The 57,671-nt window shown below is 45.6% G+C and carries 28 protein-coding genes (2 of these 28 cut by a window edge); 6 read left to right on the top strand and 22 right to left on the bottom strand.

Features of this window, described 5'->3' with window-relative positions; genetic code table 11:
- On the top strand, window positions 1-26,557 hold the 3' portion of the coding sequence (locus B151_RS0106080; protein ID WP_020402721.1) for a YDG domain-containing protein. Its footprint begins 719 nt before the window's first position; 26,557 of the gene's 27,276 nt are visible here — the last part of the coding sequence; its start codon lies off the left edge, out of view; its stop codon occupies window positions 26,555-26,557.
- Between the two features lie 135 nt (window positions 26,558-26,692).
- Here the strand turns inward: B151_RS0106080 and B151_RS0106075 are convergent, their stop codons facing one another.
- The 3 genes from B151_RS0106075 to B151_RS0106065 are packed head-to-tail and all read right to left on the bottom strand — an operon-like array spanning window position 26,693 to window position 32,469.
- Complete coding sequence (locus tag B151_RS0106075) at window positions 26,693-28,321, bottom strand: dipeptidyl-peptidase 3 family protein (RefSeq protein WP_020402720.1); 1,629 nt, start codon at window positions 28,319-28,321, stop codon at window positions 26,693-26,695.
- Between the two features lie 21 nt (window positions 28,322-28,342).
- Window positions 28,343-29,413: a mechanosensitive ion channel family protein gene (locus B151_RS0106070; protein WP_157470702.1), complete on the bottom strand. Its 1,071-nt coding sequence runs from the start codon at window positions 29,411-29,413 to the stop codon at window positions 28,343-28,345.
- 5 nt (window positions 29,414-29,418) lie between these two features.
- The gene (locus B151_RS0106065) at window positions 29,419-32,469 is read right to left on the bottom strand and encodes an ATP-binding protein (protein ID WP_020402718.1); all 3,051 of its coding nucleotides are present in this window, start codon (window positions 32,467-32,469) and stop codon (window positions 29,419-29,421) included.
- Between the two features lie 203 nt (window positions 32,470-32,672).
- Between B151_RS0106065 and B151_RS0106060 the strand changes: the two genes are divergently transcribed.
- Window positions 32,673-33,920 (top strand): N-acetylmuramoyl-L-alanine amidase family protein, encoded by a 1,248-nt coding sequence (locus tag B151_RS0106060; RefSeq protein ID WP_020402717.1) that lies wholly within the window; start codon window positions 32,673-32,675, stop codon window positions 33,918-33,920.
- Between the two features lie 6 nt (window positions 33,921-33,926).
- Window positions 33,927-34,550 (top strand): uridine kinase, encoded by a 624-nt coding sequence (udk, locus tag B151_RS0106055; protein ID WP_020402716.1) that lies wholly within the window; start codon window positions 33,927-33,929, stop codon window positions 34,548-34,550.
- A gap of 30 nt (window positions 34,551-34,580) precedes the next feature.
- On the opposite strand, the gene B151_RS0106050 is transcribed toward udk, so the two are convergent.
- On the bottom strand, window positions 34,581-35,333 hold the full coding sequence (locus tag B151_RS0106050) for a type III pantothenate kinase (RefSeq protein WP_020402715.1): 753 nt from the start codon (window positions 35,331-35,333) through the stop codon (window positions 34,581-34,583).
- Window positions 35,334-35,386: 53 nt separating this feature from the next.
- On the opposite strand from B151_RS0106050, the gene B151_RS0106045 reads away from it, so the two are divergent.
- A complete protein-coding gene (locus B151_RS0106045; protein WP_020402714.1) occupies window positions 35,387-36,103 on the top strand; it encodes an SDR family oxidoreductase in 717 nt (238 codons plus the stop codon).
- Window positions 36,104-36,129: 26 nt separating this feature from the next.
- Window positions 36,130-36,534, top strand: a complete 405-nt coding sequence (locus B151_RS0106040; RefSeq protein WP_169332193.1) for a DUF4296 domain-containing protein — start codon at window positions 36,130-36,132, stop codon at window positions 36,532-36,534.
- 10 nt (window positions 36,535-36,544) lie between these two features.
- Here B151_RS0106040 and B151_RS20160 read toward each other — a convergent pair whose 3' ends face one another.
- On the bottom strand, window positions 36,545-37,975 hold the full coding sequence (locus B151_RS20160; protein ID WP_020402712.1) for an alpha/beta hydrolase: 1,431 nt from the start codon (window positions 37,973-37,975) through the stop codon (window positions 36,545-36,547).
- Window positions 37,976-38,168: 193 nt separating this feature from the next.
- Here B151_RS20160 and B151_RS0106025 point away from each other — a divergent pair, with 193 nt between their 5' ends.
- Window positions 38,169-39,341 (top strand): glycosyltransferase family 4 protein, encoded by a 1,173-nt coding sequence (locus B151_RS0106025; RefSeq protein ID WP_157470700.1) that lies wholly within the window; start codon window positions 38,169-38,171, stop codon window positions 39,339-39,341.
- Between the two features lie 189 nt (window positions 39,342-39,530).
- Here B151_RS0106025 and ftsZ read toward each other — a convergent pair whose 3' ends face one another.
- From ftsZ to B151_RS0105940, 17 genes are all read right to left on the bottom strand, one after another.
- Entirely contained in the window at window positions 39,531-40,859 is a 1,329-nt protein-coding gene (ftsZ, locus tag B151_RS0106020; protein ID WP_020402710.1) for a cell division protein FtsZ, read from the bottom strand.
- 31 nt (window positions 40,860-40,890) lie between these two features.
- Window positions 40,891-41,130: a hypothetical protein gene (locus B151_RS0106015; protein ID WP_020402709.1), complete on the bottom strand. Its 240-nt coding sequence runs from the start codon at window positions 41,128-41,130 to the stop codon at window positions 40,891-40,893.
- A gap of 35 nt (window positions 41,131-41,165) precedes the next feature.
- The gene (gene ftsA / locus B151_RS0106010; RefSeq protein WP_020402708.1) at window positions 41,166-42,425 is read right to left on the bottom strand and encodes a cell division protein FtsA; all 1,260 of its coding nucleotides are present in this window, start codon (window positions 42,423-42,425) and stop codon (window positions 41,166-41,168) included.
- On the bottom strand, window positions 42,412-42,708 hold the full coding sequence (locus B151_RS0106005; protein ID WP_020402707.1) for a hypothetical protein: 297 nt from the start codon (window positions 42,706-42,708) through the stop codon (window positions 42,412-42,414). Before B151_RS0106005 ends, ftsA begins: the two co-directional genes overlap by 14 nt.
- Window positions 42,698-43,426 (bottom strand): cell division protein FtsQ/DivIB, encoded by a 729-nt coding sequence (locus B151_RS0106000; protein ID WP_020402706.1) that lies wholly within the window; start codon window positions 43,424-43,426, stop codon window positions 42,698-42,700. Before B151_RS0106000 ends, B151_RS0106005 begins: the two co-directional genes overlap by 11 nt.
- Window positions 43,427-44,800: a UDP-N-acetylmuramate--L-alanine ligase gene (gene murC / locus B151_RS0105995; protein ID WP_020402705.1), complete on the bottom strand. Its 1,374-nt coding sequence runs from the start codon at window positions 44,798-44,800 to the stop codon at window positions 43,427-43,429.
- A gap of 67 nt (window positions 44,801-44,867) precedes the next feature.
- A complete protein-coding gene (murG, locus tag B151_RS0105990; RefSeq protein ID WP_020402704.1) occupies window positions 44,868-45,974 on the bottom strand; it encodes an undecaprenyldiphospho-muramoylpentapeptide beta-N-acetylglucosaminyltransferase in 1,107 nt (368 codons plus the stop codon).
- The gene (locus B151_RS0105985; protein WP_020402703.1) at window positions 45,967-47,157 is read right to left on the bottom strand and encodes an FtsW/RodA/SpoVE family cell cycle protein; all 1,191 of its coding nucleotides are present in this window, start codon (window positions 47,155-47,157) and stop codon (window positions 45,967-45,969) included. Before B151_RS0105985 ends, murG begins: the two co-directional genes overlap by 8 nt.
- Window positions 47,158-47,227: 70 nt before the next feature.
- Window positions 47,228-48,583, bottom strand: a complete 1,356-nt coding sequence (murD, locus tag B151_RS0105980) for a UDP-N-acetylmuramoyl-L-alanine--D-glutamate ligase (RefSeq protein WP_020402702.1) — start codon at window positions 48,581-48,583, stop codon at window positions 47,228-47,230.
- The gene (gene mraY, locus B151_RS0105975) at window positions 48,580-49,716 is read right to left on the bottom strand and encodes a phospho-N-acetylmuramoyl-pentapeptide-transferase (RefSeq protein ID WP_020402701.1); all 1,137 of its coding nucleotides are present in this window, start codon (window positions 49,714-49,716) and stop codon (window positions 48,580-48,582) included. Before mraY ends, murD begins: the two co-directional genes overlap by 4 nt.
- Window positions 49,716-51,173 (bottom strand): UDP-N-acetylmuramoyl-L-alanyl-D-glutamate--2,6-diaminopimelate ligase, encoded by a 1,458-nt coding sequence (locus B151_RS0105970; protein ID WP_020402700.1) that lies wholly within the window; start codon window positions 51,171-51,173, stop codon window positions 49,716-49,718. Before B151_RS0105970 ends, mraY begins: the two co-directional genes overlap by 1 nt.
- 7 nt (window positions 51,174-51,180) lie before the next feature.
- Window positions 51,181-53,349, bottom strand: a complete 2,169-nt coding sequence (locus B151_RS0105965; RefSeq protein WP_020402699.1) for a peptidoglycan D,D-transpeptidase FtsI family protein — start codon at window positions 53,347-53,349, stop codon at window positions 51,181-51,183.
- A 5-nt stretch (window positions 53,350-53,354) separates the two neighbouring features.
- A complete protein-coding gene (locus B151_RS0105960; protein ID WP_020402698.1) occupies window positions 53,355-53,762 on the bottom strand; it encodes a hypothetical protein in 408 nt (135 codons plus the stop codon).
- Window positions 53,759-54,685, bottom strand: a complete 927-nt coding sequence (gene rsmH, locus B151_RS0105955; protein WP_211207827.1) for a 16S rRNA (cytosine(1402)-N(4))-methyltransferase RsmH — start codon at window positions 54,683-54,685, stop codon at window positions 53,759-53,761. Before rsmH ends, B151_RS0105960 begins: the two co-directional genes overlap by 4 nt.
- A gap of 1 nt (window position 54,686) precedes the next feature.
- Window positions 54,687-55,154, bottom strand: a complete 468-nt coding sequence (gene mraZ / locus B151_RS0105950; RefSeq protein WP_020402696.1) for a division/cell wall cluster transcriptional repressor MraZ — start codon at window positions 55,152-55,154, stop codon at window positions 54,687-54,689.
- A gap of 333 nt (window positions 55,155-55,487) precedes the next feature.
- The gene (locus B151_RS0105945) at window positions 55,488-56,624 is read right to left on the bottom strand and encodes a DmpA family aminopeptidase (RefSeq protein WP_020402695.1); all 1,137 of its coding nucleotides are present in this window, start codon (window positions 56,622-56,624) and stop codon (window positions 55,488-55,490) included.
- Window positions 56,625-56,727: 103 nt separating this feature from the next.
- Window positions 56,728-57,671, bottom strand: partial view of a homoserine dehydrogenase family protein gene (locus B151_RS0105940; RefSeq protein ID WP_020402694.1) — the 3' portion only. Its footprint extends 166 nt past the window's final position; only the last 944 of its 1,110 coding nucleotides appear in the window; its start codon lies off the right edge, out of view — the gene reads right to left on this strand; its stop codon occupies window positions 56,728-56,730.

Genomic DNA, 57,671 nt, shown 5'->3' with positions numbered 1-57,671 from the left:
GAATATTGTTGAGGCCACTCCACCAACTACCTTAGATGATATTGCAGAAGGGGGTGGTGGTTTTGGGGCATCCGTTACAAATGTTCCCTCTGTTTTTACCCCTCTTGTTGAAGGTGCTACGACCATTTCCGGTACCAGTGTGGAGGCAGACGGAACCGATATCATTATTAATATTGATGGAGTCCTAACTACTTTTGAGGATGCCGTTCAAAATAACGAATGGTCTGTAACGGTCTCAGCACTTTCTGAGGGACAAGTAGTAAAAGCTCAGGCCGAAGCAGATGTAGATGGGAAAAGCATATCTGGGGAGACCGATGAATACAACGTTTTTGCAACAGGTTTGCAATGTAGTCCTGCTCCGGTAAATGCTACCGGTGGAGGGAAGTCTGTAGACGGAACCGTTTCTCCTGTACCAAGTGGATTGACTGTATCTGACCTTACCATTAGAATTTATAATACAGACGGCACCATTTATGCAAGTACGGATCCTGCGGACAGCCCAATTGTAAGTGCTGCCATGACTAGCCTTGATGTAAATACCGGTGCATTTGTTGTAGACCAAACGACCTCTGGTGCAAATCAGTTGAGAAGTCAGGATGTAGAAGGGAGATTGATTACTGCACAATTTACTGGTCAATGTGAGTCGGAAAAGGCTGTATTCTCAGCGTCAACTCTTACCGTTACTGACGCTCCGGTCATTACTACTTCAGAAATTACAGAGTCATCATTATCTCAAGATGTGAGTGGAACGGCAGAAGCCGGATCAACGGTAAATCTCTATTACGATGGTACTCAAATCGGAACAACCACTGCTGATGGAAGTGGCAACTGGACGATCTCAGTGAGTGGAGGTACTTTTTTTGCAGGTGGAGAAGTGTATGCCAAAGCTGAAAATACAGCGAATGGGGAGGTGCTGTCACCAAAATCGAATATTGTGACCGTTGTACCGGAAAACCCGGATACCAGCTTAGCGCCGGTTATTGTTGGAGAGTATGTGAATACTACCGGGGTAACTATTTCAGGATATACCAGTGAAGGTTCAAATGTGTCCATTGTGGTTTATGTGAATGGTTCGGAGGTAGGAACGGCTACTTCAGATGCATTTGGAAACTGGGATTTGACCAATGTAGATCTTTCAGGTGATGCCGGAAATGATATCACTGCTACTGCCCAGTCCAGCGGTGAATTGGTTAGTGCACTTTCAGACCCTGTTACCATTCAGCAAGGCGAAAGTACAGCGCCATCTATTTATAATGGAATTGATGAAGAGATCGAATATTCCCAACTGGATAATAACTCTAATACAAATGGAGCTATTTCAGGTTCTGGTTCAGGAAACATCAGAATTTATATTGATGGAGATTTAGCGGCTGACAATAAATCCTTTCCCGTAGATACTTCTGATGCTGCATTGGGAGGAGGCACAATCGGTGAATTGATGAGGCCGGGGGTTCAGATTTTTGCTACGGCTCAACAAACTGGTTTTACAGAAAGTGATAGTTCCAATGTGGTGACTGTGATCTCCGATCCTGTTCGTTATTTGTCGGTATCTTCTATATCTCCGGATCCGGTGCCTTATGGTGGAGGAGAAACGGTGACCCTTACGTTCAGAGTACTGGATGATGGTTTTCAGTTAGAACAAGGGGTAACTGTTAACTTTTCGATATCAGGCGCAACAAATACCCTGAGTTCAACCTCAGGTACCACCGATGCAAACGGCGAAGTCACTATAACTTATACTACAGATGTAGCTGATAATGGAAATACCATCAGCGTTGAAGCTACTGCGGCAAACGCCGATCCATATAATGCTTCTTTCGATATCGAAGCTAAGCCTCCGGTGTTGAGTAACCTCAACCTTGGGAACGACGGATCAGATAATATCACCTTAAGTTTTGATTCGGATAAGCAATTGGGTGCCTCAGCAAGTGACATAGCGATTACGGTTACCGGGCCATCTTCATTTTCTCAATCCTTCAACAGAAGCCAATTTACGGAGTCGGGTTCCTTTACCTACACGTTGAATGTCACTCAGGCCTATGGAGACAATGGCACGTACACAGCAACGCTGAACGATGCGCTGGATTCTTCCGGAAACGACGGGGCCGATGGATCACTTACCGATCAATACACACTTTCTTTAGATAATGACGCACCAGCTTCTGTTACCCTTGTTTCGCCGTCTGCTGTTGTGTTGCGGGCAAGCTCCGGCACTAATAACGTACAAACTTTGGATGTTGGTTACAGCTATTCCGATGCAAACCCAGATGCTGCAACCATCGTTTTTGATGACGGAACCAACACCGCAACCTACAATATTGATGACAGCGGGTACGCCGCAGACGGAAGTACGAAAACTGTTTCTCTGGATCTTTCCTCTCCCGATGCTACAACGGGCAGTGGTTTAGTAGATGGGAATACGTACGATATTCAGATAACGGCAACTGATATTGCCGCTAATAGTGCCGGTGATTCCGGAACGAATTTGTTGACGATTGATAATACAGCTCCTTCGCTCACCACTGCAGAAGTAAACGGTTCAACCCTTGTTCTGACTTATAATGAAAACTTGGATACAGCATCCTCTCCTGCTACATCTACTTACAGTATTGTTGGAAGTGGAACCGGAACTCAAGAGCCATCAGCTATTGATGTAACCGGAAATAAAATTACCCTGACACTGGATACTTCTATTGAATATGGTGAAACGGTAACACTGGATTATACAGTACCGGGAAGCAATCCGGCTCAGGATACTGGTTCTGAAAACGATGCTTCATCACTAACTGATCAGGCGGTTACAAATAACAGACCCGATACAACCGACCCTGTTACTACCATTACCAGTCCGACCGACAGTGACGTGGTTAGCTCAATAAGCAATATTACAGGTGGCGCAACGGACAATGCCGGGGTTACAGGGGTAGAGCTGGAAATTCAAAGAGATTCCGATTCATACTACTGGAACGGAAGTTCATGGCAATCCGGACAGACTACGGTGAGTGCAATTGCAGTAGACGGCACTTTTGATTCAACTGATGAAGATTGGACATATGATGCTTCTTCTATAACCGGGAGTGATACCTATACCGTCACAGCAACTTCGAGCGATGCTGCTGGAAATACAGGAACAAGTCCGGCGGTAGGTTTTACCATTGATGCCACAGCTCCTTCCGGTTATACCGTTGCCTGGGACACAGATCCAATTAACGCAAATAATGACGATGCAGCGGCATTCACAATCACGGATGGTGAAGTTGGAGCGGATTATGAATACACCATTACCAGCAATGGAGGGGCGGGATCCGTAACAAGTACCGGCACAATTGAAAGCACTAGTGAAGGCATTACAAATGTTGATGTAAGCGGATTACCGGATGGAATACTAACGGTAAGTGTCGTGCTCACAGATACTCTAAGCAATGAAGGAAACCCGGCCACCGACACAGCGGTTAAAGATGCAATAGCACCAACACTTTCAAATGTCAGTTTATCAAATGATGGCTCAGGTAACCTGGTAATTACTTTTGACAGCGATGAAGCATTGGGCGGATCAAACTCGGATATCTCTGTAAGCGTTGACGGATCAAATACCACGGATGTATATGTGTTTGATAGAAGTGATTTCACCGAAAGTGGAACAGGGCCGTTTACTTATTCCCTCTCTGTAACCCAGGCATTCGATGACGGTGATGGAACTTATATCGTAAGCATTGATGACGCCATTGATCCGGCTGGAAATGACGGCGGAAATGGAACAGATCAGGATGATTATAGCCTGGACACGACTGCTCCAACCGGATATTCAGTAGCTTGGGATACTGATCCTGTAAACTCAGCAAACGAAGAAAATACAGGGTTTACGATCAGTGATGGTGAAAATGGAGCAGATTACAACTGGGAAATTACAAGCTCAGGAGGAGGAACTACTGTTACCGGATCAGGGACATTTAGTGGAACAACCTCAGAAAGCATTACTAATGTTGATGTTAGCGGATTAGGTGATGGTACACTTACGCTGACTGTGTACCTGACCGACCAGACCGGGAATCAGAGTAGTGATGTTACCGACACAGTTGTTAAAGATACAAGTGTGCCAACATTAGCCGGTTCAACACCAACAGATGATGATACCGGAATATCCGTTCGAACAAACATTGAGTTGAATTTCAGTGAAGCTATAAATGCCGGAACGGGAACAATTGAACTGTATGCCACTGATGGCGACGTACTCGTCGAAAGTTTTGATGTAGTCGCAGATGCAGGAACAGGAGCCGGTCAGGTGAACTTTGATGGCAGCACGATAACCATCAATCCCACCAATGACCTGGAAGGAGTAAAAGCCTATTATGTACAGATAGGGAGTTCAGCCATAGAAGACAATGCTAGAAACACCTATGCAGGAATTTCAAACGAAACCGATCTTAACTTTGAAACTGCTGCTGGTCCTGCAGCAAGCATTTCATTAACAGGACCTGCCGATGTTGTAGCCGGCACTGAAAGTGGAAATTTCACACTTACTGTTTTGGATGCACAAGGCAACGAAACCAATGTAAGCCAGGATACCGAGTTCGCTCTATCAAGTGATCAAAGCGGTGCAACTTTTAATCCGGTTAGCCCGATCACCGTAACCAATGGAAGTTCAAGCACTACGTTCACTTATACAAATTCTACGGTAGGAGATGGTTCTCATGAAATTACAGCTGCGTGGAGTTCGGGCGGAGATGATCTTGGAAGTGCTACTCATGACATCACCGTAAATGCAGGAACTTTAGACAACTTTCTCGTGGAAGCTGCCGGTGGAGGTTCTATCACTGAACAAACGGCTGGCAACTCTTTTAATATTGACATCACCGCCCGCGATGCGAACGGAAACACGGTAACGGGTTTCAGCGGAACGGTAGATCTTAGTCTGAATAATGACGGCGAGTTTGCAACCGGAGACGGAACAACGACTTCTTTCACGGATGGAGTTCTTTCTGATTACACCATTCGGATCGACAGTGCGGCCACCGGTTACCAAATCTCTGCGACCAACGGAACGGAAAACGGTTCCTCCAACACATTCGATGTCGTTCCCAATGCTATTGCTGTACTTCAATTTACCCAGCAGCCAAGTAATGCAGAAGCCGGTGCGGCAATTTCACCGGCTGTGAGCGTTCAGCTTTTTGATAATTTTGGGAATGAAGCAGCCGAGGAAAATGAAGGAATTACGCTAACTATAAGCGGTGGCGCTACGCTTAGCAATGGAACTTCCACAACCGATGCCAACGGACTTGCAACTTTTACGAATCTTTTTGTTTCCGAAGTAGGCCAAAATTATACGCTCACAGCCAGGTTGGATTCCGATGATTCCATCACCGCTAATAGCGGGATTTTTGACATCACAAGTGGGGCCGGAGTTGCGGCAAACAGTTTTGCGAGTGTCCCGGATGGCACGGCAGGAACCGCAACCGAAATTACTATTACGGTTCAGGATGCTGAGAATAATCCTGTAACCGGAGAAGCTGTAAATCTTGAACTTTCTGTTTCCGATGGTCCCAACGCCGGAGCTACCTTCACGGCCATCAATGATGAAGGCGATGGCACTTATACTGTAAGCTACACGCCAACCATCACCGGTGATGACGAAATTACCATCACTTTAAACAGCACGGAAATTTCCGGCTCACCTTACACAAGCACGGTCTCAGCCGGTGCACCTGATGCGGTTGTGTTTACTTCCACAGAGCAAACCATTACGGCCGGAGAAAACTCATCCAATATTACCGTAGAAATTCGCGATGCTAATGATAATGTAGCCGAAGCCGGAAGTGGAGGAATCACTTTTGATCTTTCTTCAGACGGAAATGGTGAATTCAGAAATACGGGAGATGAAAATTCCATCAGTATGATCACGATTGCTGAGGGAGCGTCCACCGGTTCATTCCGCTACTATTCCGAAATGGTTTCTGTTGATGAACTTGCTGTTGCAGATCAGAATTCAACAACGGGCGTTGGAAGTGTTACTCAAAATATTACGGTTGAGCCAGGGGCTATCAGTGTAGCGGCTAACGGATCTGAATTATCCGGATCAAACCTAAACAGAATTGCTGATGGAGTCGAGGAAGCAACCATCACGCTTCAGCTTAAAGACGAATTTGGAAATACCATTGAGCAAGCCGACGTAGCTGTTGAATTTGCAACCACGGGGGGAACCCTGAGCGAAACGGCTGTTACTACCAATACCGGCGGACAAGCTTCCGTGAAATTGACCTCAACAAATGCCGGTGAATTTGATATAACCGCCCAAGTGGATGACTCCGGAAATGGAACGGCGGATGCGGCGGTAACGAATGGAAGTCCGGTGACGGTAACTTTTGAGGTTGGAACGATTTCAGCCTCTAATTCCAGCGTAAATGTTGATCCGGCTACCTTGGTTGTTGGCAACAATTCTACGATTACAGTTACTCTGCTTGACGCTAATAATAATCCAATCACCGGAATAGGAGAAGCCGATTTTGATTTCGCTTTGGCTGGCGATGCGAGCTTGGTAGCGGATACATTCACAGAAAATGGAAGCGGACAATATGAGGTTCAGGTAACCAATACCACGGCTGAGGAAATCACGGTTACGGTGACAGCGGATGGAATAGAACTTGAGGATACGCCATCCATCACGTTTAATGCCGGAGCAATAAGTGCTTCTAATTCTACTGTTTCAGCAAATCCCACTACTTTAGTAGCTGATGGGAATGCAGCTTCTACCGTGACTATCGTATTGAAAGATGCGAATGGAAATGCAGTTTCAGGTCAGGCAGGAAATATCATACTGTCCGGAATGAGCAACGCAAATATCGGGACGGTTACAGAAACAGGAATAGCCGGTACATACGAAGTCGATCTTACCAATACAACGGCTGAAGAAATTACCGTAACTGTAACAGCTGACGGGACAGAACTTGATGATAAGCCGGCGATTACTTTTGAACCAGGAGCGATTTCAGCTTCCAACTCCGAAGTTACCGCAACTTCTCCGCATACAGCGGATGGCAGCGATGCTTCTACCGTCACGATTGCACTTAAAGATGCAAATAATAACGTCATCAGCGGACTAACGAACGCTGATTTTTCTATTGATTTGACCGGAGACGCTTCTGCGGGAACCGTTTCTGAGACCGGAACAACAGGTACATATGAAGTTGAAGTTACAAACAACACAGTCGAGTCCGTTACAGTAACCGTTACGGCAAACAGTGTTCAATTAGATGATGATCCAGCTATTGTATTCCAGACCGGAACCGCCACAGATCTCGCTTTTGTCGATCAACCGAATACAAGTACACCCGCCGGGGATGATATCGGAACAATTACGGTACGGATAGAAGATGCTTCAGGCAACCTCATAGATACCGATGGTACTTCAATTACTCTTGCTATCTCCGATGGGGCGACACTGGTTGGAACCAAGACGCAAACCACCGTCAACGGAGTGGCCACGTTCACAAACCTGTATGTGGAAGAACCGGGAACCGATTACACGCTAACAGCGACTTCCGGTTCGCTGAACGCAGATCAAAGTAATGCTTTCGATGTCACAAGACGTGCCATCACCCTTACAGCCGATGCTCAATCCAAGGTCTACGGAGAGGCTGATTCATTATTTACCTACCAAATTACGTCCGGGGATACGATTCCGGGTATTTCCCTGAGCGGAAGCCTGAACCGAACTGTGGGCGAAGATGCCGGTACGTATACCATCACCCAAAACGATCTGACCAACGCCAACAACCCAAGCTATGCTATTACGTTTGTCGCTGCTGATCTGACCATCCATGCCAAAGGTCTCACGCTGACCCATTTTGTAGCCGATGACAAAACCTATGATGGCACGACCGATGTCACCGGAGCCGGCTTTGACGATGACCGCCTGAGCGGAGACGAACTGGAATTTAGCTATGATGTAAGTTTTGCCGACGCCAACGCCGGAACCGACAAGGATGTAAACTTCACCAACATTGCCATTTCGGGAGGAGCCGATGCGGGGAACTATACTTTGGTGACTACTTCGGGAACGGCCACAGCTGATATTTCCAAAGCCGCCATCACCGGGATTACTTGGCCAACGGCTTCCAGTATCACGTACGGACAAACGTTAGCTGCTTCCGATCTTTCAGAAGGAAGCGCTGATCAGGATGGAAGCTTTGCTTTTGCCAATCCTGCTACCGCACCAGCATCTGCCGGAACTTATGGTGCCGAAGTTACCTACACGGCCACCGATACGAATTACACTTCCGCGACCCATGATGTGGATGTAGAAGTAGCCCAGAAAGAATTGACAATCGGCGATGCCGTTGTTTCCAACAAAGTTTACGACGGAACGACCGAAGCTGAAATCAGCGGAGCAACACTGAATGGGGTTATTAACGATGACGATGTTTCTTTGAATGAACTGGTTGGATCGTTTGCTGATTCCGATGTTGCCAATGATATTGAAGTAACCGCTGCCATCACTCTGCAGGGAACCGATACTGGAAATTACAGCCTGACTCAACCAACGGGACTATCCGCAAACATCACCGCCAAAGAACTGACGATTGGCGGAACCTTCACTGCAGAAGACAAAGTGTATGATGGAACTACGGAAGCAACGATTTCTCAGAATAATTTATCACTGAGTTCTTCGGTATCTGGTGATGAGGTAAGCCTTGATGCTCTGGAAGTTGAATTTGCATCGGCGGATGTGGGAACGGATATCACCGTAAGTATTTCTAATGCAGAATTAAGCGGTGCTGATGCAGGCAACTACATGCTGAATTTGACCGGAGCACCAACTACAACGGCTGATATCACCAAAGAATATCCAACCATTACCGCCTGGCCAACAGCCTCGGGCATTACCTACGGACAATCACTGGCTTCATCTGTTTTGACAGGAGGCACCGAACAAAACGGGCTTACAGGTACATTCACCTTTGTGGACGATCAAATTATCCCGAACGAGGCAGGTACATACCAAGCGAGCATTGTATTCACTCCAACCGATAGTGATAATTATGCATCGGTAACCGGTACTAACGTTACGGATGTTTCGGTGGCCAAAAAACCATTAACTATTACAATTAGTAATGCAAGCCGGGCCGCAGATGAAGCAGATCCAACCTTTACTCTTGAAGATTTTACAGCCCAGCTCGCGGCCAATGATACTGAAACAGATGTAACCGGAGGAAGTGTAGACTATGTTCTTGCCACGACTAATGCTAATTCCGCACCCGGTATTTATGAAGATGAGATCGGTGTAGATGAAACCAGTTTAAACGGAGCTAAAGCCAATAATTATGATATAACTCTTCAGAATGGTGACTTTGAGATCACTCCGGCTGCACTTGCAAGTTTCGATATATCAGGAATTTCTGATCCAACTAAGGCGGGTGCTTTTCACACCGTTACGATCACAGCCAGGGATACGGATGGAAATATTAAGACCGATTACACCGGAACGGTTACATTCAACTCAAGCGATACTTCTGCTGAATTGCCGGCCAATTATACATTTACTGCCTCAGATCAAGGAACAAAAACATTTACGAACGGAGTTATACTTAAGACGGCCGGGGAGCAGTGGGTTCAGGTAGAAGATGCTACAGATGATACCAAAAATGGAAGACAAGAGAATATTACGGTAACCCATGCCGATCCGGCCAACATCTTAGTTTCAACGATAGCGGATCAAACCGTTGGAGTGCCTTTCCCCGTCAGTTTTACGATTCAGGATGAATATGGAAATACCGTTACTGATTTTGAAGGTGATGTCGAGCTTTCAGCCGCATTCGGTAGTATTCGTCCTTCAGAACTTACATTCTTGAGTAGTGAACAAGGAGAAAAGAAAACCGGTTTAACGGTCTTCGAGAATGGAACCGCTCAAAAAATATCTGTGGTCGCTGCCGGGAACACATCCATTAGCGGTGAAAGTAATGAGTTTGATGTGTCTACAGGACCTGGAGCAAAATTAGTGATAACCACCCAACCGGCGGGAGGAAAAAGTGGAGAAGAGCTTGCTCAACAGCCGGTTTTAGAGATTCAGGATGTGGGAGGAAATCTTGTAACGAGTGACAATCAGTCTGAAGTGACGGTATCTATCTATTCTGGTGATAATGGAACACTTACAGGCACTAAGACTGTAACGGCCGATGCAGGTATTGTTTCGTATACCGATTTGAATCTCGCCGGTTTAGTTTCTGAAGAATACTATTTCAGGTTTACTTCCCCCGGATTGATAGAAGCCAATACCTATGATTTCAATGGCCTTACTCCGGGTAATTTATATGGACAAGATAACTGGCTGCAAAATACTGCCGCCGGTGGTACCCAAAGAAATTCCGTTGTTGTCAGTGATGGACAAGATGAGACTCAGTGGGTGCGATTTGGGGAATCCGGTGGGAGTGTGAGATCTGTGGCCTCCAGGGTAAATGATGGCAACTTTGCTTTTACATCACTGGATTCATCGGATACAAAAGCCATTTTTCAAGCGGATGTGTATGTAGGCTATTGGGGAATTCGAGTGTGGGCCGGTTATGACCGGAATGATGACGGAGCTATATATGGTGTCGATGAACGAGGCCCGGGTTTCTTTGTAAGATCAAATGGGAGCGAAGCCGCAATCTTAACTCCTGATGGAAACACCTCTGTATCAGGAAATGGAAAAGTTGCAAGCGGAGGATGGTTACGGTTAAAGCTTGAAATGGATCTTGAAGCTAATAATGGGGAAGGGGCGGGTACGCTTTATATACAAAACCTTTCTGACGGTGATACTGAATTTGAAGTAGTCACCGGGCTTGAAAATGTAAATCTTGGGTTAGATGCAACGGCTTCGAACACAAGGAATTACGCACTTTGGAATGGAGTGGATTTCCATATGGAGGGGGCTACCCATGGGCTTAATAATGTGAAGTTAGGCAAAGAAGCGAACTTGATATCTGACCCTGTCAATGTAACAGCCGGTTATCCAGAACAAATGGCCATACAAACTCAGCCTGAAAATTCTGTAGCAGGTGAAAATATTGTCGGTCCGCCATCAGTAATTGTAAAAGATGCAAAAGGAAATACAGTATCCGGTGTAGACATAACCGTAGGAGTCAATCAAAACCAGATCGATAGTGGAACCACTACCATAACAACCGATGGGAATGGTATCGCTTCATTTGATGACCTTAAGATCAATACTGCACAAGCCGGCTATACTTTGGAGTTTGATGCAGATACAAGTAGCGTTACAAATGTAACATCAGCAGAATTTGATGTATTAGCAGGAGATGCCACTCAGTTGACTTTCGATACTCATCCTTCAAGCAGTACTCCTGCCGGTGATAATATTGGAACCGTCAAAGTTCGGCTGGAAGATGCAGCGGGAAATCTCATTGAAGATGATGGGGTGAATGTTACGGTAGACATTTCCGACGGAGCAACCCTGGTGGGAACAACGACACAAACTACGATAGACGGGGTAGCAACGTTCAGTGATCTTTATGTAGAAGAGCCCGGAACAGAGTACACCTTGACAGCTGCTTCCACTGGCCTCAATTCCGACCAAAGCACCGAATTCGATATTACACGCCGGGCCATCACTATTACCGCAGATGCGAAGAGTAAAGTTTTCGGAGAAGACGATCCTGCATTTACGTATGAAATTACCTCTGGTGATACCATCCCTGATGTTGACCTCAGTGGAAGTCTAACTCGTGAAGCAGGCGAAGATGCCGGCACCTACGCCATCAACCAAAACAATCTGACGGGCGCCAATAACCCCAGCTATGCTATTACGTTTGTCGCTGCTGATCTGACCATCCATGCCAAAGATCTCACGCTGACCAATTTTGTAGCCGATGACAAAACCTATGATGGCACGACCGATGTCACCGGAGCCGGCTTTGACGATGACCGCCTGAGCGGAGATGAGCTCGAATTTAGCTATGATGTAAGTTTTGCTGATGCCAACGCCGGAACGGGCAAAGACGTGAATTTCACCAACATCACCCTCTCAGGCGGAGCCGATGCGGGGAACTACAATCTGATGACGACTTCCGGCTCGACAACGGCCGATATCTTGAAAGCCGATCCAACGATCACAGCCTGGCCAACCGCAACCGGAATTACGTATGGACAAACTTTAGCGGCTTCAACTTTACAAAATAGCGATGCGGATGGGACATTTGCATTCACCGATGACAGCGAGAAACCGAGCTCCGCTGGAGCCTATCAGGCTGAAGTGAGCTTCACCCCAACCGACTCCAATAATTACAACACTGCCACTCAGGATGTAGAAGTGGAAGTAGAAACCAAGGAACTGACGATTGCCGGAAGCTTCACGGCAGAAGACAAGGTGTTTGACGGAACCACGGATGCTGCAATTAATGACAATAGCCTAACACTAAGCGGCATTGAGAATAGTGATGATGTGAGCCTCACAAATCTGATTGTTGAATTCGCATCAGCCGATGTAGCTGAAGGTATAGAAGTGAGCATCACCAATGCAGAGCTTTCCGGTGTTGACAAAGATAACTATACCTTAAGTCTGACCGGAGCACCTACCACAAATGCCGATATTACCAATGCGGCTGTAACGGTATCAGAGTGGCCAACTGCATCTGACATTATCTATGGGGAAGCCCTGAACAACTCCACACTTTCTGGCGGAACGGCTGATCAGGCTGGTACTTTTGCTTTTACTGATGAAACCATTGAGCCGGATAGTGCAGGAACGTGGGAAGTGAAAGTTACCTTTACTCCGGAAAACAACAATTTTGCTGCGGTAACAAACACTATTGATGTAGAAGTGGCTCCAAAAGAACTGACGATCAGCGATGCCATTGCTTCCAACAAAGTTTACAATGGCTCAACTGATGCAGCAATTACCGGAGCTACTTTAAATGGTGTAATTAATAATGATGATATTGCTCTGAATGAACTGGTTGGATCGTTTGCAGATGCGGATGTTGCCTCTGATATTGAAGTAACCGCTGCCATCACTCTCCAGGGAACCGATACTGGAAATTACACTCTGACTCAGCCTACCGGGCTTTCTGCCAACATCACCGCCAAAGAACTTACGATTGGCGGAACCTTCACTGTAGAAGACAAAGTCTATGATGGAACTACGGAAGCAACGATTTCTCAGAATAATTTATCGCTGAGTTCTTCAGTATCTGGTGATGAGGTGAGCCTTGATGCTCTGGAAGTTGAATTTGCATCGGCGGATGTGGGAACGGATATCACCGTAAGTATTTCTAATGCAGAATTAAGTGGTGCTGATGCCGGAAACTACACGCTGAGTTTGACCGGTGCCCCAACTACCACGGCTGATATCACCAAGGAAAACCCAACGATTACGGCCTGGCCAACGGCTTCGGATATCACCTATGGAGAAACGCTTGCGGCCTCAACTTTAAGTGGTGGAAATGCGGATGGAATTTTTGCTTTCACCGATGAAACTATCAAACCGGACAGCGCTGGCACCTGGGAAGCCGAAGTGACTTTCACACCAACCGACAGCGATAATTATGCGACCGTAAAGCAGAATGTAGATGTAGCCGTGGGACAGAAAACGTTGACGATAGTGAACGCAGCGGCTCAAAATAAAACTTATGATGGCACCACCGAGGCAACTATTGCCAATGCCGAACTCAGCGGCATAGAAACCGGCGATGCAGTGAGTCTAACAGGAGCAACGACCGGAACCTTTGCTCAGCAAAATGTAGGAACCGGAATTGCAGTAAGCACCAATTTTGGCCTGACTGGAGACGATGCCGATAATTATACTTTGAACCAGCCGGGGAGCTTAACGGCGGACATCACAACGGCTGAACTGACTGTTTCCAATGTAACCATCGGAACAAAAATCTATGATGGAACAACCGATGTGAGCATTACGGGAGCAGACCTGGATGGCACAATTGGAAGCGATGACGTTTCCCTCGATGAGTTAACGGCCAATTTCAATGATGCGGATGTTGCGGAAGGGGTCAACATCAATACTTCATTTACCATCACAGGAGATGATGCGGGGAATTACGAACTGACTCAACCAACCGGACTTTCCGCTGATATCAATCCAAAAGAAATTACAATCTCTGGAAGTTTTGAAGCTGAGGATAAAATCTACGACGGAACTTCGGATGCTGAATTCCAGGCGAATAACCTGACCTTAAATGGAGTATTGGTAGCAGATCAGGCCAATGTTTCGCTGGATAATCTTGCCATCCAGTTTGCGGATGCCAATGTTGAGGAGAATAAAACCGTATCCATCAACAGTGCAGAAATCGGCGGAAGCAGAGCTTTCAATTATGAACTTTCCACCGAGACCACTCCCGAAGCTCAGGCTGCTATTTCAGCCAAAGCTCTCACAATTGTGGTGAATGACGGAAGTCGCACAGCGGGAGCTACAAACCCAACATTTGAGTTTAGTGATTTTGCTCCAGGATTAGTTACAGGTGATGTCATCGCCGATATCACCGGAGGTACCGGAACTTCAGCAGATGTCAATTTCACCTTGGCAGCCACGGATGCAAATTCGGAAACCGGTGAATATGCGGATGAAATCTCCATCGATCCTGCTTCTCTCGACGGTTCAAAAGCCGGAAATTACGATATCACAATTGAGCCCGGCACGTTAACCATCACTCCGGCCGCTCTGGGAAGTTTACTTGTAGAGGAAATTGACGATCCAACTACAGCAGGCGTTTCCAATACCGTTCGGGTAACCGCTTTGGATACTGAAGGAAATTTGAAAACGGACTACACCGGAACCATCACTTTCAGCTCCAGCGATACCGATGTCGATCTTCCCGAAAATTACACCTTTATAGCTGGTGACGAGGGCGTACGAACATTTACAGACGAGGTGATTTTCAAGACAGCCGGAACGCATTGGGTGCAGGCAGAAGATGGCGTAATCTCAGCCCGACAGGAAAATATTGATGTAGTTGCCGGTCTGGTTGCTGTTGACAATGCCGGAACATTGCTTGAAGTCATTTCTAATAATGTGACGGCAAACGGAACGGATCAGGGAGAAGTCCGGGCCACGCTCCTGGATGAATTCGATAATCCCGTTTCTGATGTAACGGTAACTTTTGCTGTAACCGGAGATGCCTCCATCGGAACACCGACTGGAACTTCTGATGCGAATGGCCAAATTACCGCGATCATAACCAACAACACTGCGGAAACTGTAAACATAACCGCTCAATTCGACAGTAATGACGATGCTACGGCAGACGCGGATATCACCAATGGAAGTCCTGCGAAAGTAACCTTTGATGCCGGTGATGCCGCCAACCTTGCCATTCAGTCCGGAAATAATCAATCTGATGTCGTGACGGAAACACTTGATAATGCATTGGTCGTGAAAGTTACCGATGCTGAAGGAAATCCGGTTGCCGATGAAACTGTAACGTTCTCAATCGCCGAAATCCCTGTCGATGCTACCGGTGAAACTTTGAGCGCAACATCAGTAACTACGGATGCAAACGGTGAAGCCTCAACCCAGTTGACCTTAGGAACGAAAGCCGGATCTTATGAAATATCAGCTCAGGTAACCGGACTTGATGCAGTCTCATTTGAAGCAACGGCAACGGCAGGTGCGGCTTCTCAGCTGGCCTTTACAAGGCAACCAACCGATGCCACAGCCGGTGCCTATATTAATCCTGCCGTAACGGTTCAGTTGTTGGATGCATATGAAAATGAAGTTTTTGATACGGGAACAGAAATCAGCCTGAGCATTTCAGGCGGAGCTACTTTAAGTGGTTCTGTGGCTCAGAACACAGAAAACGGAGTTGCTACTTTCGATGACCTGAACGTAGCCGAAGTTGGAACCTACACGCTAACAGCAACTTCCGGATCTCTGAGCAGCGATGAAAGCGATGAGTTTACAATTTCTGCCGGAGCAGCGGATGCCATTGTGATGGTGACTCAACCGGAAAATACAGTAGCCGGAGAAGCTGTTAACGGAACGCCAAAAGTTCGGGTTGAGGATGCCTCCGGAAATCCACTTGCCGGAATTGAAGTTTCCGTAGCCCTTTCTTCCAATGAATTCACCGGTTCCAGCATAACTACTGTAACTACGGATGCCAACGGCGAGGCCGGCTTCGACAACCTGATTATCGAAACTGCGGCTACAAATTACACCCTCACATTCAGCACCGATGGTGTGGCTGACTTAGTATCAGATGAGTTTGATGTTACTAATGCCGGAATTTATGTGGACAACTCAAGTATCTCAGCTGATCCAACCACTTTAGCGGTTGGTGAAGAATCGGAAATTACGGTTACTCTTGCTGATGCATTTGGAAATGCGGTAAGTGGCGTCACCAACTTCGATATTAGGTTGGGTGGAGATGCAGCCATTAATGATGCGATTGCGGAAACCGGAACAGCTGGTACATACACCTTCACGGTCACTAATACCACCGCAGAAGAAATTGCCGTAAATGTAGATGCGAATACTACAACCATAGGCAGCGTAGATATCGAGTTTAACGCCGGAGCAATAAACGCTTCAAATTCCACCGTTTCTGCCGATCCATCCACTTTGGTTGCAGATGGAACCACCACTTCCACAATTACCATCGAGCTGAAAGACGCCAACGGGAATGCCATCACGGCTCAAGCAGGAAATATTTCTCTGTCCGGATTGAGTAATGCTTCGGCCGGAACCATCACAGAAACCGGCACGGCAGGCACTTATGAAGTAGACCTGACCAACACCACTGCCGAAGAAATCACGGTTACGGTTACTGCAGATGGAACTGATCTGGATGATCAGCCTGTGATCACTTTCACTCCGGGAGCTATTTCTGCTTTCAACTCTGAAGTCACCGCAACTTCACCGCATACCGCGGACGGAACCGATGCATCTACAATTACTATCAAGCTAAAAGATGCGAACGATAATATTATCAGCGGCCTGAACAACACCGATTTCACCGTATCTCTAACAGGAAATGCCGCTGCCGGAACCGTTAACGAAACCGGCACTTCAGGAACCTACGAAGTGGAAGTGACCAACAGCACGGTAGAGTCCGTTACGGCAACCATCACCGCCGATGGTGTAACCCTTGAGGACGAACCGACCATCAATTTCCAAACCGGAGCGGCTTCTCAGTTGGTGTTTGATGATCAGCCCAATGATACGACTGTTGCCGGAGATAACATCGGCACCATAACGGTAATGGTTCAGGATGTCACCGGAAACCTGGTTGATACCGATGGAACGTCGATAACGATCGCTATTTCCGATGGAGCCACGTTAGTAGGAACCACCACCCAATCTACCACCGATGGTGTGGCGACATTCTCCGATTTATATGTGCAGGAACCGGGAACCGATTATACGCTCACAGCGACTTCAGCCGGATTAGATACTGACGAAAGTGAAGCCTTTGCCATCACCCGCCGGGCCATCACTATTACCGCAGATGCGAAGAGTAAAGTTTTCGGAGAAGACGATCCTGCATTTATCTATGAAATTACCTCTGGTGATACCATCCCTGATGTTGCCATTAGTGGAAGCCTAACTCGTGAAGCAGGCGAAGATGCCGGCACCTACGCCATCACCCAAAACGATCTGACGGGCGCCAATAACCCCAGCTATGCTATTACCTATGTTGGGGCAGACCTAAGCATCACCAAAAAAGATCTCACGCTGACCCATTTTGTAGCCGATGACAAAACCTATGATGGCACGACCGATGTCACCGGAGCCGGCTTTGACGATGACCGCTTGAGCGGAGATGAGCTCGAATTTAGCTACGATGTAAGTTTTGCTGACGCCAACGCCGGAACGGGCAAAGACGTGAATTTCACCAACATCACCCTCTCAGGCGGAGCCGATGCGGGGAACTACAATCTGATGACGACTTCCGGCTCGACAACGGCCGATATCTCGAAAGCCGATCCAACGATCACAGCCTGGCCAACCGCAACCGGAATTACGTACGGACAAACCTTAGCCGCTTCAACCTTACAAAATGGTACAGCAGACGGCATGTTTGCCTTTACTGATGACAGCGAAAAACCAAGTTCTGTAGGGACTTACCAGGCCGAGGTGACTTTCACCCCAACCGATTCCGATAATTACAATACTGCCACTCAAAATGTAGATGTGCAAGTTGGAACAAAAGAACTGATCATCGCTGGAAGCTTCACAGCCGAAGACAAGGAGTTTGATGGAACCAAAGACGCTACGATAATTGAGAATAAGTTAGCACTGAATGGTATCGAAAATAACGATGATGTAAATCTTGCCAATCTCGAAGTTGAATTTGCCTCGGCAGATGTGGCCGAAGCTATCGAAGTGAGCATCACCAATGCAGAGCTATCCGGGGCTGACAAAGATAATTATACGTTAAGTCTGGATGGAGCACCTACCACAAATGCCGATATTACCAATGCCGGAGTCACAATTACCGAATGGCCGACGGCTTCTGATATTACCTATGGAGAAGCTCTTAGCAACTCCACGCTTTCAGGGGGAACCGCGGACCAGACCGGAACCTTTGCTTTCTCCGATGAAACTGTCGAGCCAACGGGAGCCGGAACTTATAGCGCTGAGGTGACCTTCACCCCGGATAGTGATAATTTCGCTCCGGTCACGAATGATGTGAATGTGGAAGTTCTTCCGAAAGAGCTCACCATCAGTGATGCCATTGCAGAAGACAAAGAATATGACGGAACTACCGAAGCTACGATCACCGGTGCTACGTTGAATGGTGTGATAAACGACGATGAGGTGAGCCTAAACGAACTGGTAGGATCTTTTGCGGAGGCCGATGTAGCCACTGAAATTGCTGTAAATGCGGCGATCGCCCTTCAAGGTGCTGATACTGGCAACTATACCCTGACTCAGCCTACGGGGCTTGCCGCTGATATTACAGTAAAAAAACTTACTATTTCTGGTGATTTTATAGCAGAAGACAAAGTTTTTGATGGCTCTGCCGATGCTACAATCGCTCAGAATAATCTGTGGCTGAGTACTCCGGTTGCCGGTGATGAGGTTAGTCTTGATGGGCTCGAAGTTGAATTTGCCAAAGCAGACGTGGGAACAGACATCACCGTGAGTATTTCTAATGCAGAATTAAGTGGTGCTGATGCAGGAAACTACACGCTGAGTTTGACCGGTGCTCCAACTACCACGGCTGATATCACCAAGGAAAACCCAACGATTACGGCCTGGCCAACGGCTTCGGATATCACCTATGGAGAAACACTTGCCGCTTCAACATTAAATGGCGGTAATGCCAATGGCTCCTTTGCTTTTACTGACGATACCATCAAGCCTGATAGTGCCGGAACCTGGGAAGCCGAAGTTACTTTCACTCCAAACGACAGCGATAATTATGCAACCCTCACTCAAAATGTAGATGTAGCCGTTGCCAAAAAAGCCTTGACGGTAATCAATGCTGTTGCGGAGAATAAAATCTACGATGGCAACACCGATGCCGTAATCCAAAATGCGGAACTGAATGGCCTTGAAGTCGGTGATGATGTATCGCTGAATGAACTTGTGGGAACTTTCGCAGATTCCTATGTAGCTAACGACATTTCTGTCACAGCGGCTCTGACTCTGGAGGGAACCGACACAGATAATTATGAACTCACCCAGCCAACCGGGTTAACGGCTAATATCACTCCACTTGAACTAACAATTGCCGGAAGCTTTACCGCAGAAGACAAAGTATTTGATGGAAGCATCGATGCTACGATTAATGAAAATAATCTGACGCTGACCACACCAATTAGTGGAGATAATGTTGAATTAACGAACGTAGAGGTTGCTTTTGCAGATTCAAACGTAGCCAATGATGTAGAAGTGAACATCACCTCCGCTGAACTTTCAGGAACCGATGCCGGAAATTATACGCTGAGTTTGACCGGAGCTCCGACCACCACAGCCGATATTACCAATGCCGGAGTTACCATCACGAACTGGCCAAGCGCTTCTGATATTATCTACGGAGAAGCTCTAAGTAATTCCACGCTTTCGGGTGGAACCGCCGATCAGTCGGGAACCTTTGCTTTCACCGATGAAACTGTCGAGCCAGACAGCGCTGGAACCTGGAAAGCTCAAATAACTTTCACCCCGGATAATGAAAATTATGCTCCGGTTACAAACGATGTGAATGTGGAAGTGGCGCCCAAAGAACTCACCATCAGTGATGCCATTGCTGAAGACAAAATTTATGATGGAACCACCGGAGCTACTATCACAGGAGCTTCCTTAAATGGCGTGATTTATAATGACGATGTTTATCTTAATAAACTGCTTGGATCTTTTGAAGATGCAAACGTGGCCAATAATATCTCCGTAGAGGCAGCGATCACCATTAGCGGCGATGACACTGAAAACTATGTGCTCACGCAACCTTCCGGACTTTCCGCAAACATCAGCGCTAAAGAATTAACCATTGCCGGAAACTTCTCTGCTGAAAGCAAAGATTTTGATGGAAACACAGATGCAACCATCGATCAAAACAACCTGACGCTGGATACTCCGGTTGATGGCGATGATGTAAGCCTCACAAATATAGTGGTTGAATTCAGTTCAGCAGATGTAGCTAATGATATCGAAGTAAATATTACCTCGGCTGAACTTTCTGGTGCGCAATCAGATAATTACACACTCAGTTTAACGAATGCTCCAACAACAACCGCTGATATTCTGGATGCCACCGCTCCAATAATTACAGGAGTAACCGGACAGGCGGGAGACGATTCTTCAACGGTTTCTCTGGATGAAGGAATTCAGGAAATTGGAACGCTCGCGGCCAATGAAAATGTAAGCTGGAGTCTGACGGGCGGAGAAGATCAAAGTCGATTTGAGATCGGTTCTTCAACCGGAGATCTGTCCTTCAATTTGGAAACGGATTTCGAGAATCCCGTAGATGCGAACACTGAAAACGACTACGTGGTTGATGTAACCGCAACGGATGAGAGTGGCAATACTTCGGTTCACACCGTAACGGTGAATGTACTGAATATCAACGATAATGCTCCGGTGATCACCAGCAATGGTGGTGGTGACTCAGCTACCACCACGATGGATGAAGGCGTGAAAGCAGTGACCACCGTAACTGCAACCGATGCCGATGGCGATGAAGTCACCTATGAAATTTCAGGCGGAACCGATCAGGATTTCTTTACGATTGACGAGACCTCCGGAGAACTGGAATTCAAAGAAAGTCCAAGTGTAGGAAATCAGTTTTCTTATGAAGTGACGGTCCGCGCAAATGACGGTGAAAATTCCGATGATCAAACGCTAACTATCAACCTGAAGAGTACCACCGAAATTGCTCGCTTCACCGATAGTTATGTGGATGGAGTAAGCTACCAAACGAGTTCCGGTCTTTCTGGTCTGACGGGTGACGCAGGTTCCTCCGGTTCATTCCGCTACCAAAATGGAGATGATATCACACTTTCGGTTGGGGATGTGACCTTGGCTGAATTCAATGCCGAAGTTATTCAGGGTGAAGTGCTTTTCATGCACGATATAGCAGAGGTTGAGCTCTCAAACAGCAACAATAATTATGTTGAAAACCTGGCGATTTTCCTACAAGCACTGGATGCAGATCTACAGGATAACAATCCAAACGATGGCCTTTTAAAGACAGCGGAAGTTCAGAATACAGACGCCGCATTTGCCAATGGAATTTCAATTTCAGAAGAAACCCGAAACAGCTTCTCAGGATATAAGGATGCCGGAACCGGGGAAGCCTTGAATATTTCCACCGCCGGTAAGCAGATGATCGCAAATGCGTTGGCTTCGGTGAATATCGAGTACAACGCCTCCACGGAACTGGATGTAAGCGGCAATGGCGAAAATGTGTTTGAGACCATCGCCATGAATCACGTTGCTGCTACGGTTGAAGATCTAGCCGGAAACCGCGCACCTGCAAACTTCGATGAGAGAAAAGCCGATGCCATCAACGTGCCCGGCGGACTCATCGAGTACAACTATAACCAAATTGACCGATCCATCACTTTTGATGCGGAAGATCTGTTGCAAGGAGCCGTTCCTCAACAGGTGACCAAAGCCAACATGGTGATCAAAAATGTTCGCCTGAGTGAAGCATTCGAATATGTAGGCAGCATCGATTCTCTGGGCAATCGTGAATACAGAATTAATCTGGCCGACTCGGTTGATTATTACGATCTCGAAGACCTCACCATCGACTATCGCGTGGAAGACTGGACTGCTTTTTTGGATGTTCAGGCGGAAGCCATTGATCTGTACAAATCTCACTTATCCTCGGATATTCCGGCAGTGGGAGAGGGTGATGGCGTACACGAATTCGCGATCCACAGCTCGCTTACTTTTGCTGAAGATCAGAAGCTGAACATCAACTTCATTGCAGAAGGATATGCTGATAGTGTTGGATATTTGATCGCAGAATACTCTGATGATTATCTTACCCCAATCGACTACTCCGTAGATGGTGGTCAAACCTGGCTGGAAATGGAGCAGGTTGGTATCACTTACAACACACTTGGAGTTCCGCGGCCTGATTTTGAATTTACTTTACCCGCCAATCAGGATTCTGTGTTGCTGCGTGTTCCCATTTTTGATGATCAGAAATTTGAAGGCGATGAGTATTTTGATGCCATTGTAAGCGGAAACAGCGTGTATGATGAGCGTGTACGCTTTCTGATTGAAGACAACGAAACGGAAGAGCCGGAGCTGCCGGGCATCAACATCGACTTTATTTATGCGCTTGAAGGACAGGGTTCCGTGGATTACACGCTAACCCTCAACAAACCTTCAGCCGAGGTTGTGACGGTGGATTACAACATGATTGATCTTGGCGCTACCGCCGGCGAAGATTATGAAGGCGTTGAAGGAATGCTGACTTTCCAGCCGGGAGATACCGTAGCGAACATTACCGTGCCCATTATTGATGATGAGAAAGTGGAAACAGATCCAAATCCTGAAATGGCGATCATCAATCTTGAAAACCCAACGAATGCGGTGCTGTTTGATGCACAGGGAACCCTCCGAATATTTGATAATGACGGCCCTGATAATGCGACGATTGCGCTAAATCTTGATCCTGTTACCGGCGATAACTACCTCGACAAAGATGATCAAACCGAAATGGTGGATCTGACCGGTTCCATCAGTCCGGCCGATTTCAATGTTCAGATCGTGAAGCTGGAGCTCAATGAGAATATCTACACGGTTCAACCCGGAGAAAGCGGAACCTTTACCGTTCCGGTGAAAGTAGCCGATCTTCTGGAAGATGCGGATCTTACCGTTGATGCGGAAGTATTCGCCTTCACCCCAACCGAGCAGGCAAGCAGCACGGCAACCCAGACGTATGGAGTGGATAACTCGGCCAGGCTCGCTTTCGTAAATCAACCAGAGAATACAGTGGCCGGCGAAATGCTGAATTCCGTCACCGTACAGCTGGTGGATGAAAATGAGAATGAAGTCAGCGCCGAAGGCATCGAGATCACCATTACTTTGAATGGTGATGCAAATCTGAAGGGCACCTTGACCGCCCAAACTAACGCAGCCGGATTGGCGACATTCAGCGACTTGAGTATTGAAACGGCTGGAATTGATTACACGCTTACGGCCACCGGAGTGGGATATCCCGATATTACTTCACAGCCGTTTGATGTAATGGCCGGATCAGTTTTTGCTGATAATTCTTCTATCACAGCGACTTCTCCTCATGTGGCAGATGGACAGGATTCGTCTGAAGTAATCATCATGCTAAAAGATGAATTTGAGAATGCGATCTCAGGCCTTGCGAATTCTTCATTTGTATTCGGAATTGGGGAGAATGCTGTCATCACTCCTGTAACTGAAGGAAATGCCGGCGAGTATAAAGCCTTCATCACCAATACGGTAGCCGAGCAAATAACGCTGGCGGCTGAAGTTGGCGGCGTGGTTCTCAACCAAACTCCGGAAATTGTTTTCAACACCGGTTCTGCTGTGGCCGGCAATACCATGGCGTCCATTCCGGATGGCAAAGTAGGATACCCAACCCCGATTTCGATCACCGTTGCTGATGTTAGTGGAAATGCGGTAACCGGCGTTGCGAGTCAGCTTGGAATTGAGCTTTCGGGCTCGAATGAAGGAGCCGAAATTTCCGACATCACCGATAATGAAGACGGAACTTATAGCGCAGAATATATTCCATTTACTCCGGGCGAAGATCAATTCCTGATTACCTTAGCGGGAGATTCCATCAGTGGAAATCCATATACCAGTTTGGTGGAAGCGGGTGACTTGAAGGCCGTTACCGTTTCAAGTGGAGATGGCCAAACAGGGCGGGTCAATTCCGTGCTGGATGATTCTCTGGTGGTTCAGATCTTGGATGAAAACGATTTTGCCATCCCGGGCGTGGATATTGAATTCGAAGTTACTTCAACCCCGGACAGTGCAGAAGATTTCGGGTTTTCAGATCAGCTGCTTGAAACCGATAAAAATGGCTATGCTTGGGTGAAATTCAAGCTGGGAACCAAAGTGGGAGAGTACCGGATCACCGCCAGAATTCAGGAGACACAAAAAGCTAAAACTGATTCCAATACAGTGAGAGAAGTTGAATTTTCAGCCTTCGCTACACCCGGTGAAATAAAGAACTTTGCTATTGCCGGTGGGGGAGATCAGTATCAGCCAACGCTTAGTGTTCTTAAAGATTCCCTGACGGTTACCTTGTTTGATAACTTCAACAATCCGGTGCCTAACGAGCCGGTACATTTTAGTTTGATCAGTCAGCCTGAACTGGCACAGGATGCGAAGATCATGCAAGACACCGTGATCACTAACAGCGATGGTATTGCTGCAACCAGTTTTAAACTCGGCGATTTGGCCGGAGATTACATTATTTCGGCAGAAGCATATCAGCAGCCACAGTTAGACAGCCTGACATTCAAGGCTACGGCTTGGGAAAAGCGAACAAATCCTACCATCATTGATACGGTGAACACCGTTGTGTTTGACGGCGACCCGAACACGTTTATGTATGCAGATCCGGATGAGTCGTTAAATAATCTCAGGAATTTCACTCTCGAAATATGGGTGCTGCCAAACGCATTAACCGATGGATTCGAATTATTCCAGAAAGGTCGAGGTGAGAATGGTGATTTCCATTTCTCCATGGGGGGCAATGGTAATAAGCTGACCGCATCGTTTCAACTTGAAAACGGGAAACTGATCACACTTAATGCCGAAGATGTATTTGATGAGGAAGAAGTTCAAACCGGTGCTCTTAAAACTCAAAATGACGTTCAATATAAATGGACTCACCTCGCCTTTGTGGTAGATAATGATAACAAACGCGCAAATCTTTACAAGAACGGTTTCCGTGAAGATCAGACAGAGTTTGAAGGGGAAGTGGCAATCAACAATTCCCGGCTGGAAATGGGTCGTGGTTTTGATGGAGAGATCCATGAGGTACGTGTATGGAAAGAATCCAGAAGCCGAAACGAGATTCAGTCTCTGTTAACTCAGATCTTATCCGGTGATGAGAACAACCTGGTATTGTATCATACCTTTGATGATGACGGAGATGTGGCAGATGACCTCACCGATGAAGGTAACGACTTGAAGTTAGGCGAAGGTGTTGAACGCAACTTTAGCGTGCGCGGTGTTCCGGATATAGAGATGCTGGAGAATGAGCAGTATATCATGGCTTTTAAGGCGGAAGATGAGTTTGGAAGCCGGTTATTCACGGTAATCAATGAATTGCCCAAAAATGGACGGATCTACCAGGTGATTAACAATGGAACCGATATTGGAACGGAGATCACACAACCTAATACCCAGCTTCAAGATCCTTTGAATCGGGCTTTATATGTTCCGGAGCAAAATTATAATGGCCTTGATTCGCTTAATTACAGTTTGGAAGATTCTCTCGGAAACAGCTCAAGCGCAGACCGTATGATCACCATTTATCCGGTGTATCGTCCGCCTGCACAATTTGCGCAGTTACTGCCGGCTGAGAATGACTCGGTACGTGTTGCTCTTCGGGAAGAGATCGGCTCAACAAAAGTGAAGTTTAATTGGGAGCCGAGTTCAGCCTATAATGGAAACGATACGGAATATATTTTCACCATCTGGGACGATCAGGGCAGAGAAGAAGTATTTACCGGCATCACAGATACCACACAAATCCTCGATATAAATAACTCTATACTGGACTTTGATAATTGGTACACCTGGCGGGTAGAAGCAACCGACGGTATCGATACTACCCAAAGTGCCGGTGAAATGCGTTTCGTGGTAGCCCGTGATATCCCGATAGTTTATCAATTGCACCAAAACTACCCGAATCCATTTAATCCGTCTACGAAGATCGAATATTGGGTGCCGGTGACTTCCAAAGTGAGAATTGAGATCTACAATATTCTCGGTCAGCGAGTGCAAACACTGTTGGATGAAAGTAACGTTACAGCAGGAACGTATAGCGTAACCTGGGATGCCCGCGGACTTGCAAGCGGAACCTATTTCTACAGAATGGTTTCGGAAGGATTGAATGGCAGCCGCTTCGTGAAGATGAAGAAAATGATGTTGATCAAGTAGCAGCCATTGGAGCAGGATCTGCAAAACTAAGAATCGAAAGGCTTTGTGAAGAAGGCTCGTTCTTATCAATAGGATGAATAAAAAAAGCGTCCCCCGGAAAAGGGACGCTTTTTTTGGAAATGAAACAGATGTGAATTAATTCAAGCCAAGAACACCAACACCTTGCTCAAAAGTGATATCGACCGGGATATTTTGTTCTGAGAGCTTGGCTAAAGAAGACTTAAGCTGCTCAGATTCCACAGCATATTTTTGTACAAAAGCATCGACGGCTTCATAATCTCCGTTGCCCTGAAGGGTGAGGATCTTTTCAGAAAGAGAAGCTACCGCTTCATCCACTTTATCAAAGTTGATGCGGTAAGTACCGGTGGTTTCATCATAACTGAAAGCTCCAAATTCCTGGAAATAGTTGAATCGGATCAGGTTGGCTCGCCCGTGAGCGCTGGCGGACCCAAACCGGATGGAACGAAAGATGCTGGCGAGGAAGGTTACATAGTCTTCTTCCGAACTGCCTTCATTGATCATTCCTTTCTCACGCAATGCATTCACCATGTAGAGGCCAAGAACATCCGCTTTTCCTTCTTCCAAAGCCGAAGCATGATTCTTCGGTGCTTCCCTAACCGTTCCATTTCCGGAAATAGTATTTTTGATACCCAAGCCGTGAGCTACCTCATGGAACATGGTATTTCCGAAGAAGGCATCAAAGCTGATGTACTGGCGCTGGTCCTGCGCAATGAGCACTTCAGAAATAGGGATCAGGATCTTATCGTACTTGGCACGCATCGCGTTTTTAAGCTGCAAACGGCGTGTGCCTTTTTCAAGCTGCACTTCTTCGTCATTAGGTAAGTTTATGGCAATGGTTTTTGAACCGGCATTGGCATCACCGGACGTATAGATCACATCGTAAGCACCTAAGTCGGAATCGGTACCCGGAGTTTCCGTTTTGTATTCTTCCGGAACAGGCAGTCCGCGTTGCAGTTCAGGCAGTACAGCAGCATATTTAGAAAGCCGTTCGCTCCATTGCTTGTCTTTCAACAGTACAAAAGTTTCGTGAGCTGCTTTGTATCCAAATAGCTGGTCTTCATAGGTTTCAATAGGTCCTATAACGATCTCAAGTACGTTGTTTTTCATATCCATCCATGCAAAATCACTTTCCTGATAGTCATCAGTGAGCAGTGCTTCGGCCCGCAGCTGTAAATATTCTTTGAAGCCCGGATCTTCGGCAAGTTCAGCGGCTTCATTGAGTAATCTTGCTGCATTCTCATGCTCTTCAGCAAACGCTTCATGGTAGGGAATGGCGGTAAGATCCCCATTTTCGTTGCGGCGTACAACGGTATAAAGGTCATCTTTTGCTTCAGAATCCCATGCTTCGAACTCCTTATTGGTCATATCGTCGGGATAAAAGTTGGCACCTGCAGGTTTTGGTCCTACGCCTGCAACAAAAGGCTCGTTGCCATTCAGGCGGTCCCACGGACCATAGTTTATCTGAGCAAATCGTTGTTCTTTTTCAGATAGTTTTGCCATGAGTTCCTCTTTGTCTCCGTAAGCCTGCTTCCAGAATACAGATTCCATCTCTTGTGCTGCGCCGATCAACAAAGGGATCATCTTCTTTTGATTATCAGTTAGTTCAGACAGATCAGCGGTTAACGTAAAGGGGGTGTACTGATCCAGTCGATCGTCAATGTTCATGGCAGGCTGCTCTTTGCTGCTACAGGCAGAGCATACAAAAAGGATGATGAGTGGAGCTAATAAATGTAGTGTTTTCATGATATTGTATGTGATTTTGTTTTAATCATTTAGTTCTTTGAGAGGAAACTCATCCCGTATATATCCTTGCTTTGTGAGTTCAGTCAGTATCAGTTCCGTAACGTCACTCTGAAATGGAAATTCATATCGTATATCCAGCACATAGGCCTTTACTTTTAGTTTTAGAATGAACCGACGCTCATGCATCTCATTTTCCGTCATAATACTGATCGGTTTTTTCAAGTACACAAACCGAGAGGAGACCACCGCCTTGTAAGCGATCTCTTTCACGGCCTCGATGGGGCAGTTGGCGGGCAGGTAAATATTGGTGATCACTAAACAGTCAAGTGCTCCGGAATTGGCGTTGGAAACGGCAGTTCGGATCAATTCTCCATTGGGAATGGTAACCACGGAGTCTCCAGGCGTAACAATACGACTGGAACGAAGGCCGATCTGCTGAACTTCGCCATAATGATCTGCAAACTGGATCTTATCGCCCACCTGAAATGGCCGATCCAAAATAAGCATAATTCCGCCAAACAAATTCTTGAGTACATCCTGAGCGGCAAGACCTACGGCAATACCAACCGATGCCAATACTGTGATAACTGTGGCGTAGGGGGGGTGAATGATTCCTGCAATAGCAATATAAATAGCTAGTGTCCAGGTTATCACCCGAACGATGGGAACCATTCTTTTAATTCTAAGCCGGTACTTTGAAACCCTCTCGGAAAAGTTGTCAAGCAACTTTCCAACAAAAACCGTGAAATAATAGGTGAGAATAAAAAAGAAAATGATGGTAATGACCTTCGGCCATGAAATTACTTGCTCAAGCTGAGCCAGGGCTTCTTCAGTATTACCCTCAAGCGATGAAGAAGTGTCCTCGTCGGCCGTTGACTTACCAAAAAAGCGTTCTTCCAATCGTGAAGAAAGAGAATCAAACCGGGCAAGGCGGTCGTTTAAAAGTGAGTCGACACGTTGAGTAAGGGAAGAGTCCTGCGGAGTAGTAACGGTATCCGGAACGGCATCCTGGAAAGCTGTAGCCGGAATCGAATGTCCGGCGAATACCGCCAAAAGAAACACAGAGCAGAGTAATTGTTTTAAAAAATTCATGAGGATCAATGTATATAGTTTGCTTCTTTCAAGGTCCGGGCAATTTGGCGATAAATAAGCTGATTGATGGAAAAGCCGTGAGGGGCTTCCACTAAAATGGATTGCGAGCTGAGCCGCGATGCCGTCAGTTGACTTTCCCGTAAAGACTGATGTACGGTCATCGATAGTTCTTCGGCCGTTAAAAAATCATGAAGCATAAATGCGGCAAGGGCAAAGAGTTCTTCACTGTCTAATTCCTGAATTCTATTGAGAGCACCAAATTCAAAAGGATTGATACAAAAATGAGTCTCATCATGTTCTTTGATGGATCGTATCCAATAGATCATGGCTACGGAAGAATTGCCTTCTGCCAGTTTTGCCAGCTTCTCGAAGTAACGGTTCTTCAGGTATTCCTGGGACTTTTCCTCATCATCCAGGTGTTTTTTATAGCTTCTGCTGTTTTTGGTTGTTTCATCCGGCAAGAATTTTAACTGGTATCCGCTTGCCCGGTGTCGCCTTAAAATAAGTTCTTCGATTTGTTGAGCGGTAAGGTTGTCGGTTTCAACAGCATGCGTAAAGTAATCGACCACATTCAGCACCTTATCTAAATAGAGCCAACCGTAGCGGGTACTGCTTGCCACCCAAAGAATTTCCTTATTGGTTTCGGAGATCAGCAGCAACAGTTGCTCGAGAGCATCAAAACCGGAGATATTCCGAACAAAACAGTTTTGAACATTTTCGAGGATCACAATGACCCGTTTTTTCTTTCTCCGAATGGCTTCTGTAAGGTCCTCAAACGTTTCTGCTCCCTCGATCTTAAGCCCTTTGGCGATCAGCTTAACGATTTCTTCAGGTTTCCAGAATGTGCCTTGGAAATTGATCTCAATCACATCATGCCGGGTAAGGATCTCCTCCTTAAGCATCCGGATAAAAAGGCTTTTACCGCTGCCTTTTTCACCTACAATGGAAAAAGAGGACGGGAAATTATTTTGCCACATTTCATACCCTTTCTTCAACCGGTCAAATTGCTCCGGCTTGCGAATATAGAATCGGTCTTCCACTTCTTTATGAAAATCAAATAGTCGCCGATAGATAAAAGGAAGGCTGGCGATCTGTTCGTCGGTTTCGGAAAGAAAAGTAGCCAGATCGGTAGTGTCACCCTCTAATTTTTCTTTTTCTGCAAAACCCAGAAATTTGGATATGATCTTGTAATAGGCCTTAACTTTCTTCCAAATGAATCGGGCAAAAAGCTCTGTTTTCTCGGTAAATCTGGCCCACTGCACCTGTAATCTGATTTTCCAGTCAACAGCTGTTTCCTTGGCCATGTATTGTGCACCGGCCAACCGGAGCTCATTCACGTTCTGTTTCTCCAACAGCATGGCCAGCTTCGAAAAAGCTATGTTTTTCTTTTCCGTAAGTTTCGCACTTAATTCTGTTTTTTTTGAGTCGATCTTTTTGATCACTTCTTCCAGTTTGGTGCGGGCTCGTTCCAAACCCTCTTTTGCTACCTGGAGAGGATCTTCCTCATCTGATTTTTTTACCTCATCGGCAATTTCAATATTCGTAAGAACGATTTGGGCAATCTCTTGTATTTCAGAAGTGATCTCAGATAAGAATGCTTCCGGTTTAACCTGCTTGGGGACAAACTCTTTTGCAATTTGATTATTGAGAACGCGCTGAACAAGCGATTGCCATTCTACATTTTCAAGCTGAAACCTGGGCGGCAACACAGTCAGATCAAGTGACTCCACCAAAATTGCTTGCTTCCGCTGATTCTTTGTCCACTCGGGGATGGCCGAAGTAAAACGTTCAAGTTTGGAACCCAGTGCCGCATCCTGTATTAAGTCATTGGCCGGCTCAATGAGTTTCTTGGTCAGGTGCTCATCCATCTTCGATAAATGCTTCTCACTGAGCGCCTGAATCTCTTTCATTGATCGGCCTTCCTGATCTTCGAAGATCTCTTGTGCTTCATTCAATAGTTCCAAAAGGGCCTTAGAAGGAGACTCAAAATGATCAGAGAAAAACTCCTCTAACGATCGGTTAAAACCTTCTATCCGTTCTTTGGACTGCGTGTAAAGTCCGATGAAATCAGTGGAAAGCTGACATCGGTTGAGCAGTGCTCGCAAAATCTCATTCCATTGATCCCGGTTTTGTTGAATCTGGCCTTTTACATTTTCCTCCTTTAGGGCAACCGCATTCTTGCTATAATCGGCAACGGATCGTTCAATGGTTCCTGTGATCGATATGGCATGGAAAATATGCTCTTTGATCGATTCCGTTTGTTCTTTAATTAGCTTGCCATACGTTTTTTCAAGGGAATCAAGTCGTTTGATCACCTCCTGAAAAAAGGATTCCATATCATCCTGATCAGGAATAGAGTCATAATTAACCGCTATTGATTGTTGCTGATCCGAATCCTCTGAATCAGGTTGCTCATTTTTGTTCAGGGAAGATTGGATCAATCCACTGGAATGCAGGGTCCATGCATCGGTTTCTAAAAGCACTTCAGCATGTATTTTATGGATCTCATTATTCCATGCTTTTAAAGTGTTCGATACATCCATCAAATGAAAAGCCGAAAGATTCCTCAAAGGAATCGTGTGCATCCAAACCGGTTCGGTCTTTTTATCTGTTATGAAAACAGCCTGAACAGCCTTTCCTGCTTTTTGGAGTTCTTTTAAAAGGCGCTTACCGAGCTTACCGGTTTTGATAAAAGGAGAATCGGAAGGCAATGGAAAAAAGCGGGATTCTTCCTGAGGAAGGATAATGACCTCTTCAAGCTCACCAGTAAGAGTATGAATTTGCCCGATCCACGGAACCGGTGTTTCGTTTGTCTTTTCTTTATCAGGAGCGGTTTCTTCAGCAGGTAAATGTAGTTGTTTCTTTAAACCATCAAGCAAATCCCCCAATGCTTCATCTGTTTGGCCAGAAACGATCTTTTCACTGGCGGCAACGAGAAGGGGACGAAGCAGTGCGACTTCATCAGAAAGGGTTTTGAGCAGGGAATCCCTGAATTTCTTTATGGTTTCTTGCCGGAGTTGTGCTAAAATATCTTCCCTGGAAAACTCGTTGCTCATCAAAATATCCTAATTGTTAACAAAAACCCATACTTACGTTTTGAAACAAGATACTAAATTCACAGCAACAGAAGTCATTTCAAAACATGTATAATGTACTTTATCCTTTTTTTGGAACTCTTTCAATGGTTAATAGAATATCTTACATTTAGGGTATCATCTGCTAAGGTTATAACGTTCATATAAAGAATTACGGCGTAAAAATGCGCACTTCATTTCTATTTCGAGTGCTTTCGGTGCTGATCTTTTTCTCATGCTCATTTGCATCCGGTTTTGCACAAAACACCCATTTGCAAAGAGTGTCGAATACAGCCCGTAGCGATGGCAACGGATTTGTAGTTCGTTATCATCTAACGGCCCCTGTAGATTCTTTTGATATCATACAGCCTGCACCGGATCTCATTCAAATGACGCTTTATGATGAGCAGATCGATACTACTGATATCACTTTGCCCGAAAAGAGTGAGATCTTAAACGAAGTTCGCCTGTACAAACTGGCCTATGGTTATGGGATTGATATCTACCTGGATGAAAACACTTACCTAAAATCGAATGCCTATCTCGATCAAAACGGAAAAGATATCCTGGTGAATTTGTCGAATTCAAGTCAGCTTGAATTGGAACGTTACTCTCAACAATTTCTGGCCAAGAACTGGTATGAGGAGATCGTTTCTGAAGATGCCCTCTCAGTAGGCCCCCCGGATTCAATACCCGGACAAGAATTATATGAGACAGTAAAGGATAAACTTCGTTTTGACAAAATTGTGATTGATCCGGGACATGGTGGAGAAGATCCCGGTTCTATTGGCCATAAAGGGGTAAAAGAAAAAGATATTACGCTGGCAGTAGGCTTAAAGCTGGGGGCTTACATCGAAGAGCACCTTCCGGAAGTAGAAGTGGTTTACACCCGCACAGATGACTCCTATTTAGGGTTGGCTGAATTAGGGCATTTTGCAAATTTGGCTGAAGGAGATCTGTATGTTTCCATTCATTGCAATTCTTTTCATAACCAATATGTCAGAGGAGCAGAGGTATATTTTTTGGGACTTCATAAAAGTGATGCATCTTTTGAGGTCATGAAGCGGGAGAATAGCGTATTTAGGAATGAAGTGGATCGCGACCTCACCGAAGAAGATCTCTTAGTCTATGAATTGGCGCACAGCGGATATATTTCTACCAGTGAAAAGATCGCATACATGATCGAAGATCAGTTTAAAAATCGTGCTCAGCGTAAGTCAAGAGGAGTAAAGCAGGCGGGGTTCCAGGTGCTTTTTGAAGCGTCTATGCCGGCTGTTTTGGTTGAACTTGGTTTCATTACGAATCCGGCTGAACAACGATTCCTCAGCAGCGACTACGGACAAAGTATTATGGCCTCAGCACTATTCCGTGCCATTCGGGATTATAAAGTAGAATACGAGAAAAAACAGGCATACAACGTCTCTTCAAACTAATTATACATGTCAGAAAATCCTTTGATCATTGGCGTAGCCGGAGGAAGCGGCTCCGGCAAAACAACCGTTGTAAATTATATTTGTGATGAATTTGCGGCAGATAATATCCTCAGAATAGAGCACGATTCGTATTATCGTGAACTGGATCATCTGCCTTTTGAGGAGCGCACCAAACAGAATTTTGACCACCCCGCTTCCCTTGAAACAGAACTCATGATCCGCCATATCAAGGCATTGATGGAAGGCTATCCGGTAGAAGTTCCGGTTTATGATTTTGAGAAGCATACCAGAAAGGAAGAAACCATTACGGCAACTCCATCCAAAGTGATCTTAATAGATGGGATCCTCATTTTCAGTGAACCTGAACTAAGAGCCCTGATGGATGTAAAGATCTATGTGGATACCGATGATGATGTACGACTGCTAAGAAGACTGCAAAGAGACATTGAAGAGCGGGGACGTTCGGTGGAAAGTGTGCTGAATCAGTATCAGAAATTTGTGCGCCCGATGCACCTCGAATTTGTGGAGCCTAACAAACGATATGCAGATGTAATCATTCCCCGGGGCGGCAAAAATAAAGTTGCCCTGGAAATGGTGTACGCACTTATTCGTAGCCAAATGAATAAATAATCAAATAGAGTTTAGATTAGTAATCTTGGTTCAATTTTTACGATTTACTAAACGCTCCATTCCCTCAAAAACCAGGTAAGGACGTAACCGGGATTCCTTTTCCACTATAGTATCGATCAGGCTCCCATTTCCACCGGTGATGAACAAATCAAACGGTCCAAATTTCATTTCATACATCTCCATCATTTTTTCGAGAGCCATTTTGTAGAAACCTGCTTGTCCCCATTGCAAAGACTCCTTTGTGCTTTTTCCGGGCCAGTTTTTGGGAAGCGCGATGTCAACATTGGGAAGAGCAGGCGCCTTCTTCGGTAAGATCTCCATAAAATAGGGCAAACCCGGCGCTATGACTCCGCCCCGAAAAACATCATCCTGATCCATGAAATCAACCGTAATGGCAGTTCCTGCATCAATTACCACTACTGAGCTTGAAGTTTGTCCGGTTGCGCCATAACAAGCAAGAAACCGATCGATCCCGAGGGTATCTACTGTTTCATAATCCAATAAATCGCGGGGTACATCTTGTATGGTGATCTCTTTAAGGGAAACATTTTCGAGATTCATGCGCACGGCTTCCAGCACATCCTTTCGTACACCTGATAACACGATTAATTCAAATTTTTGGGGATGATCTCCGATCCATTTAATGAGATCTGAAGCCGAAAAACTGCCTTTAGGATGAATAGTTTCCCAATCAAAACCCTGCCGAAAGGCACCTTTGATGGAAGAGTTCCCCACATCCAGGTACAGTATTTTTTTTAAGGAATCGGAATCGAATTTGCTCATCTTTTTGTAGTACTTTTAAGAACGGAATTATTAAATAAAATACCATTTTTATAATGAATCTTGAGTCAAAAATTGCCATTGTCACCGGAGCCAGTAAAGGCATTGGGGCTGAGTTTAGCAGAATGCTGGTGCAAAACGGAACCAAAGTTTATGGATTAGCCCGCAGCAAAGATAAACTCAAAAAACTGCACTCCGAATTGGGCGACTCTTTTCATCCCGTTGTGATGGATATCACTAATTCAGAAAAGCTGGAACAATGGGTAGATGATACCTTCAGCAGAAAGCATCAGCCTGATATCCTTATCAATAATGCCGGGGTGATGTACTCTGACAAGGTCGAAGATCTTTCGATGGAGGAGTGGCATAATATGATCAATGTAAACCTGAATGGAGTATTTTATTTAACCAGGCTCATTGTTCCACTGATGAAAAATAATGAGAATGTATGCCACATTATCAACATAGCTTCTATTGCCGGACTTCTGGGGAACCCATCCATCTCGGGTTATAATGCCAGCAAATTTGCAGTTCGCGGATTTAGCGAAGCACTCTTCAAGGAGCTAAGGTACGATGGTATTAAGGTAACTTGTGTATTTCCCGGTTCTATCAACACAGATCTCTTTGATAAGATCGAGGGCATCGAAAATCACCCGAATATGATGAAAACCACAGATATTTCGAGCACCGTGAAGTTTCTGCTTGAAACGGATGATAATTTCCTGATCAATGAGATCACCATGCGTCCGCTTAATCCCAAAGATCCTACTTGATCATTGTTTCGCTTATGTTGCTTCGTATGCTCAGATCTAAATTTTACCTGATAATATTGTTGTTCTTTTCAGGATCCATGTTTTCCTGCATGGGCCCCGAACGCCCTGAACCTCCAAAAGACCTGATCCCGGAAGATTATTATGTAGATCTTTTGATCGACATGCAGCATATCAAAACCTGGCGGAATGTGGAACCTGACAGCGTAAATGCAGATTCCTTAAAGCAATTGATCTATCAGCGATATGATGTCACTGAAGCACAATTTTTAAGCTCTCATACGTATTATCAACAGCAGATAGAGCAACAGTTGATCAGGATAGACGAGGTGATACGACGCCTGGAAGCTGAAAGGGATTATATTCAGGCTCATATTGATTCCCTGAAAGATCTCCAAACCGGTCAGGACTCATTATCTGTCATTGATAAGTAGGTTTTATTATTCAGGGTCTATCAGTGTTATATAAGAATTTAAGCATGTCAGGCATTCGTTCGGCCCATGCTCGTTCATTGTGAGGAGCATTTTGAGCTTCAATATAATGAAGATCAGTGTCAGCCCATCCTTTTTGAAGCAGTGCATCACGCAGGGCTCGAGTGTCTTGCACGGCCTGATCGCCTTCAGCAGTTCCAATGTCAATCCAGATCTTTTGGCCGGTAGGTTCCACAAGTTGGTTTAACTGCCCTAAAATCCAGCGATTATCCCACCAAACAGAGGGAGAAACCACCAGCAGTTGGCTAAATTTATTGGGATGTTCAAGCCCAAGATGTATCGTTATCAATCCGCCAAGAGAGGAGCCTCCCAAAGCTGTATTTTCCCTTCCCGGAAGGGTTTTGAGATTCTCATCAATAAAAGGTTTTACTTCATTCAGCAGAAAATCACCGTAAACATCTCCTTTTCCACCTGCCGGCGGTTTATAAGCTAAAATGCGGTCAACGGGCGATTCCGGGGCTCCATCAAAACGGAAATGAATGTTAGCACGGGGTTGAAAATACACCGAGTCGGATTTTTTGATCAGATGCTGCCATTCAGTTCCACCGGGAATCCAGGTAAAAAGGGTATCGTTTGAAGCTGAAAACCGAAGCGTGTCATTTTCAGAAGTTATAAAGGTTCCGGTATAGCCGGACAGGTTTCCTGTATTAAAAGGCGGGTCAACCCGGTTCAATTCATGCTGCCAGTGTTGGCGCGTAGGCGTGTATTCATCAAAACGATCGGCCGTACTTGCAACGCCCACAATAATGATCGGCTCTATCTCACCGGCTTCAATGAGAGCTTGAGCGGCTTCATCGGCTTGCCATTCTTGTCCGGCAGCGGAGGCGTCGAACAAATTCTGTCCATCGTGCATGTACAACACCGGATATCGGCGTTCACTTTCTTCATAACCTGGAGGAAGGTAAATGTATAGGTCTCGATTCACCAGGTTCTTGCTCGGAAAATCGCGAATGATTTCCACATTTCCTGTAATAGTTGATGGAGGAGCAGGAGCCTCATCTGTCCAGCTCAGGTTAAATTCATTATGCCTGTTTTTGTGAATCACAACGGTGTGATTTCGCCCTTTTTGCCAGCCGTCATCGGGGTTATTGGTTCCATCTACTTTTATTTTGAGGGAGACGATCAGGCTGTCCGATTCAAAAGAAAAAGGAATCCCGACTTTGTATATACCATCTCCATTCTCATCAGAGGCCTCAAAAGTTAGGCCCCAACCCAAGGGTGATTGATCTCCCCGAAGTCCCACAAGTTCTTCATCAGGATTGAGCCATCCGGCTTCAATGGGTTCGGTCATATCAAGTGTGGCGTAAAGCGTATCTGTTGTTTGGGCTTGTGTTGAAATCACCAAAAAAAACAAGGCGGAAAGAATAAAAAAGTACGTTTTCATTCAAAAGGGTTATTTAAAAATGGAATTGAAGGTAGTGCAAAATTGTGAAGAAATACGTACGAGAATTATTTTAAAAAGATGTGGTTTGAAAAATCTATAAAATCGGGTTGAGCTTCCGTTCGATTCATCAAAAATCCATTTCTCATTCCCAAATAATTTCTTGAAGATTAGTATCTCCAATGAACAGTTTTCTTTGAGTTTATTTAAGATTCCATATTTTTGGGATATGAAGATCGGATATCTAACCAAACAAGATCCAGAGAATAAAAAGGCCTATTCCGGTACGCATTATTATATGTATCGTTCACTACAACGTGCATTTGATGAAGTCATCCCGCTTGGGCCGGTAGATTCAGCATATAAGTTTGTTCCAAAATTAACCGGCAAAGTGCGGTCATTGATCTCAGGCAAGACCTATAAATATCAGTACGACAGGGGGCTTGCTAAAAGAATGGCCGCAGCTATTGATAAAAAAATAATAGAGACCAATCCTGACGTGATTTTTGCATCGTTGATGTCGCCGGAAACTGCGTATCTCAAAACTGAAAAACCAGTATATTTGACATCTGATGCAACTTTTCCCCTTTTGCATGATCTTTACAAAAGCCATTCAAATCTTCATCCAAAGAGTATCAAAAATGCGAGATATTTAGAGCAAAAAGCTTTTGAAAAGGCCACAAAGCTGATCTTCCCATTGCAATGGCTGGCAGATTCTGCAATGAAGGAATATGGAATTCCTGCTCGGAAAATTGAGGTGGTTCCTTATGGGGCCAATCTTGAACGGACACTGACTGCAGATGAATTTGAGGAAGTACAGTCTGCACGAATGACATCTAATACTATCATTAAACTTATTTTTGTGGGAGTTCGATGGGAAGAAAAGGGCGGACCATTCGCTGTTCAAGTCTTCAGAGAACTTCAAAAAAAAGAAATCCCTTCCGAGTTGTGGATATTGGGCTGCAAACCGGAGATCCCCGACAAACCTGAACAAGTGAAGATCGTAGGTTTCTTGGATAAATCTGTCCCAAAAGAGCAGGAAGAATTATTTCGGTTATACAGAGAAGCCTCGTTTTTTATTATGCCCACCAAGGCGGAATGTGTAGGCATGTCGTTTATTGAAGCGGCGAGTTTTGGTTTGCCTGCCATTGGAACTGAAACAGGTGGCGTTCCTGAAGCTGTAATACATGACCAAACCGGATTCATCATCAAACCAAAAGATAGCCCGAAAAATGTAGCGGATTGGATAGCTTATAGTTGGTTTGATAAGAAAAAATATGAGGCATTAGCAGAAAAAGCCTATCAAAGATATCAGAACCAAATGAATTGGAACCGTTGGGGAGAAGCATTAAAGCAGATAGTAAAGTGAGGTTCACAGACAAGCTGACCAGCCAACGTCCACAAAATCACCAACAAAAAAGAAGAAGCCCCGGTCAGGAGACTTCTTCTGTTGTTAGCAATCTATAGCTTAAATGAAGCTATAATCCAGTAAAATCGGGGTTCACGGAGATACCAATCCCATGGCTATCTTATTCAGATCGATATCCCCGCAATTCAATCAGTCCATGATTTTTCGTAAGAAAGCAGGCTGATCGGTATCGTCTTTGCGAATTCGCTCAGTTCGGCTTTGGAAAGGAGCGATGTTATCCTGCGCTTCTTTACGCTGCTCTTCCTCTTCCGGGACTTCGATGTTCTCTTCAGACTTCCGTACGTTCAGGTCACGTCGAAGGTAGGATGGAGTATCCAGCTTTTTGAGGTTGTTTTCGCCTTTGTAGTAATCGCCGGTAGTGCGGGCAAATCTTTTTGGAACATCCGTTTGTTTGCCGGATGACTGCATATTTGCCTGGGCATTCTCAGCCGCTTTGTTAAGCGAACCTTCACTCTTACCTGATACTTTCGCAGAGTTGCGTTCTTCGGCAAGATCGAATCCGGTAGCTATTACGGTTACGCGAATTTGATCTCCAAACTCTTCATCCAATACGGTACCGAGTATGATCTCTGCATTTTCACCTGCTTCATCGTGGATGATATTCGTAGCTGTGGTAGTCTCGCGCATTCCAAGATTGGAACCGGCTGAGATATTCACCAGCACATTGCGGGCTCCGCGGATACTCACTCCGTCCAGCAGTGGAGAGTTGATGGCCGCGCGGGCTGCTTTTTCGGCACGATCCTGACCATCGGCCGTTGCAGAACCCATAATGGCTGCTCCACCATCGCTCATGGTTGTTCGAACATCCGCAAAGTCAAGGTTGATAAGTCCGGGCATGAGAATCAGGTCACTGATACCGCGCGTGGCATTATAAAGGACTTCGTTCGCCATCGCGAATGCTTCCATCAGGGAAGTATTCTCATCGGCGATATCGAGCAGTCGTTCGTTTGGAATGACGATTACGGTATCGCAATTTTTCTTTAGTTCGGTGATGCCTTCCAGGGCATATTTTTTACGAACCTTGCCTTCGCATTCGAAGGGGGTAGTAATGATACCCACGGTCAGAATACCGCGTCGTTTGGCAATTCCGGCTACCACAGGAGCTCCTCCGGTTCCGGTTCCACCGCCCATGCCGGCCGTCACAAAAACCATGTCGGCACTTTCGATAGATTCTTCAATTTCGTGGCGATTTTCTTCCACCGCTTCACGACCGATCTCAGGTCGTGCTCCGGCGCCAAGACCGTTGGTAAGGGCTGAACCCACCTGGATCTTGATATCCGCCATACTGTTTTTAAGGGCCTGTGCATCCGTGTTCAACGCAATGTATTCCACACTGTCGAGGCCCATGTTGATCATATTGTTAATGGCGTTACCGCCACCGCCGCCTACGCCGATCACTTTGATCTTGGCGTTTTCTTGGCTCTGTTCGTCGAAAAAGAAACGTGAATTGTTAGCCATGATATAACTCCTTTGAGTTGTGTTGTTTTCTTTACTGGATTGTTATTTGTAGATGATTGCTATGAAATGAGATCCGAAAAACCGAATTCACTTCATTCTTCTTGATTGCTGTTTTATTACTAAAGTTCTTTGAAATTGGATCAAGTAAACCTGCGAGCGTCCTTAAAGACCTAGCAGCGTTTACGGTTGTAAATGCAACAGCGCAACGCTTCAAGGTCTCACCGACGCTTGAAGGATGCTTTTGCTCAATACCAATTTCTTCAATATTCATATCTGTTCATTGATCACTGAAAAACTGATCACTGTCTAAAGTTCTTTGAACCAACTCTTCATACGGTCGGTGATCTTTTGCATCACTTGCTCCACGTTGGTTCCTTTGGACGATGATGGCATCATCGTTTGGTTGTTTGCAGTTCCTGATCGAAGAGCATGCATCACCAGACCCACACCGGTAGCGTAGATCGGGCTGTTCACTTCTTCCTTCAGTCCACCTGTAATGCCCAGCGGAATTCCCACTTTGGCATCCAGTCCTAAAATTTCGTTTGCTAGCGGACAAATATTCTTGATCAATGAACCACCACCCGTGATAACTACACCGGCGCTCATTGAATCTGCATAACCGCTACGCTTGATCTCAATGCCCACGATCTCAAGGATCTCTTCCATTCGGGCTTGCACGATCTTAGCTAAAATGCTTTTGGTGATTTCTTTGGGAGGGCGTCCGGCAATTCCGGGTACGGTGATCACTTCGTCCTCTTCGATCATATCGGCATAGCTTTCGCCATGTTTTCGTTTAAGGGTCTCTGCCTGGTCGTCCAATACGCTGAGTCCGAGACGGATGTCGTCGGTTACTTTCTGTCCTGCAATGGCAATGACCGCCGTATGTCGGATCGTATTATCCTGGAAGATGGCCATATCGGTCGTTCCGCCACCGATATCAACCAACACCACACCGGCTTCTTTCTCCTCTTCATCCAACACGGAGTAGGAGGAAGCCAGCGGTTCAAGGATGATATCTGCTACCTGATATCCCGCGCGTTCCACGCAGCGATAAATGTTCTTGGCTGCAGAAACAAGACCGGTGATAATGTGAACTTCGGCTTCCATGCGCATGCCACTCATACCAACGGGATCGCTAATGCCATCCTGACCGTCAACTACAAACTCCTGCGGGATCACGTGCAGAATTTGCTGATCGGTAGGGAGCATGATACGCTGGCAATCCTCAAGCAGGCGCTCCACATCTTTGGTCGTAATTTCATTGTCTTTGTTATTGATGGTGATCACACCTTTACTGCGCATACTGCGGATATGATCGCCGGCAATACCCACGTTTACGGAATTCACCTGAATACCTGAAGCGAGTTCGGCCTGGGCGATGGCATCTTTGATGGCATTCACCGTCTTGTCGATATTTACGACTACGCCACGGTTCAGCCCATCACTTTGTGCTTTACCCACGCCCAGAATGTTAATACGTTCCTGTTCATCGATTGAAGCTACGATTGCACAAATTTTTGTGGTCCCGATATCGAGACCTACCATTATGTTTTCATGTTCTTCCATGACGATCCGCTGTGTTTTGTTGATTGCTAATGTTCTTTTTTTCTTTTGCTGATGGCGATGCCAAATCGGAATAAAAATCGGTGATGGAATCCTTCTTCTGAATGTCTTTAGAGGAAGAATTCAAGAGGGTGTCCACATATTTTTCAGCATCATTTCTGCTGTCATGATCCAATGACCTTATCTCTGGTTCCGTACGCTCCGCGTCGGAACCAATGGAATTTTCTTTAAACCCGGAAAATCCCATGACGTCTTTAAATGATATGTTGCTGAAGTCAAATTTCACGGGTCACCACCTGGTTTGTAAACCGGAGGTCAACCTGGCGCATCTGGTCAATTCCTTTGGTCTTTACGATCTGACCATAAAATGCTTTCCAGTTCTCCAGCTTGGTTTCAAAGTTGTTACGACCAAAAATCAATTTCACCCCGTTCTCGTGACTTAGTGCCACAACCCCGTCGGTTTCATCAAAGGCCACTTCACTGATGGTGCTCCATCCAAAGCCATCGATCTTGGCTCTCATCAAAAAATCTCGTACTTGCATAAAGGATTCACTTTTCAGTGTGTCTCTTTGGCTGGTTCGATAGCCGTAAAGCAGCGGGACATCCTGTGTTTTTCCTTCAAGGATCGGAAGTTTCACTCCTTCCGCATCCACATAAATTCTATCTGAACCATTGATCAATAAGGCGATGGGTTGCCGCTCAGCAATAGTCAACCGCAATGTGCCATTTGGCTCGATATACGGTTTCGCAGAACGCACATAATCAAGCTTTTCAACCCGCTGAATTACTTCGGTCAGATCCAAGCTATCCGGCTTGATGCCCATTGGAACTGCAGCCGTCTGCTTCACCATTTCATATTCGGTGTAATTCAGTGCATTCACTTTAAGGTCCTGTACCGTCACATTCCGGTTCCAGTACATGGCAGCAAGTACAGCAATCCCGGCTACCATCAATACGGCAGTGATCCACGGTAAAAGGCTTCTATTTGATTCCTTCTTGCTCAATTACTTTGCTTTCGGTTTAAATTTTCCTGATTCCAATGCTTCTATAAAATCTTCGCCAAAACGGTAGATATCTCCGGCACCCATCGTAATAATGATGTCACCTTCCTTCGCAATTTCTTTCAGCGTTTTGGTGATCTCTTCCTTGTTCTCTACATATTTCACATTCTTGTGACCGTACTGCATAGCGGTGTCTGCGATCAGCTTCCCGGTCACGCCTTCAATAGGTTTTTCGCGGGAAGGATAGACATCCGTGCAGATCAACATTTCCGCATCAAAGAAAGAGAGGCCAAATTCCTTGTAAAGATCTTGCGTGCGTGAATACAGATGCGGTTGGAATACGGCAACAACCCGCCGGTCGGGCCAGCCTTTGTGAGCTGCCTGAAGCGTTGCTTGCACTTCAGTGGGGTGATGGGCGTAATCATCGATCACCATGCATCCATTACTGTACTTTAGCTGAAAGCGACGGAAAACTCCTTCATAGCGCTCCAGGCCTTGCTTAATCAATTTGAAATCAATGCCAAGTTCCAGTCCCGTAGCAATTGCCGCCAAAGCATTTTTCACATTATGTTCGCCGGGAGTCTTTAGAGTGATAACTCCTAATTTTTCGCCTTCATATACTACGGAAAAGGTACTGGTAAAAGCATCAGATCGAATATCAGTAGCTCGAAGTTGAGCCTGAGGTGTTAATCCATATGTAATTACCCGTTTTTCCAATTGTGGAAGAATGCTCCGTACGTTTGGATCATCAAGACAAACGATGACTGCACCATAAAAAGGTACCTTATTGGCGTAATCAATGAACGCCTGCTTCACATCTTCAAGGTCATCGTATATATCCAGATGTTCGGCTTCAATATTCGTGATGATGGCCAGGGAAGGAGAGAGGCGCAGAAAGGTCCGATCAAATTCATCGGCCTCTACCACTATAAGATCTCCTTTACCAACAACCGCATTGGTTTTGTCAAAACTGTGAACTTTTCCACCTACGATGATAGTCGGATCGTAATTGCCATCTTGGGTTACATGTCCGACCATGGTAGTCGTAGTCGTTTTTCCATGCGTTCCGGCCACCCCGATGCCAAACTTCATTTTCATCAGTTCAGCCAGCATCTCTGCCCGCTTGATGGTTGGAATACGGTTTTCGATGGCCGCTATGGTCTCTACATTTTCATCAGCTTTAACAGCGCTGGTGTATACTACCACATCGGCGCCTTCGATATATTCAGCTTTATGTCCTTTGTGAACAGTGGCTCCGAGTTGTTGTAGCCTACGCGTTGTTTCGGTTTCCGCACCATCCGAGCCGGTCACTTTATAACCGCGCTGCAATAAAATTTCGGCCATCCCGCTCATACCGATGCCCCCAATACCCACCATGTGGATATGTTTTGTGCGGCCAAATACGGGTTGTGTTTCGATGCGTTGTTCCACTTCTTTTACTTCTTTAAAGCTTAGATTTTGCGATTTCTAAAATTTCTTTGGCAATAAGCTTAGCCGCATCCGGTTTGGCCAGATTTAGCGCAGCCTGATTCATGCGCTTCAGGTTTTCCTGATCGTAGATCAATTGTTCTACCAATTCAGTCATGGTTTCTTTCATAGCGCTGTCCTCCAGTATTTTGGATGCTCCGGCATCAACCATCGCCATTGCGTTTTGGGTTTGATGATCTCCCGCCACATTAGGCGAGGGCACAAGAATGCTTGGTGTGCCCGTAAGCATCAATTCTGAACACGAACTCGCTCCGGCTCTACTGATCACGAGGTCGGCAGCGGCATACGCTTCCGCCATATTGTCGAGATAGGCGGTAAGCCGCAGGTTTTTTAATTCCTTTTCGTTGATCTCTGTCGTCAATTCATCGTAATATCTTGGGCCGCATTGCCAGATGATCTGCAAGCCGGCTTCGTCATGAAGCTGCTCAATATTGGCTTTCATGGCCTCATTGATGGTTTTTGCACCACCACTACCGCCCATCACCAAAAGCACGGGCCTATCATCACTAAAACCAAAACTCGCGAGGGCTTTTTTATGATCTGCGTCTGTCAAAGTGGCCCGTGTTGGGTTTCCTACGACTTCTGTTTTTTCTTTCGGCAGGAACCGGTCGGCTTCCTTGAAGGCAGTAAAAATCTTGTTCGCAAATTTGGCTAATAATCGGTTCGTAACACCGGGAAAACTGTTCTGTTCCTGAATTACGATGGGAATGCCTTTCTTGCCGGCTACCCATCCCACCGGACCTGCAACATATCCTCCGCAGGAAACCACCACTTGTGGCTTGTACGCGGAAAGAATACTAAGGCTTTGAAATAAACTGGTTAGCAATTTCACTGGAAACAGAAAATTCTTTAGGGTGAACCGACGATGGAAACCACTGATCCAAACATTTTTGATCGGATATCCTGCTTTCGGGACGGCGTTCCATTCCATATGGTTCTTTGTTCCTACAAACAAGATCTCCGTTTCAGGATTCTCGGCTTTCAATGCATCTGCAATGGCGATGGCAGGGTATACATGTCCGCCTGTGCCGCCTGCAGCCAATAAAATTCGAGGGTTATCCATAGAACAGGGGCCTCCTTTCCCGATTATGCTTCGAGATATTCAGGAGAATGCCAACCATGAGTCCGGCAAATAGCATACTGGTACCGCCATAACTTACAAAGGGCATGGGAAGTCCCGTTACCGGCAAGATGCCACTTGCAACACCGGCATTTACAAATCCATATAAAACAATCATCAAAGTGCAGGCAACAGCGAGCAAAGATCCAAGGTTGTCTTCTGCTTTTCGTGAAATGAAGACCACTCCGCGGATCAAGATCAGGGTAAAGATCAGGATCAGAGACATGGCTCCAAACAGGCCGTATTCTTCAGCGATGATTGCAAAAATAAAATCGTTGTAAGGGGCGGGGAGGAAGTCGCGCTGGGCACTTTTCCCAATTCCCACACCCATCAATTCTCCCCGGGCAATCGCAATGTGTGCCTGTTGGGCCTGATATCCGCTTCCCTGGATAATATGTTCACTGGGAATATCTTTGACTTGGGTAATGTATTGCTCAATCCTATCCTGGCGGTTTCCGGATTGTCCGATCAGCAAAGTTCCGCCAAGTATGCCAATAGCGATAAGGCCTCCAAGTTGTATTACGCTAACCCGACCTATGAACATCACTGTGAGACAAATGATCATTAAAATTCCTGCACTGCTAAAGTCTTCAATTCCGATGAGCCCACAAGTCAGGATTACCCAAAACATGATGGGGAGAAATGTTTTCTTGAAATCTTTGATGTACTCCTGCTTCTCACTTAATAACACACAGATATGGAATATGAGCGCTACAGAAGCTACCATGGATGGTTGAAAGGAGAAACCTGCGATGTTTAACCAACGCCTGGCACCGAACTGTTCGGTTCCAAAGGCAAGCACTGCCATGAGTAAAAATAAGCTTACCACCATGCCAATTCGGCTAAATTTTGCCAGTGTATGGTAGTTGATCTTGGAAGTGATAAGCATCACAAAAAAGGCGATACCAAGTTTCACCATATGTCCGATGATCAACTGTCCGGCTGTGGTTGCCTTGGTTTCAGCAAAAAAGGCAATTGATGAATACACCGCCAGCATCCCGAAGGTCATAAGTATGACCACGGCCATCAATAAATATCGATCACTACCTTGCTTGCGCGTATCGATATCCTCAGCAGAAGTGCCGATGATGTTAGAAATATTGCTATGTGGACTGGTATATATCATTAATTATTCAAGGTCCAAGCTTCAAATTCCAGTTTTTGATCATTGGAATTTGGCTCTTGGAGTTTTGTTCTTACAATTTGTTTACTTCGTCTTTGAAAATTTTACCGCGGTGCTCGTAGCTGTCGAACATATCGAAAGAGGCGCAGGCCGGACTCAAGAGTACGATTTCACCTTTTTTGGCTACTTTTTGCGCAGCGCGAACGGCTCCGCCCATGGTTTCCACTTTTACAAAATTGGGAGCCACTTTGCCGAGCTGCGCTTCCACACGATCTTTTGATTCTCCTATGGCGATGATGGTGTGAACTTTCTCACGGATCTGATCTTCCAGTTCGCTGTAATCATTTCCTTTGTCACGGCCACCCAGTATGAGCGTTACCGGCACATTAAAGCTATCCAAAGCAAACCAAACGGCATTTACATTGGTGGCCTTGCTATCGTTGATGTACTTCACGCCATCCACTTCGCGAGCCAGCTCCAGCCGGTGTTCAACGCCGGTGAATGTTTTCAGGCTTTCGCGGATAATTTCATTTTTGATCTCAGCGGCGCGTGCAGCCAGCGCAGTTGCAAGTCCATTACTGAGATTGTGCCGTCCTCTGAGTCCTAATTCTTCTGTTGGCATAAGGGGTTCTTCCTTGTCGTTGAATTTGAAGATGATATAATCGTCGCGAACAAAGGCGCCTTGTGGAACTTCATTCTCATTGGAGAATGCCCACAATTGTGGAGCCGTTTGTATTTGCTTTAGCTGTTCAACATGCTTTTGAATGATCGGATCATCGTAATTGAAGATGAACCGATCTTCTTTTGTCTGATTTTCCGTGATCCTGAATTTCGCTGCGGCATAAAGCTCAAGGCTGTCTTGGTAGCGATTCAGGTGGTCCGGGGTGATATTCAAAATCATGCTCACCGCCGGTTTAAAATCTTTGATGTGATCTAGCTGAAAACTGCTGACTTCCAAAAGGAAATCACCGGTGTTTCGATCAATCTCATCCGAAAAAGCCACGCCGATATTCCCGGCCAGGGCATGATCCCGATCGGCGGTATTCCAGACGTGATCGAGCCAGTTGGCAACCGTGGTTTTGCCGTTGCTTCCTGTTACTGCGAAGATCTTTTGGTCGGTGAACCAGCTTGCTGCTTCAATTTCAGAGTACACGCTTTTCCCTTCATTCAGGTAATATTGAATGATGGGGGCTTCTGTGGGCACGCCCGGACTCAAAACCACAAAATCAGCTGATTTGGTCCGATCAGTATGCCCGTTTTCTTCATAAGAAATACCGGCTTGTTCCAATTTTTGTTTGGCTTGATCCGAGATTTGCCCGTAATCAGATACAAAAACGTCAGCTCCTTTCTTAGCCAGAAGGAGGGCAGCGGCTATGCCACTTCGGGCAGCACCGATCACAACAATATGTTGGCCTTGAACGTCTTTCATCGGATTTTGAGCGTTAATAAGCTTAGAATTCCTAATAAAACTGTGATGATCCAAAACCGAACCACGATCTTCTGTTCGGGCCAGCCTTTCTTTTCATAGTGATGATGGATCGGGGTCATTAAAAAGATGCGTCTGCCTTCACCGTATTTCCGTTTGGTATATTTGAAATAGCTTGTTTGAATGATGACAGAAAGTGTTTCAACAAAAAAGATTCCGCATATGAATGGAAGTAATAATTCCTTATGAAGCATTAGTCCCAGGGTGCCAAAGGCCCCGCCTAAAGCGAGAGACCCGGTATCTCCCATGAAAACGGAAGCGGGATTAGTGTTGTACCACAAGAAACCGATGCAGGCTCCGATCAACGAGGCAGTGAAAATAGTAAGCTCACCGGCTCCCGGCAGATACATAATGTCTAAGAATCCTGAGAAGTCAACACGGCCAGACACATAGGCAAAAATGGCAAATACAATACCGCAGATGGCTGAAGTTCCGGCTGCAAGTCCGTCTAGCCCGTCTGTTAAATTCGTTGCATTACTTACGGCCGTTACCACAAATACAGCAACTCCGAGATAGATGACACCGCCAAGTGCCTCTCCAAAAAAGGCGTAGTCTATGTTGACATTCTTTAAGAATGGAACCGTGGTAAGCGAGTTGAAAGATTCAAATTCAGGATGATAGTACAAGGTGGCTCCAACAATAAGGCCTACGCTAACCTGTCCGGCTACCTTGAACCATCCCGCCAATCCGCTCTTGTCTTTTTTAACTACTTTGATATAATCATCAATAAAACCCACGATGCCCAGGGCCAATACCACAAATACGATCAGCCAGCTGTAAATACTGTCCATGCGCGCCCACAATATGGTTGGGATCACAATTGAAAGAATAATGATCACACCACCCATAGTTGGAGTAGAACCTTTGGCAAGATGATGGTCGAGCCCGATATCATCCCGAATCGTTTCTTTAAGCTGTAGTTTGCTTAGCCATTGAATGATCTTTCGCCCAATGAACAAGCTGATCAGCAGGGAAGTGATGGCAGCAAGAGCTGTTCGTGTTGAAATAAAAGCAACGGCTCCGGTTCCGGGAACATCAAAAGTAGTATCAAGCCAGGTGAAGAGTTCGTGTAGCATCAGCTTCCTCCGGCTTTTTGAGTGAGACATTCACGGGCAATTTCGCGGTCATCAAAATGATGTCGCTTGCCGTTTACTTCCTGATAATCTTCATGGCCTTTGCCGGCGATCAAAATAATTTCGTTGGCAGAGGCTTCAGAAATAGCGGTATGGATTGCTTTCTTGCGATCGGTGATGCTTTTCACATTGTCCAGATTCTCAAATCCATCCAAAATATCTGCGATGATGAGATCAGGATTTTCCGTTCGGGGATTGTCGCTCGTAACGATAATCTTGTCCGCAAATTCAGCGGCAGCTTTGGCCATCTTAGGCCTTTTACCGGCATCACGATCACCACCGGCACCAAATACAACCGTCAGTGTTTGATTATCTTCTTTTACAGAAATAAGAGTGGACAGCACATTGGATAGAGCATCAGGTGTGTGAGCATAATCCACAATAACCACCGGGAGGTTTTTACCTTTAACCATCACGGTTTCCATGCGTCCGGAAGCTCCTTTGGCTTCTTTAAGAGCATCGGCTATTTCCTTTGAATCTAACCCAAGTTTTTTGCAGATCAGGAAAGTCTCCGCAATATTATATGCATTAAAAGTACCTACAAGTGGGCTTTCAATACGCTGACCTTCAACGATCAGGGAAAGTCCGTTGGGAGAATTTTCCAGGATGTGGGAAGAATCGCCTTTAAAACTCAAGAAGCTTACCTCAGCTTTACAATCCTGCGCCATAAATTTGGCTTGAGGATCATCTCCGTTTATGATCGCGAAAGAGTTGGTCGGAAGGCTGTCAAAAAGCATTTTTTTAGCTTTCGCATAATCTTCCAGGGTTTCATGATAATCGAGGTGGTCCTGACTTAAATTCGTAAATGCAGCAACCTCAAAATTAAAACCTTCGGTTCGGTGTTGATCCAGGGCATGAGAAGATACCTCCATTGCCAAATATTCTGAACCGGCTTCCGCCATTTTCTTCATATCAGATGCCAGTTCAATAGGATCTGATGTAGTGAGTTTGCTATCCAACTCTTCATTCAAAATTCGTTTGTGAACCGTTCCCAGTAACGAGACTTTTAGTCCACAAGCTGATAACACCTGATATACCAAGGTTGCAGTAGTGGTCTTTCCATTCGTCCCCGTGATTCCAATCACTTTCATGTTTTGAGCGGGATATCCTGCAAAAGCCTGTGCCAAAGGGCCTGCCAAGACCTGTGTGTTTTCCACTTCGATCACACATACATCTTTCTCTGTATAATAGGATTCTTCACAAATCACCACGCGTGCGCCTCTTTCAATGGCATCTTCTAAAAACATGTGACCATCTACCTGAGTACCGCGCAGTGCAATAAACACAGAGCCTTTCCTAACCTCACGAGAATCGATCGCGAAATTGGTTAAATCATATGCTGCCTCTTGTTGAGTGACATGCAATGGATTACAGATCTCTATGATTTTTTGAATATCCAAGTGGGTTTTAGTCTTCTCGTTTGGTGATCAATTCCAGTGATTTGGCTTTTCCTCTCACCGTTACGGTGTAGCCTTTACGTAAATGAGCTCCTGCTTTGGGATATTGCGCAAATACTGTTCCCGAGCCTATTAATTCGGCTTTCAATCCCAGATCTAAGAGCAGATTTTGAGCTTTCCTCATGTTCATACCATCCAGATCCGGAACCTCTGCATAGCCTTCCTTAACACTTGCACTGTCAGTGGCGGTGTAAGTTTCCGAAAGGGTCAGAGAAATTTCTTGTCCGGGTTTTAGTACTGTTCCGGCTTCAGGAATTTGGTTTGCCACATAACCTGATTTTCCGTCGATATCATAATCCAGCGCCAATTCAGTTAAAATTTGTTTAGCTTGAGCCGGGGTAAGACCTCTTAATAAAGGAGCCTTGACCAAAATTGGAGATGCTTTTTCTTCGGAGCCCATGTTCTGCTGAATGTCACTGTCCAATCCTGCAATTCGAAGCGCGATATTCTTGAAAATAGGTCCTGCAGTAAGTCCACCATAACCAATGGTTTTTGGTTCATCTAAAAGGATAAAGCAAACATATTTTGGGTCGTCAACAGGAAAAAATCCTACAAATGAGCTCCGATATCTGTTTGTGTATCTTCCATTTACAACTTTTTTGGCCGTCCCGGTTTTTCCGGCAATTCTGAGGCCTTCAACCTGAGCGAGATCACCGGTTCCGGAATCTGCGACAACACTTTCAAATACAGGAAGCAGTTTTTTTAAAGTAGAAGCTTTGGCTATTCTTCGTATCTCAACGGGTTCATGCCGTTTTATCACCTCTCCGTTCTTATCTTCAATACGTTCAACCAGGTAAGGTCTCATTAGGAGGCCTTTGTTGGCAAAAGCGGCATAGGCCTGTGCAATTTGAAGGGGAGTAGTTTGAATTTCGTATCCATGCGACATCCACGGCAGGGTTACCAAACTCCATTCAAAAGGTTTGGCCAGTCTTCCCTGAGTTTCCCCGCTTAGGTCGATGTTGGTTTCCGTGCCAAAACCCATGTTACGCACGTACTGATAGAATACGTCCGGCTTCATGCGCATAGCAATCTTGGCAGTAGCTATATTGGAAGACTTTTGTATCACTTCCTGAAAGGTCAGGTTGCCAAGGGGGTCGTGATCGCGGAGCACCAGGTCATGAATCACTTCCTCTCCATTTTCCGGAGTTTCTATAACTTCATCAAAATTCACAACGCCTTGTTCAACGGCAGCCACAGCTGTTACCAGTTTAAAGGTAGAACCGGGTTCGATCATGTCAGAAATAGCAAAATTCCTCCGGTTTTCATCTTCATCACTGCCTGGATAATTCGGGTCAAAAGTAGGATAGTTGGCAAGTGCCTTAATAGCCCCGGTATTAGGATCCATGATGATACCGGTGCCATAATTAGCCATGTGCTTCTCAACTCCGGCCTGAAGTTCATCTTCAAGAATAGCCTGTATGTAAGCGTCAATGGTGGTATGGAGTGAATATCCGTTTCGGGGGAGTTTTTTGGGAGCGCCTACATATTCAAAAATACGATTGAACGGATCGCGCCGAACCTGACGAATTCCATCTTCTCCTTTTAATTCGTCATTATAATAAGCTTCAAGGCCGATACGCCCTTCGGTATTATGGTTTACAAAACCCAAGGTATGGGCAGCAAGGGTTCCAAAGGTATATTTTCGGCGATAGTTCTCCTCCAGAATAACACCGGGAATGTCCAGCATCTTGATCTCATCTTTTATGATAGGAGAAAGGTTTGTTCCCAAAACTATGTAACGAGACCTGGAAGGAGCTTGACGGATCTTATTCCGATAATAAGAAGCCGGACGTGAAGTGATAGTACCCAGTTTGGTTACTAATTTTTCAATTTCTTGATTTGGAACGCCTGCTTTGCCGTTAACCGTAACTTTAGGATCAAAGGCCAACTTATAATCGACGGCATTGGTAGCAAGCAATGTACCATTCGCATCGTAGATGTTCCCGCGCTGAGCCGGAATTGGAATTTGATCTACGGCTTGTTTACTCCAAAGAGCCCGTAACTCATCGCCTTCAAAGTAGTTTATGCGGATAAGCTGAAATCCAAGAGCAGCAGGTATCAGCAAAATGAGCCCCAAAACGATAAACATTCGGCTTAAAATAGCGGTTCGTTCATCCATCACAATTACTCCTTTATAATTATGACTTCATCAACAGGGCCGCCATTCACAAACCCTTGCTCTTCGGCTTTTCGGTAGATCTCAGCCGGACCGATCATACGGTCGTACCGCAGCTTGAGTTCATCATATTGGGCACGAGTCTTATTGTATTCAGCTTCCAAAGACTGAACTTCTTCCAGCAAACGCTGTGTGGCAAAAACATGTGTAAGGTAGGCCAGCCCCAGTATACCTACAACCAGACTCCCAACGATCACTTTCCAAGGTTTTACCTTTGGCAGGCCAATCTTATTATTACCTGCAGGTTTTGTGGAACCTTTTTTCCCTTTTCGTCCTGAAGTGCCGTTATTAGGAATATCAACTTTTCTCAGGTTTGGGCGAATATCATGTTTCTTAAGTGGGGATTGTACCATCATGATTCGCCTCCTTGAACTTTCTCTGAAATTCGCAGTTTTGCACTCCGGGCGGCTGTATTTCTGGAAACCTCTTCTTTAGATGGGGTGATCACCTGCTTATTCACAGGTTTGATCGGGGATATAGGGTTTCCGTAAAAATCTTTTTCTACTTTGCCTTTGAAGTTTCCGGCTTTAAAAAATCGTTTTACGATACGGTCTTCAAGGGAATGATAAGAGATCGCAACAACGCGGCCTCCGGGTTTTAACACTTTCAGCGACTGCTCCAGTACATTTTCCAGCATTTCCAGTTCGCGGTTCACTTCAATGCGAATTCCCTGGAAAACACGAGCCAGAGATTTGATTTCAAATCGACTATTTACCACTGATGCTACTATTTTTCGAAGTTCTCCGGTGGTTTCGATGGGTCGTGCATCTATAATAGCCCTGGCAATCTTTCTACTTTGTTTTTCTTCTCCATAATGAAAAATGACATCACGCAGGGTTTCGTAATCATATTCATTAACCACCTGGTAAGCTGAGACACCTGACAGATTCCCCATCCGCATATCCAGCGGACCATTTTCCTGAAAACTAAAGCCGCGTTCTGGCTCTTTGATCTGGTGTGTTGAAACGCCAAGATCCAAAAGGATTCCGGCTATCTGACCGTGGGTATGGGGAGGTAGAAGAGTGGTCAGATAGCCAAAATTGCCTTTTATAGGGGTGAAACGAGGGTCATCGCCAATTTTGGATGAAGCAGCTTCAAGCGCTTCATCATCCTGGTCGATGCCGTATAGCCGTCCGTTTTCACCAAGTTGATTAAGAATTTCTTTGGAATGTCCGCCACCACCAAGGGTGCCGTCAACATAAATTCCGTCTTTGTCAGTGATCAAAGCGTCCACTGATTCGCGCAGTAAAACCGGAATGTGCTCTATATATGTAGCCATATCAGTCACCATTGATTTCCGGTTCATCGCCCATTACTTGTTCAAATATCTCTTCAAAAGCATCGTCATCGAGAGCGGCATCGGCCTCAGCCAGTTTATCCGGATCCCATACCTCTATGTATTCTCCCATACCAAGAAAAACGGCTTTTCCGTTTATCTCAGCATACTCAGTAAGGTCTGATGGCAGAGCAATACGGTTTTGCTTGTCGAGGGACAGGTCTTCGGCATAACGCAGGAAATTTCGTTTAGCAAGTCGACCTTTTTTAGTGAAGTTGTTGATCTGAGAAAGTTTCCTTTCAACATTTTGCCACTCATCTTCGGGATATAAATAAAGACAAGGTTCTTGTCCGCGCACGATAGTGAAGCGTTCCTGCGCATCAGGACTTAAAGATTTGCGTAACTTGGCAGGGAAGGCAACGCGGCCTTTGGCATCTATACTATGCTCATATTGTCCTTTAAAACTTGGCACGATATCCCTGCGTGTTTATTAGATTGCTAATGTACATGAAAAGATAGAAGTCCCCACTATCTCCCACTTCACCCCACAATGTACCCTAAAGTACCACTACGTGTCAAGAGTTTGCCATAAGAAAGTGTAAAGTGTGTGTAATTGGGTTTTTTAAGTAATGAGGCTTGTTTTTAAGATCACAAACATATCTTATATATATAGCTCCAAAATGAAGCTAAAAGTGAAACAGGTAAATTTTAGTGCGGGAAAATTAGCCAAAAATGGTAGTTGTGGGAGAGAGTGGGAGAGTTTGTGGGAGACCATCCCAAGTGAACTAATTTTTGGGTTTCAACACTACTGTTCTAAGAGATTATACTTTTCCATTATTTCCAAGACTTTAGGAATGGGAAGCGCCTCCTGGGTATGACCGCGATCACCTGTTATCGTTGTCGCCATAAATAAGGAATTGAGAATTGCTTCTTCAGTGGCTTCGACTGCTGCAAGAAAAAGAGGCGTGGTGGCTGAGTTATTCAGCTCGGTATAGGTTTGGGTTGAACCGGATTTTTTGGCATCGATGCGCACCTCTTCCGAAGTAGAAAAAGCAATCACATAATCGCCGCTGCCGTTGCTGGCAAATCCACCGACTCGCGAAATTCCCAGAAAAGCACGTTTTGCGAGTCGCTCTAAATTACGGGAAAGGAGCGGGGCATCTGTAGCAACAACGATCATGATAGAACCGTCTACATTATAAGGCACCTGACCCGACAAATAGTGATTATCGAGCTCATCTCCCACAGGAGCTCCGTCAATGGAAAGTACACCTCCAAAATTGGATTGCACCAAAACCCCTACAGTATATCCACCTAATGTTTCCGGAAGTTTTCGGGATGAAGTTCCAATCCCGCCTTTATATCCCAGGGCCGAAGTTCCGGTTCCGGCGCCCACACTCCCTTCTTCAACCGGACCGCCTTTGGCATCTTCGAGGGCATCAAACACATGCTGCATGGTTACATGTCGTCCGCGGATGTCATTCAGCCAGCCGTCATTGGTTTCTCCAACCACGGGATTTACGGATCGCACGTTTTCATTTCCAGGCTGACGCAGAACATAATCTGTAATTCCATTTGCTACGGTATGTATGCTAAGCGTGTTTGTTAGTCCAATCGGTGTTTCAATTTCACCCAGTTCCTGGACCTGTGTAAACCCAAGGGCTTTCCCAAAACCATTTCCCACATAAACTGCCGCCGGAACCCGGGATTTGAAAAGGTCTCCATCATGAGGCAAAATCACCGTGACCCCGGTTCGGATATTTTTACCTTCGATAATCGTTCGGTGACCAACTTTCACTCCTTCCACATCAGTGATGGCGTTCAAAGATCCCGGCGTCAAAATTCCCGGTGTGATACCGAGTTCACGAGGCCGTTGTCGTTCCTGGGCATCAATAGTTTGAAAGGAAAGGATGGCAATGAAGAAAAGGGCGATATATCTCATAGGTTACAGTTCCATAAAATCGAATTATTTTGAGGAATGTCGTTTCAAAAAAAGAGATATGCAAAATCCACAGAGGATATTAAAAATTTTGAATCTTAAATTTTTAATTCTCCTTTATAAACCCTCCAATATCAATAATATCTCCTAAAACGCCGGCAGCCGTTACATCGCGGCCCGCACCGGGGCCTTGCACTACAATGGGAGATTCCGAATAACGCTTGGTGTAAATCTGCAAAAGATTATCGGTTCCTTTTAAATTGGCCAGCGGAGAATCACCTTTCACTTCTTCCACACCAACGGCAATTCCTTCTGGGGTGAATTTGCCCACATATCGCAACTTCCGGTTGTTGACCAAAGCCTGAGCATTGCGGCTTTTCCAATGGCTGTCGTAATCGGGAAGATGTTCGAGAAAGTCTTCAATGGAATAAGAAATTAATTTTTCGGGAACCAATGTATCCACCCGAATTTGATTTCGCTCAAACGTATATCCACAGGTACGGGCGAGGATCAGAAATTTTCGGGCTACATCTTCGCCGGAAAGATCATCGCGGGGATCCGGTTCCGAATATCCGCCTTCCTTAGCTTTACGAACAGCTTCACTGAAGGGTATTCCGTTTTGGAGCTGGGTGAATAAGAAAGTCATGGTTCCTGAAGCCACTCCAGATATTTCAGTGATCTCGTCACCGCTGTTGAGCAAAGTTTTGATGGTGCTTATGACAGGTAATCCGGCTCCTACTGCGGTTTCGTATCGGTATTGTGCTTTACCTGAATTATTGGCTTTTATAAGGTGATCGAAATAATCCTGTCCAAAAGTATTTGCCCGCTTGCTGGGCGTGGCAATATGTACGCCATGATTCAGCAAATGCTGATATTGATGTGCCACGACTTCGCTTCCTGTGGCATCCACAAAAATGAGATTACCTTCGTTTCGATCTACCAGTTCATCCGGAATGGAGTTCCAGTCAGTAGGTTCGCCTTCCTTAAGCTTTTTGCCGTTTGTGATGTAATCAATATCGGGGTGCCATTTGGTAAATTTGCTGTTGCAAA

Origin of the sequence: Gracilimonas tropica DSM 19535, from assembly GCF_000375425.1 — a bacterium.
Lineage (GTDB): Bacteria > Bacteroidota > Rhodothermia > Balneolales > Balneolaceae > Gracilimonas > Gracilimonas tropica.
The sequence above is the reverse complement of the archived record's forward strand: the minus strand, read 5'-3'. Positions and strand labels throughout refer to the sequence as shown.

Excerpts from the sequence above, each read along its gene's own strand:
- B151_RS0106075 (WP_020402720.1), bottom strand. The coding sequence starts at position 28,321 with ATGAAAACACTACATTTATTAGCTCCACTCATCATCCTTTTTGTATGC.
- B151_RS0106070 (WP_157470702.1), bottom strand. The coding sequence starts at position 29,413 with ATGAATTTTTTAAAACAATTACTCTGCTCTGTGTTTCTTTTGGCGGTA.
- B151_RS0106065 (WP_020402718.1), bottom strand. The coding sequence starts at position 32,469 with ATGAGCAACGAGTTTTCCAGGGAAGATATTTTAGCACAACTCCGGCAA.
- B151_RS0106060 (WP_020402717.1), top strand. The coding sequence starts at position 32,673 with ATGCGCACTTCATTTCTATTTCGAGTGCTTTCGGTGCTGATCTTTTTC.
- udk (WP_020402716.1), top strand. The coding sequence starts at position 33,927 with ATGTCAGAAAATCCTTTGATCATTGGCGTAGCCGGAGGAAGCGGCTCC.
- B151_RS0106050 (WP_020402715.1), bottom strand. The coding sequence starts at position 35,333 with ATGAGCAAATTCGATTCCGATTCCTTAAAAAAAATACTGTACCTGGAT.
- B151_RS0106045 (WP_020402714.1), top strand. The coding sequence starts at position 35,387 with ATGAATCTTGAGTCAAAAATTGCCATTGTCACCGGAGCCAGTAAAGGC.
- B151_RS0106040 (WP_169332193.1), top strand. The coding sequence starts at position 36,130 with ATGCTCAGATCTAAATTTTACCTGATAATATTGTTGTTCTTTTCAGGA.
- B151_RS20160 (WP_020402712.1), bottom strand. The coding sequence starts at position 37,975 with ATGAAAACGTACTTTTTTATTCTTTCCGCCTTGTTTTTTTTGGTGATT.
- ftsZ (WP_020402710.1), bottom strand. The coding sequence starts at position 40,859 with ATGGCTAACAATTCACGTTTCTTTTTCGACGAACAGAGCCAAGAAAAC.
- B151_RS0106015 (WP_020402709.1), bottom strand. The coding sequence starts at position 41,130 with ATGAATATTGAAGAAATTGGTATTGAGCAAAAGCATCCTTCAAGCGTC.
- ftsA (WP_020402708.1), bottom strand. The coding sequence starts at position 42,425 with ATGGAAGAACATGAAAACATAATGGTAGGTCTCGATATCGGGACCACA.
- murC (WP_020402705.1), bottom strand. The coding sequence starts at position 44,800 with ATGGTGGGTATTGGGGGCATCGGTATGAGCGGGATGGCCGAAATTTTA.
- murG (WP_020402704.1), bottom strand. The coding sequence starts at position 45,974 with ATGGATAACCCTCGAATTTTATTGGCTGCAGGCGGCACAGGCGGACAT.
- B151_RS0105985 (WP_020402703.1), bottom strand. The coding sequence starts at position 47,157 with ATGATATATACCAGTCCACATAGCAATATTTCTAACATCATCGGCACT.
- murD (WP_020402702.1), bottom strand. The coding sequence starts at position 48,583 with ATGAAAGACGTTCAAGGCCAACATATTGTTGTGATCGGTGCTGCCCGA.
- mraY (WP_020402701.1), bottom strand. The coding sequence starts at position 49,716 with ATGCTACACGAACTCTTCACCTGGCTTGATACTACTTTTGATGTTCCC.
- B151_RS0105965 (WP_020402699.1), bottom strand. The coding sequence starts at position 53,349 with ATGGATGAACGAACCGCTATTTTAAGCCGAATGTTTATCGTTTTGGGG.
- B151_RS0105960 (WP_020402698.1), bottom strand. The coding sequence starts at position 53,762 with ATGATGGTACAATCCCCACTTAAGAAACATGATATTCGCCCAAACCTG.
- rsmH (WP_211207827.1), bottom strand. The coding sequence starts at position 54,685 with ATGGCTACATATATAGAGCACATTCCGGTTTTACTGCGCGAATCAGTG.
- B151_RS0105945 (WP_020402695.1), bottom strand. The coding sequence starts at position 56,624 with ATGAGATATATCGCCCTTTTCTTCATTGCCATCCTTTCCTTTCAAACT.